Raw genomic sequence first — 57,403 nt, 5'->3', positions numbered from 1 at the left:
GCGTCGAGCCTCTCCCGCGCGCTGGGCTCGATCCCGTCGAGCGCGATCGCGGGTCTCGACTACAACAGCAACGCGCTCGACGTCACGTTCAAAGCGGGCACGACAGTCGACAGCGACGGCCTGACACGCCGACTCGCGGCGCAAGGCTTGTCCGCACAGGAGGACAACGGCAAATGGTCAATCAGATCCGCGCAGCGCTGATCCCGTTCAAAAGCTGGTTCGGCGAGCGGCCGCCGCGCGAACAGAAGCTGCTGCTTGCCGGCGGTTCAGTCGCGCTAGCGGCGATTGTCTATAACGTGCTGTGGGAACCGGCGCTCGACGGCCGCGCGCAGATTGCCGCAAGCCTGCCGGAGCTCGAAGCGCAACTCGCCGACATCCGCGTGCAAGTCGAGCAGGCGCGTCATCTGAAAGCGGCCGCCGCGCGCCGCGCACCGACCGGCGCCGCCTTGCGCGATGCGCTCGACTCATCGCTGCGGCAAACCGGCATTGCGGACGCAAAACTGACGGTGCTCGGCAAAGGCGTGCAGATCGATGCGAAAGGCGTGCCGTTCGCCACATGGATGACATGGCTCGACGCGGTGCGCCGCGACGATCACGTGCGCGTGATCAGCGTGCGCGCAAGCGCCGAAGACAAGCCCGGGCAGGTCACGATTTCGGCCGCGCTACAACCGGCACTGGAGCAATGACACCGTGCGGCCGACCAGGAAATCGGTCCGCGCCGATGCTTCGTCCCACTATGCGAATCATGTCAAATCGTCTCATTCGTTGACTTCTGATTGTCACATTCAGTCCATACGATACGTCGTCCAGCGGCACTGTCGACATTTATGTCGCGCTCGCAGCGACGGCATGGCACGCCGTCCCCTCATTTCCGGCTTTTCATTCATGACAGATTCCCGGGCACCGACCAGTGTCGTCACGCTGGTCGCCTGTCTCATGCTGTGCGCGCTGCTTATGCGCGGTGCGCAGGCACAGGATGCGGAATCTGTCCGGAGTCAGTCCGCAAGAACCATGCATTTCGAACTTCCCGCGCAGCCGCTTGCGTTGACGCTTCAGGCCTTCGGCCGCATGACCGAAATGGTTTTGCTTGCGCCCGCACCGCTGCTCGAAGGAAGGACGAGCGCCGCAGTGAGCGGTGACTTCGCGCCTCGCGACGCGCTCGCGCGCGTGCTCGAAGGCACCGGCCTGCAAGCCGATTTCTCCGGTCCAGACGAAGCGATGATCGTCGCGCAAACCGTACCCGCCACGCCCGACGCTACGGCATCCGGATTGGTGCAGACGCAACCATTGCCGGTCGCGCTGCCCGTCGACGGCCTCGGCGAAGACGGCGAACAGCTCGCTTATGCGGCCATGATTCAGGAACGCCTGACCGATGCCTTATGCGCGCTGGACGCGACGCGCCCCGGCAATTACCGGCTCGTCGCGCAACTGCGCATCGACGACAAAGGCGTGGTCAGCGCGACGGAGCTGGTCGCATCGAGCGGTTCGCCGCGGCGCGATGCCGCGATCGAAGCGGCGCTGCGCACGTTGAAGCTCGATGCTGCGCCGCCGCCCGGACTGCCCGAGCCCGTGACGATTCTGTTGCGGCCGTCCGGCAATGGCGTGCATATCAATTGCCCGCCGGCGGAAAAGCGAGGTTAGGGGTCATGTCCGACACCAGTCGTGCGCAGGCACTGAGGAAGCTGCTCGTCTCGCGTTATTCGTATCTGGCCAAGCGGCTCGAGCGCATAACCGGTTCGAAGGACGGCGCGGCCGATGCGTTGCATGAAACATGGCTGCGGCTCGAAAGCGCGAACATTGCCGCGCCGGTTGCGAACGCGGATGCCTATCTGCTCGGTATGGCCAATAACGTCGTGATCGATCAGCATCGTCGCGAGCGCCGTCACGAGCACGACGAAGACGATGTCGAGCTGTTGCTCGAACTGCCCGATGAACTTGCGGACCCGGAACGGATCGTAGCTGCACGCCGCAAGGTCGAAGCGCTGAAGGATATTCTGCGCGGTTTGACGCCGCGGCGCCGCGCGATTCTGCTGGCCGCCCGCGTGGAAGGCCAGCTGAACCGCGAAATTGCCGAGGAATTCGGCATTTCGCTGCGGCTCGTCGAAAGCGAATTGAGTGCGGCGATGAAGTATTGCCTGAAGCGCATGCAGGAAGCCGGCGATCCGTATGCGGGATCGACTGCCGGCCCAAGGAAATTTTGAGCACGTGAGCGACGAACCAAGCGCGATGAACAAAGCCGATGCCGATACCGCGACTGACGTCCATGCACAAGCGAGTGCGTGGCTCGTCCGTTTGCGCTCCGGCGACGCGAGCGAAGACGAGAAGCAGGCGTTCGCGCAGTGGTGCGAGACGAATCCTCAAACCGCGCAACTGTTGCGCGGCACATGGACGTCGCTGCGCAGCGCGGCTGCGGAAATTGCCGAGGAAGAGCGCGCAAACGGTAGCGCGTGGCGCGGCCATGCCGGCCATCGTTCGGCGCATCCGCTGCGGCCCGGCCGTCGAGCGTTTGTCGGCTTCGCGATCGCGGCCGGCGCCTCATGGCTCGCAATCAGGCCGCCGATGCAGTTGTGGCCCGCGCTCGGCGACTTCGCGGCCGACTGGCGCACGGGCACCGGCGAGCAGCGCCGCGTGGTGCTGTCGGAACGCGTGGCCATCGAAATGAATACGCAGACGCGCATGGACCGGCTGCACACGCAGGACACGATGCATGGCGTCGAGCTCGTCGCGGGCGAAGCCGAGATCGTCGCTGCGCAGCCGCCGGCCGGTTATGCGGGACCGGTGCGCACGATTGCGGTCGTTGCGGGCAAGGGCAGGATGCAGGCACAGGTCGCGCGCTTCGATATCAGGCGTTTGAACGGACAGGTGTGCGTCACATGCATCTCGGGTACGGTCGCCTTCGAGCATCCGCGCAGGCGCCTGATGTTGCAGCCCTCGCAGCAGATCGTCTATGACGACCGCAATGTGCATACGGTGTCGGACGTCGATCCGTCCATCATTACGTCGTGGCGCCGCGGCGTGCTTGTCTTCAACGGCGCGCCTTTGTCGCAGGTGGTCGACGAGATCAACCGCTACCGGCCCGGCAAGATCATTCTGCGCAATGCGGCGCTCGGCGAAAACCGCATCCAGGCGCAATTTCCGATTGCAAGGCTCGACGACGTGGTCGGCATGCTAGGCAAGCTCTACGGCGCGCATATCACGCAGCTGCCTGGCAATATCGTCCTGCTGAGCTAGTCGCGATTCCCCCCGCCTGTCGAAAGCTGCCGGCACGGTATCCGCTGAAAAGTCTGCGGGTTTTGCCGCGAGCTTTCGACCTTGTCTATGTAGGCTGCTCTCTACACGCGTTCACGATGAACGGCGCGATTCTTCCTCATTGCTGTCCGTAGCGGGCGGCAAGGACCGCGCGTCCGCGCTTGCCGCAGGCTGCGCCGCACGGGGTGCGCCGTGCCACGCGGCGTCGAGCGGATCGTCGACGCTTTCGTAGGGTTTGAGCAGAAATGGAAAACGCTCGGCGAGCGCGGCGCTTTTACGCAAGGCGACGATCTCGCCGATCATCCAGTGCAGCAGGTCGCTGCCGTCGTGAATCTGAGAGAGCGTCCAGGCGGGCATGGTGGAAAAGAGCGCGAAGACGCCGCTCCACCGCGAAGCGCGCCCGTTGGACGATGGACGCAAATAGGTCTTGAGATGGAAGTCGCCGTTGTCGATCACGTCGCCCACGAAGAGGCCGTTCGCGGTCGGCACGACAGCCTGCTTCCATTGTTCGAGCTGGGCAAGCGCGCGCAGCGTGCGCGCGAATACGAATGCAGCGCCGGTTTCGCGCTCGATACCGTCGAGCGACATCACGCCGTTGCGCTGCATGCAGCGTGCAACCGCATGCGGTTTGATGGCCGTCGACGAGAAACTCGTCAGTACGAGATCCGGTACGGTGACTTGCAGCTGGAATTCGCGCAGGCCGTGTTCGGCACTCATTGTCGCGAAGTTGACGTAGAGGCCTTCGCTGTTGCCGAACGAGCCGACGTACGGCTCGAGGCCGAGACGCTCGAGCTTCGGCGCGACCTGATGCGAGAGCATGCGCATCAGTGAACGGCGCGTCGGCGCACCCGTGAAGTCGTCGAGGCTTTTCGTGACGATCTCGGTAAGCTTGCCGCGGCGTTCGTCGGCAAACATACGCGGCGAGCGGTTCAGTTCGAATTTCGCGCGGCCGTGCGCCACGCGTGAGTCGACGAACATGAAGGTTCCTCCGGGATGGTTCGCTCAGCAGGATGCTGAGTCGCTGAAAACGAATCGTCAATGGTGGTCAATCAGCAGGGCCGGCGGTGCCGCTGATGAGTGGGCAATTCAGGCAACGTGAAACAGGCAGTGTCAGTGTATTCGCATGCTTCACCGGACCAAGACGAGGCGATAACGTGATACGCGCAGTGATGCAACGCTTTGTTGAGCATAGCCCGATGACCTTGATGGCGCGCCTGATGCTGCAATGCGCGCTCGACGCGCAGTGGGTAGCCGACCTGTTCGAACAGGTCGACGTGCGCGCCAGCCTGCAATTGCGCGAGTCGCTGTTCAGCACGACTGTCGAGGTGATGTCGACGCTGTCGGCCCGATTGCGTCGCCCGTCGGGCGATGCGGCGCGCGTGCCGCACGTACCGCGTGAGTGGCCGGCGTCGATCACCACGCTGCATGACCGGATCAGCCGCACGCGTTCGGGCTGGGGCCGCGCGCTCGTGCGCGCCAGCGCGCAACGTTTGTGCGCGCTGGCGCAGCCGCCGCAGCGCGCGATGCCGGCGACCGTGCACGGTTATCGCATGCGCGTCCTGCATGGCAGCCACTTGCCGGCGGGGACGAAATGCGCGCCTGGGACGGACGGTTGCGCGCCGGTTGCGACGCCGCTGAACGCGCTGCGTGGCGCCGCGCTGGCCGCGCAATCGCTGATTGTCTACGACCCCGATCTCGCAATGATTGTCGATCTCGTGCCGTGCGAACGCGACGACATGCATGAACGCGCGATCACGGGTTCGCTGCTCGATGCGGTGCAGCCCGGCGAGCTATGGATTGTCGACCGGCGCTTCAGCACGCGCGCGATTCTCAATGGCTGGCCGCGCCGCTGTAGCGCCTTTATCGTCCAGGAGCACGGTTGCACGCCCGAGCATCGCGAACTCGATCGCCTCGTCGAAAAAGGGCGCATCGAAAGCGGCGTCGTATACGAGCAGCCAGTGAGCATTGCCGATGAACTCGGTGCATCGATCGTGTTCAGGCGCATCGAGTTGCGGCTCCATCGCAGCAATGGAGATGGCGAACGCGTGATTCGCATTCTGACGAATGTGCCGGTGGCGCAGCTCGACGCACAGGAAATTGCGCGTCTGTCGTGCCGTCCCTGGAGCGCCACGCTGCCGGTGCCGCTCGAGCCTGTCTTCAACGGCGAAATGATGTCGGCGGGGCCGCCGCGCGCCGCGTTGCTGACATTCGGCGTGGCCGCGTTTGCATATAACGTGTTGAGCGCGATCGTGCGTGTGGTCGAGGCGCAGCAGGAATTGAACGAACGTGAATTCGAACGTCTGCCATCGCATGTGGCGTCGGGCATCACCGCGACTTACGCGGGGATGATGGTCGCGTTCGGCGAAGAGCATTGGCAGCGCTACGACCGGATGACGCCGCATGAGCTTGCACCGCTTGTCGATGCAATCGCCGCGCATGTCGATTCGCGCAGCATGCGCAAGCAGCAGCGCGAAGCGAAAGTGCCGGCCGTCACTGCGCAGACGATGTGTGCGGCAACTGTCGACATATTGATGGGTTCCGAACGGCACAAGGTCGAGCTCGATACCGAGCCGCTTGCCGAGCAGCGCGCGGTGGCGATGGCGACGCGCGACTTCAGCAGCAATCCGTCGAAGGCATTGCGCGATGCGGTCGAAGCGCCCGTGATGGTCACGAAATACGGGCAGGCGATTGCGTTTCTGATTTCCGTCGAAGAGTGGAACCGGATGAAGTCGGAGATTCGCGAGAGCAGTCTCGACCGGCTTGCGCTCGGCGGATATGCGAACGCGGCAAGCGAATTGCGCGAACCGCCGCGCAAGACATCGATGAATTGAGTTGGCTGGCTGAGCGGTGGTCAGGTTCGGGGTTACGTCGTCACGCGATGCACCCAGACGACCGAGGTCCATGCGAAATCTCCGATGCCGTAGCGTGCGATCAGCGTATCGATGCGCGTATTGATACGCGCCGAGTGGATCCGGCAGTGCACGATGAAATAGCCGCTGTTCACGTCGATCAGCGCGCCTTCCGCTAGCGTGGCGACCGCTTGTTGCGGAGGGGCCAGCAGGACCGGAACTTCGGCGGTGCTGACAAAATACGCGGTATTGCGACGTTCGACGATCGCGTGCGCCTGAGCTGCGGTTATGCCGGGAATCGCGGCCACCAGCGTTGGTTCGGGCGCGGTGTTGACGTTGATTCTCGTGATGTCGGGCAGTACCGTGACGAATGGCGTCAGCGCTCGGACGATTGCTGCGTCGTAGCCGGGAATACGACGCAGGTCCGCGGCGCAGACAAGTTGCAGCGGCCAGTTTTCGGTGCCGGTGCCGTCGCGCAACGAGCGCAGGATGTAGTCGGCCGTCGGTTGCGCGAGCGCCGGGTCGAACGACAGCGCGGCAAGCAGCCGGCTATAGGCGGCTAGACCGTTCGCGTCGATGCGCCACGGTTGCGAAGGCCCGGGACGCGAAACGAGGTCGGCGAGATTGAACTTCGCTTGCGCGTCTTCGACCTGGCCGGAGATCCATGCGTTCGCGAGTTCGCCGTTGACTGCGATCGCATCGCGCGGCAGCAGATTCGACAACTGTACGTCGTTGACGGGCGCCGACCATTGCTGGCCGATGAATGCGACGTTCGACGTCGAGCTCTGCGCGCGCAGCGTGGCGCGCGCCCATTCGACGGCCGCGCGTTCGACCCACATCGTTTCGGTCGCGAGACGCTGGTTCTCGACGTCGCGGGTCGCGACGCGCTGACGCCAGAGCACGCTTGCCGCAAGCGTTGCCGCGAGCGCGACCACAAGCAGCACGGTGACGATCGCAATGCCGCGTTCATGCTTGAGCGATTGCTCGTGCGTACGTGAAGAAATGGTATCGGCGAGTCGATTCATGGCCGGCTCCGGTCGATCGGATGCGTTGATGAACGCCGCCTTGAAAAGGAAACGCAGGCTGGCTTCACAGATGATAGAGGCTGCTGTTTTGCTTTAGCGTGACAAACGTTGCTGACAGAATGCTACGGAACAATTCGCAAAAAAATGACACCTCGGGCGGCTATGATGTCGCGATAAACAGGTCGCCCGCTGGGCTGCATGCAGGCCCGCAAGCGCAACTGCACATGCTTGTTTGCCGACGAACATTCCAGATAACTGGCGATTCCCGCTTCGCCGTCGACAACCTGTTCTTTATCGCCAGCGCGTCATGACCGTGGACAATGAGCTTCACCCGCTCGACGAACGCTATATCGAAGCCTATGGCTTGCGCGACGGTGCCGCTGCGGGCGATACGGAGGGCGGCACGATACGCTGTCCGCTTTGCTCGGGCGAATGGGTGCCGACCCATCATCAGCGGCGCGGCCATCGCTACTACAAGCATCGCCGCGACGACGACACCGCGCGCTGTCCGCTGACTACGACCAACTATCAGCTCGAGCGCTTCGAGATCGGTGCGCACGTGCCCGACCTTCATGCGGCGCGCGCGCATCGCGCGCAGTTTCTGTTCAACTGGAAGCGGCATTTCCGTATTGCGCGACATACGGCGCCGGCGCTTACGCTCGAACGTTTTACCGCGCTTGTCAAATACGCGGACGTGATGAATCTGTGGGCATATCCCCTGCTCGATCAACGCGATCTGCCTTACGTGCTGCTCGTGCTGGCCGGGTTTATGGCCGAGCATCGGAAGGGCGACGTGACGCTGTGGACGCGCTTCTGGCTCGACGGACGGTTTCGGTCCGCGAACGATTTGTGGCGTGGCGGCGCGCCCGATGCGCGCTTATACCGCGTGATCTATCGCGATGCAGTGCGCACGCCGTTTCCGACGAGCGCGGAGATTATTCGTTGGGAGAGAGTCGAGCGCGTCGGCCGGATCGCGGATCTCACGTTACGCGGCGTGGGGCGTGCCGAGATGCGCACATTCGAGCAGTTTCTCGAAGGCGATAAGGCCGTTGAGGAAGAGTAAAGGCGCTATGGCGTCGAAGCCTGCGGCTTCAGTTCCAAAGGCTGTGCATCGATCCTGATGCGAAACAGCGTATAAGGCTTCTTGCGCAGATCGCGGCCATGATTGAACTGCGCCTGGCGGTTGAGCTGATTCGCCGTGAAATACAGATAACCGTCCGTGCCGATCGACAACGCATCGGGCCACAGAATGCGCGGGTCGTGCGCAATCGTGACCCATGTGCCGTCGGGCAGCATCTTGCGGATGCTGTTGCGCTCGTAATCGCCCGCATAGACCGCGCCGTCGGCGTCGGACGCGAGGCCGTCCGATGCGCCTTTTTCTCCGAGGTCGCGCACGCTCGCTTCGACTTCGCCGTCATCGGCATTGCGGTCGCGCAGAAACCGCGTCGCGACCGAATACAGATGCCGGCTCGACAGGGGCGAGAAGTAGAGAATGTTGCCGTCCGCCGACAACGCGAGGCCGTCCGCTGCGAAATGCGTCGGTACCGGCTTGCCGCCGGGACCGTCCTCGGTCATTTCGATGCCTTCGACAACGGGAATGAATGCCGGGTCGCCCTGCGTGGCCGGATGCGCTTCCAGGGTCCGCCATGCGTCGCCGCTCGCGAGATCGACGACGATAATGCCGCCCGGACCCGTCGGCGAAGAATCGGACAGATACGCAATGCCTTCCTTGCCGTAGCGAAAATCGAAGCGCACATCGTCGATATACGACATCGGCAGCAACACGTTCGGCTTGAAGACGATGGTCTTCACCACTTTGTCCGTCGCGAGATCGACGGCGACGAGTTTTGCGCCGCCTTGCACGGGCGGCGCGAATTTCGGCGCGGCCGTATCGAGTATCCACAGACGGTCGCGATAATCGGCAACGATGTTCTGTACGCTAAGCAGCGTCGTTCCCGGATGCATCGGGTCCGGCCGATTGATGCGCGCATTCGGATACGGCACCACGTGCCCGTCGACAATCTCGCCGACCGTGAACGGCACGTCGTCGCCCCAGCGCGGATAGTTGACGAACAGGCGCCCGTTCGGCGCTTTCGCGACACCGGACGGCATTGCACCATAGAACTCGTGGACGGGCTCGATATGGCCGATCGAGCGTTCCTGCGGCAGCGCCAGGACATCGTCGTGCGTGGCGGTTTGCGCGTGTGCGAGGCCCACGCAAACGGCGAGCGCAGCGGCGCTTACGGCTGCCGCCGCTGCTGCATAGCTGCCGAAGGTCATGCGGCACCCTCCTCGATGCGGGTTCGATCGCGTTCGGTGTCCGGGCTCAGACACGAGCTCAGACACGCGCTTAAGCACGCGCTTCGGCTTTGTGCTTTACGCGCATGCGAACGCTTCAAGGCTCGATTGAATCAGGTCGCCGCTTTGCGCCTTGTCGCAGATGCATGCTCCGACTCCGCTCTGCAATACCCGGCGAAAATGGAAAGCCGCGTACGGGCTGGCGAGCAGCCCTCGACGTTTTGCTGTGTATGGCATGCGCCAACACCGCGCGCCGAAGTGTTGTCGCCGACAAAACGTTTTACCGCCGCCGACACGTCTGGAGAATTCCCGCACCCGGGCGCAGATGCCCGCCGCGCAACGCTTCGCTTCAAACCGGCAACGCTTCGCCCGTTTTTTGCAGATGCATGGCCACAGGCGCAGTGCCTGTCAGTCAATTGCGTTGCAATGGAGTCGGGAAATGTGGATCGATCAAGTCAGTCCGGTTTTGCGGCAGAAGGGCAAAACCTTTGTTCAGCGTTTACTCGCGGGCGGCACAGCCGTTGCGATCGTGCTCGCGGTTGCCGGCGGCGCAGCGCTTTGGCACGAAGAGCGCGCGGCCTCTATCGAAGCGTCGTCGGACATGTCGCTGCGCGACCAGGTGTGGGACGGCCGTGTCGGCACGGCTGTGGCGGGCGATCACGCGGGCGGTATCTACGCTGTCGTCGATGCGTTCTCCGGCAGCGAGGAAGCGATCGTGAGCGCGATTCGCGGCTGTAATGAAGAACGCAGCAAGCTTCAGTGAGCCGCTGCATCGACATCCTGTGCTCTCGCGCGCGTTCCGGTGCCTCGGAATAAACATCAGCGCCAAGCGTTTAAAAGAAGGCCGGGCGGGACGTCCTCGTCCGCACGCGTACGCAAGAGGATCCATCGATGTCCAGGCTGAACAATCAGAAAGCTAACGGGATTGCCGGGAGGCGCGAATGACGGTTCGCGCGGCGATCGTAGGCATGGGCAGATGGGGGCAACGGCTCGCGCTCTCGCTGCAGGGAAGCGGCAAGATTCAATTCGTGGCCGGTGTGACGCGACGCGTCGGCCGGGCGCAGGAATTCGCCGATACGCACGGCATTCCGCTTACGAGTCACTATGACGACGTGATCTCGAATCCCGCGATCGACGCGGTCGTGCTCGCGACGCCGCATAGGCAGCACGCGCAGCAGGTGCTTGCCGCCGTGGCCGCCGGAAAACATGTGCTTTGCGAAAAACCGTTCACGCTCGATCGCGTGTCGGCTGCGCGATGCATCGAAGCGGCGCAGGCGGCCGGCGTCGTGCTCGCGGTCGGCATGAATCGCCGGTTTTTGCCAGCCGTTCGCGATCTGATGGCGCGCGCGCGTTCAGGCGATCTCGGCACATTGCTGCACGTCGAAGCGAACTATTCGGCCAACGCGATCGGCTTTTATCCCGCTGGATCGTGGCGTCTCGATCCAGCGGAAGTACCGTGCGGTGGCCTGATGGGCCTCGGCATCCATATGCTCGACTCGATGATCGAAATGCTCGGGCCCGTGCAAAGCGTAGTAGCCGTATCGTCGAGCCGGATGATATCCGAAATCGACGACGTGACGGCGGTGCTGCTCGAGTTCGCTTCGGGCGCGAGCGCCTCGCTGTCGACAATGCTCGCGACGCCGATGATCTGGCGCCTGCACGCGTTCGGTTCCGCGGCACACGCGGAATTGCGCGGCATCGCGCGGCTAGAGGTGACGCGGCGCAACGATTCGCCTGCGCAGGTGTTCGACTACGCGCCGGTCGATATCGAGCGCATCGAGCTCGAAGCGTTCGCCGATGCCGTGAAGGGCTACGCGCCGTTTCCCGTGCCGCTTGACGATGCGTACCATGTCGTTGCCGTATGCGAAGCGATCGTGCGGTCTGCGGCGACCGGCGAGCGCGTCGAGCTTGATCCGGTGCTCGCCGTTAGCTAAGTTAGCGCTGCGAGTGTGCCTCTTTGCGCGCCGCGCGATGTGAGAGGTGCGACGCTCGCAGCCAGCATTTTCCGTTCGATGCGACCCATGTACTCCGATGTGTTCGATGTGTCCGATGCCATGAAGAAGATAGTGAAGATCGCGGCCGGATTCGCATTGTGTTGCGCGAGTCTCGGTATCGGCATTCAGGCCTTTGCCGATGCACCTGCGCTAGTGGTGAAGAGCAGCGACGGCGAACGCAGCTTTACCGCTAGCGAATTGCTCGGAAGACCGGACAACAAACGCGTGAATCTGACCGGTACCGTGAGCGGCGATATCTATCGGCACGAGGTCGAATATCGCGCGGTGCCGGTGCTGGCGTTGCTCGGCAATCATCCCGAGGCGCACTTCGATACGGTCGAGGTGCAGGCCACCGACGGTTTCGTCAGCGAGATTCCGCTGACGCTCGTTCAACGCGGTGCGAAAAACGGTGCTATCGCATGGCTTGCGGTGGAAGACCCGGCGCACCCGTGGCCCGCGCTGCCGAAGGAAACCGCGTCTGCAGGGCCGTTCTATCTGATCTGGCAATTCCCGGAGCGTTCGGGCGTGAGCCGCGAGCAATGGCCGTATAAAGTGGCGCGCATTTCGCTCGCCGAAAGCCCCGATCATCGCTGGCCTCAGCTTGCCGTGCCCGCGGCGTTTGCGGGCGATGCCGGCGTCAAGCGCGGTCACGACGTATTCGTCGTGCAATGCATTGCGTGTCACAAGATGAACGGCGGCGGCGCCGGCAATGTCGGCCCCGATCTCGGCCAGCCGATGAACGTCACGCAATACTTCAAGGACGCAGGCTTGCGCGCGCTGATTCGCGATCCGCACAAGGTGCGAACTTGGCCCGAGCAGCGCATGATCGGCTTCGGGCCTTCGGTGATCCCGGATGCCGATATCGAGGCGCTGCTGAAATACCTGCACGCGATGGCGAGCGCGAAGCAGTAGACTCACTCTCCGCTTTTTTCTCCCTTCCTCTCCTTTCGATTCTTCCCTCGACGCGACGAACCGGCGCCCGCAAAGGCGCCGCGTCGCGCGTGTTGCCACGTTCCTTGTGTAAATTGCATGGAAGCCAAAGCTGGTATGCACGGCACGCCATGAGCCCGAATAGCATTCACCGGCTTACTCTCGAGCGCCTTAAAACGTTCGAAGCGCGTCAAGCATCAAAAATACGTGAAACACGCGACTGCGAACGGGCGACGTCTGGGCACCGGACATAACAACAAGCAACCTGTTTGCAACGGAGATAAGCAATGCAGCCGTGGTACAGCACGATGGCGCCTACCCAGCGCCGCACTTTCTGGGCCTGCTTTCTTGGCTGGGTGCTCGATGCAATGGACGTCCAGCTGTTCGCCTTCGTGCGAGCGCACGGAAGATTTCCGGCTGCATTCGAACGCGCGCAGCATGCAGGTGTGGCCGCGTTGATCGAACTGCGCATGGATCCGCGGCAGATTACGCCGGTCGCGCGTTTGAACGGCGGCTAGGTGCTGCTGGCGTCGAGCGTTCGCTTCGAGCTTCAGCGCGGGCATGTTCAGCCTGCCCTGGACCGGCGCGGCTCCTGCGCGCCGGCGCCCTCGCGCAGCGTGGCGCCCGGCCACGCACCGCTGTTGACGAGTTCCGCGGCCTGCGCGCGAATCATATGCGCGACGTCCCACAGCCCATCCGGTATGACGCGATTCTGCGGCCATGCGAGCGCGACATCGCGCTTGATCACCGGGTTTTGCAGCGGATAGCAGTTGAGCCGTTTGGCCGCGACTTCCTCGATGACGGAGGCCGAGGGCAACACCGTGCACCCGCAATGCGCGAGCACGAGCCGCTTGGTGATCGAAATCGAGCCATCGCATTCGAGCGCAATGTTTGGTGTGAAGCCATGCTTTGCCGCGACCGTTTCGACCATCACGCGCAAGCCATGATGCGTGCTCGGCAGGATCAGCGGCACCTGCGCGAGAAGGTGCACGTCGACCGGCCCTTCGGGGTGCGCGAAATCGGGTGGCGTGACGAGGCAGACCTGCTCGGACATCAGCGGATCGAACTGCGTCGAGCCCGGATACTCGGGCACATACATGATCGCAAGATCGACCTCGCCGTCGGCAAGCCAGCCGAGAATATGACTCGCGAGGCCCTCGATAAACCGGATGCGCGTGTTCGGATAGCGTGCCTTGAGCGTATGGCCGAGACTGCCGAACATGATGCGTGCGATGGTCGGCTGGGCGGCGATGCACAGGCTCGCGGGACCGAGGCCGACGGTGCTGCGCATCGCATCGCGTGCTTCGTGCAGCGTGCGTTCGAGCGCCGTCGCGTAGCCGAGCAGCTGTTCGCCGTGTTCGGTCAGCCAGACGCCGCGGCCGCTGCGCCGAAAGAGCCGCACGCCGAGCTCCGCTTCGAGCATGCCGATGCGGCGGCTCACGGTCGACTGGTTCGCACCGAGTTCCATCGCCGCGCGGGAGATGCTGCCGGTTCTGGCGACGCGCGCGAACAGTTCGAGGTCGTCGGAATTCACGCGCGTCACCGCACCGGCGGCATATGCGCGTTCAGCACCGCGACCGCGCTTTCGAGCGCGCCATTGCCGATCGGCACGTTCATCAGGCGTAGCGTTGCTTCGACGCCTGCGAGGCAGCCGAGAATCATCGCCTCGTTGATGTCGCCGAGATGCCCGATGCGAAACGCCTTGCCGCTGTGCGGTCCGAGACCGCCCGCGAGCGCGACCTGAAAGCGCTCGCGCGCGATCGTATAGATCTCGGCCGGGTCAATGCCTTCGCGCACGCCGATCGCGGTGATCGACGCGGAGCGCGCGGCCGGATCCTTCGTCATCAGCCACAGCGCGCCGTGCTCGCCCCATCGTTCGACGGCAGCATGGACCGCGCGCGAGATGCGCAAATGCCGCGCAAACACCGCGTCGTACCCTTCGCGTTCGATCAGCTGCAGCGATACCTCGAGACCTATCAGATGGCTTTCGGGAGGCGTGCCGCAGAATTTGCGGTAGCCGAGCGGGCTCTTGCGCAAATTCCAGTTCCAGTACACGCGCGGCGTCGGATTATCGCGCGCGACGTTCAGCGCCTTTTCGTCGACGGCGGTAAAGGACATGCCCGGCGGCAGCATCAATGCCTTTTGCGAGGCGCCGATCGCGACGTTGACGCCCCACGCGTCCATCTCGAACGGTGTTGCGGCAAGCGATGCGACGACGTCGACGACGAGTAGCGCCGGATGCTGCGCGCGGTCGATTGCCTGCCGCACCGCGCGGATGTCGCTCGTCACGCCCGTCGACGTATCGGTCTGCACGGCGAAGACTGCGACGATTTCATGCGATTTGTCCGCGCGCAATGCGGCTTCGACGAGGCTTGGATCGATCGGCGCGCCGGCTCGCGCTTCGGTGCGGATCGCATACGCGCCGCAGCCTTCCGCGGCCTGTGCCCAGGTTTCGCTGAAATGTCCGCTGCCGGCGACGAGCACCTTGCTGCCGGGCGGCAGCAGATTGACGATCGCGGCTTCCCACGCGCCGTGGCCGTTCGCGGCGTACATCATGACGTCCGCGTGCTTCGTGCCGAGCAGCCGTTGCAGCCCGCGCTCGCAATTTTCGATTACGGCAGTGAGGCGCGGATCGTTCAGATCGAATGGCTGCGCGCTCATCGCGTTGCGCACGAGGTCGGGTACGTGTGTGGGTCCAGGCGTGTGCAGAAGTTTGATGCCGACTGTCGTTGGGAGATTCGGGTTCATGGGCGCGGATCGGTTCTGTTTTAATGAGGTTGGCGCGCGCATGATTATGCCTGGCACGGCGACCCGGGCGGCGTGGCGCGCGGGTTCGCCGCCGGATTCAGGCTTCGCCGCGCAGTTTTGCGAGCGTGCCCATGAACAATTGTACCGATGCCTGGATGTACATTGGATCGAAGCCGAGAAACAGATCGTTCACACCGAGACGTATCGCTTCGGCCGCCTGCTCGGGCGTGATCGCGAATGAAGTCAGGCGCGGGCGTTTGGCCTTGATTTTGCGCATCACTTCTTCGATTGTTTTCCGCACTTCGGGATGGTTCGGGCCGTCGCTGTAACCCATATTCACGGAGAGATCGAACGGCGCCGGAATGGCGCCGGCCACGCCTTCGAGGTCCAGAATCGCATCGAGGTCGCGCACCGCGCCTGGATGCTCGATCAGCATATAGACGTGCGTTTCGGCATTCGCGCGCTTCGCGTAGTCGAGCATATTGGTTTGCCATTGGTATTGCGTGCGGAACGGGCCCCAGCCGCGGATGCCCTGCGGCGGATATTTGGCGTAGGACACGGCATCTTGAGCGTCCTTGAGGCAGGTGATCATCGGCACGACGATGGCTTTTGCGCCGCTGTCGAGCGCGAGCTTGATCTGGGCGGCGTCGTTGTGCGTGACGCGAATCCACGCTTCGGCGGGGGTGCCGATCGTCGCGGTGACCATTCTGTAAGCGGTCTCGATCGAGATCGGGCCATGTTCCATGTCGATCAGCACATAGTCGAAACCGGCACGCGCGAACATTTGCACCAATTCGGGGGACGGCGACGTGACGCCGATTCCTAGCGTCACGCCTTCAGGTTTTTGCAGCGGGTTGGAGAGGTAAGCCGACGGGTTGGCTGGGCTTTGTTGCATCGGGTAGCTCCTCTTGCTTGAATGGAAGTCGGGATCGGTCGGGCCGCGCAGATCGAGCGGCACGGATTGGGCGGCGTACGGCCGCTCGTTGCCTATTCCTGATAACACGCGAGTCGGCCAAAATAGTCCGTGCAAAAGTGCGCGAAGCGTGTGCGAGCTTGCACTGCAAGCGGCGCTCGAGCTTAGGTAGTGCTATCTGACAGGTAACATCTATTCGGGGAGGTGTGCGGTGAAGGTCGTTCTTGCCTATATCGAGGAGCCGCCGTTTGGCTGGACCAACCCGGATCAGTCGGCGACAGGCGCCGATATCGAACTGGCGGACTCGGTTTTGCGAGCAATCGGCGTCACACATGTCGAACATCGGCTGACAACGTTTGCCGAACTGCTGCCCGGTGTTCAGAGCGGGCGTTGGGATATGAATGTTCCGCTGTTCGTTACGCCCGAACGTCTCGCGAAGGTGGAGTTCAGCATACCGGTATGGGCGATCGGCGACGGATTTCTCGTGCGTAGCGGCAATCCCAAGGCATTGTATAGCTACGAGTCCATCGCTCAACGCTCCGACGCTCGGCTCGGTGTGATAGTCGGGCAGGTCCAGCACGGGTCCGCGCAAGCCAAAGGTGTACGTGATGTACAGATTCTACTTTTCGAACAGCAGGCGCAGGCTGTTGCAGCGCTGGAGTCAGGTGAAATCGATGCATATGCCAGCACCGCGCTCGGCAACCGGATCGTCGCCGAACGTATCGGTCTTACGCGCGTCGAAGCAGTCGCACATGAGTCGGCCTTGGGTGACGGTAAAAGTGCGCCGGTCGGAGCGTTTTCATTCAGAAAGGAAAATCGCGCTTTAGTCGACGCGGTGAACAGACAGTTGCGCGTTCATCTCGGTTCTGCCAAGCATCGGCAGAGCATGGCGCGATTCGGTTTGAGCGAGCGCGAGATAGATCCTGTGTTGCGATAGCCTCGCGTGATGTGACCGCAACGCAGCGACGCGACGTTACGGCTGTCTGGCCTCGAACATCTGCTGAACAAACGCCCCCATCGATGCGAGCGCCTGGTTCCCGGCATCGAGCTGTTGATAAAACAGGCTCCACGCGTGAATCATGTCGGGCCAGATATCGAGCACCACGCGCACGTCGGCTTGCGCCGCGTGGCGTGCGAGCCGCACCGAATCGTCGAGCAGCGTTTCCGCGGTGCCGACGTGAATCAGCAACGGTGGAAGGCCGCTCAGGTCTCCATACAACGGAGACGCGAGCGGCATGCGTGCGTCCGCTCCGTTCAGATAGGACGCGGCCGCTTCGAGCAGATACGGTTTCTGTATCAGCGGATCCACATCTGCCTTCGAATCCATCGAATCGCCGGTCATTTCCAGATCGGTCCACGGCGAACTCAACCACGCGCATGACGGGAGCGGCACACCCATTTGCCGCAGCGAGATCAGCATCGCGAGCGCAAGTCCACCGCCCGCACTTTCGCCGGCTAGTGCGATGTTCTCCGGCATATATCCTCGCGAGAGCAGAAAGCCGTATGCGGTCAACGCGTCTTCGAGCGCGGCGGGGAACGGATGCTCGGGGGCGAGCCGGTAATCGGGTGCAAGCGTACGGGCGCGCGTCACGCGCCCGACCTCCGCGACCAGATGCCGATGTGTGGCGATGCCGCCTGAGATATAGGCGCCGCCGTGCAGGAACAGGACAACTCGTGTGGGGTCGGCCGCAGGTGTCGACGTCCATTCGGCCGGAACGCCATCGGCGTTCTCGGCTTCGATATGCGCATCAGCTGGGATCGCGTAGCGGCTGACGAGCGAGAGCAGGCGTGTGCGCCGTTCGGCAAGACCGGTAGGGCGCGGCGCAGAGGCCAGCAATTCGCGAATGCATTCGATCTGCGGATTGGCCATGTTCGCTCTCCTGAGAGATGCACATTAGCGAAATGGTAATGCAAAGCAGTCGTTCTTCAATGCACGGGAATGTGCGGCCGGTCACTTGTGATGCAACGTTTATAGAATCGCGCGCGCGAAGAGTGCACGGCGATTTTCGTACTGCATTTCAATACGCACCATTCGTCTGAAGGGGTATACCCCTTCTTCATTTGCGGCATGAAGCTTCGTCTAACAGTCATCAGAAGGGAAACTAAACTACGCAGTGAATCCTTGCTTTCGCATTCTTTGCGCGACGGCCCGTCGCGACGGCCCGTCGCATTTCTTTATTCGCTTTTATCACGGCCTGCGTGTGACTTTCATAAGCACGCGAAGGGCAGATCGTTCAACGCGTCTCCTTCAGGAGGAGATCAACATGCAACATGCTAGCGGAAGTGATGCATTGTTTTTGCCCGTGTGGATTGCCGCGACATTCGGCACATTTGGTGTTCCGGGAACGGCGATGGCCGGGTCCGCCGAAGCCGGAACGGTGGAAGTCGCGCGCGCGCCGATACCGTGCGGTTCGCAAGACGTCGCCGGGAGTGGTCCGTTGACGCTATATATCCAGCCTCCGGCCGGGAGGACCATGCGACTTACCTATTCGGTTAACGATGGCTGGCGCGCGAATATGACTCGCGGCGCGACGGCTCAGATGGCCGATGCGGCGTATTCAGTTGCTTCACAAACCGAGCCGGAATCGGAAGCGGGCCAGCCGATGACTGTGTTTATCGACGGTCCGACCGGGTACACCTACTTCTGGACACCGGAGATCGGCTGGAAATTCGTCGGTCGCGTAACTGACAGAATTCAATGAGCGCTGTTATGCGGGGGCTGTTTTAACGGACTGCATGCGGGCATTGCGCGGCGCCACGCCGCATATTCAAGGGTGCGGCGTCAGTGCGACGACGAAGTCGAGGAAGGCGCGTGTCTTCGCGGGCACGTGATGTCTCGACGGATGATAGGCATAAAGTGGAAAGCGCTCGTCCGACCAGTCCGGAAAGAGATTGATCAGCTTGCCTTCGCGAATCAGCGGCTCTGCGACGAGCAGCAGCATCTGGGCGATGCCGAAGCCGGCCACGCATGCGCTGAGCAACGCGCTGGGTTCGTTGACGGTGAGGCGTCCGTTCGTCGGCACGACGAGTTGTTTGCGCTTGCGGTGAAATTCCCAGGCGTAGGGCCTGCCGGTCTCCGGGTTGCGAAACTCGAGGCACCGATGGGTTTGCTCGCTCAACGCTTGTGGATTTGCGGGACGTCCGTGTTGCTCAAGGTACGCGGGCGCCGCGACTGTGACCACCGGTGTTTCAAGCAGCTTGCGCGCGACGAGGCTCGAGCTGCGCGGTTCGCCGAATCGCAATGCGAGGTCGAAGCCATCGGCGATCAGATCGCCGAGGTGGTCGCGCGCAATGAATTCGAGTTCGAGATCAGGGTGTGCGTCCATGAACGCTTCTAGTGGCGGCGCGAGAACGCTGCGCGAAATGACGGGGTCGAGATTGATGCGCAGCTTGCCTCGAACGGATACGGCGTTTCCCGCCGCCGCCGCCGCGGCTTCCTCCATTCCGCGCAGGTGCGGCATGACCTGCTCGTAAAAGCGGCGGCCTTCATCGGTGAGCGAAACGGAGCGCGTCGTGCGATTGAAGAGCCGTATTTTCAGCCTCTTTTCGAGGCGGGCTATCGCGCGGCTTACGCCTGGCGGCGACATCTCGAGCAATTCGGATGCGGCCGCGAACGTTCCCGTATCGACGACGGCGGCAAATACGCCAATCCCGCTGGACAGATTTTCGCTGCTCGATTTCATATGGTCGGGACTCCGATGCGGATTGCAATCTCAACGAGGGATCTCAACACGCTACCTCGACGCGCGACCTCGACGTGACGAATGAACAGCGATTCTACACACCGTGGCCACCAGCTTGACCCGATCCGATCATACGGAAGCACACGAAGCGCTTAGCATAGACGCTTAAGCTAAACGACGGCCACGGAGCCATCATGCCGAAAGCTCTTCCTCCCGACCTCTCCAACGATGCAGGGCCCGGAACGTAGTTGGCGAGGCATTATCCGCGCGGAACGCGGATTGACCCGCGTTCGCACTCGTGGGCGCAGGTGCTGTATGCGGTCTCCGGCGTGATGTGGGTCGAAGTCGGGCAGGAAGCGCTCGTCGTGCCGCCGCAGCGCGCCGTGTGGCTGCCACCTGAGTCCACGCATTCGATCCGGCAGGTTCGAGCCGCCGCTGATCGCGCAGTCGTCCCCGCTTGCCGATGCGAAGGCCGCTTACCGGGCCGTTGCGCAGGGAACGCGCGGCCATGTGGTGCTGCAGATGTAAAGGGGCGATGTCTACGTCAAAAGACTGGAGGTTAACGGCGTGAAAGCCTATCTCGTTTCGCTCGCGGTCGGCATGCTGGTGGGGTTGATCTATAACTTGCTCGACGTGAAATCGCCAGCGCCTTCGACCATCGCACTGGTGGGCCTGTTCGGCATGCTGACCGGCGAGCACGCGATTGCGTTCGTGCGGCACGTTATGACGCAGATTGCCCGTTGATTCATGCGGCGGCCTCTTTACGAGGGCCGCCGTGACGCTTGCAAGGCATGACGTGACGACGCAGCGCGGTCCGCTACGCTCACGCGTTTCCGTTCGTCCCCACGTGCTGCTCGAGCCACGCAAGAAGCTCGCGATTGACGAACGACGGGTTTTCGAGACAAGAGATATGGCCGGCGCCGGGAACCAGCACATGGCGGCAACCGATTGTCTCGGCCATGCGGATCGCCTCCGACGGCGGCCGCGGAATATCGAGTTCCCCGCACATCACCAGTGTGGTCGCGGCGTCGAGCGCGGACAGGCGCGCGACTTCATCGGGGCGGCCGAAGGTCAGCCGCCCGAGCGGCGCGATCGACTGCCGGATCTGGTCTGCTGAGAACGCCGCGAGCGAACGCTTGAACGATACGATAAGGTCGCCGTCGGGCGGCGTGCCACGATGGAAAAACAATGGTGCGACCGCGTCGATGATCGGCGCGGGTATGTGCCCGAGCGATTCGATCGTGCTGATGATCTGCGTGTATTGCGCGAGCGTCGCGGCGGGTTCGGCGCCGCGGTCCGAGTCCATGATGACCAGCGCCTTCACGCGCTCCGGTTCGCGCAACGCAAGTTCGGATCCCCACATTCCACCGACCGACAAGCCGATCACCGCGCACTGGCCGATATGAAGCGCGTCTAGCAGCTCGCTTGCCTGCGCGGCGAGATCGCCGAAGCTGCGCGTGCTTTCGGGCATCGGTCCCGATTGGCCATGGCCCCACAGCTCGGGCACGATGACTCGATACTTTTGCGACAGCGCTTCGATTTGCGGCTGCCACATCGCCGAGTCCCACAAGTAACTGTGTCCAAGCAGTACCGGAAAACCGCTGCCTTGAATCCGATAATGCAACTGCTGTCCTGCGATGGTAATGAATGGCATGTCGATAGGGGCGTGACGGATGTGAGTCGAAAGTCAGATTCGAGCGGCGGAAATTCTGCCTGAAAAGCGTGTTGACGAAAAGTTAAAAAGAAAACGTAAGCTCGCCGGGCGTGGTTCGTTTGCGTGCGTTCGAGCGGTCGACTGCTATCGATCGATGTCCGGAAATGCCGGCTGAATCCGTTGTCTTTACGATGCACCATATGCCGATGCATTTGATCAGGTTTGAGGTTATCGAAGTGTTGGTTATCGAATAAAGTGATTGTAAGATTATATTCAAAAAAATCATAACCGTATGCGAAATTAAATCTCTTTTACCTGCAATTCAAAATAACGGGTATCGCCTGATTAGGCGCAATTTCAAATTTGAATGACATTCAATCTACTGGCACTTCTAAAGCCTGGTCCGGTTGTTATAGGAGCTATTCGCGTTGTATTTAGCGCGTAACAATCCGAACCAATTTGAGAAAGGCCATGGAAGCTCAACAGAAGGCGTTAAAAACAGGATTCGTCGAAATGGCCGTAGCGGTCTGTATCGGCTTTACCGCAAATACGGCAGCGGCAGCACTGGGTGACTTTCCCTTGACGGGCGCCGATCCTCACGTGGCCTCCAGTGTCATGGGAGCGGCCCGGGTGGCGAGGGCAGCGATGGCCTTGCAGGCCGACGCCGCAACCGCTTCGGCAAATGCACTGTACAGCGTGAACGTCGTCACACTGAATTCGGGCACCGTTGTGCGCGAATTCGTCGCGACGTCCAGCCAGAAGGTATTCGCGCTTATCTGGAATGGTCCGCGCACGCCGGATTATGCAGACATCCTCGGCGCCTATTCGGAACGCTATTTGAGGCCTTCGGGCGCCGACGCAATCCATGTCGGTGGTTTGAGCCAACGAAGCCTCAGTTCGCCGGATCTGGTCGTGCAGTCGATGGGTCATCCCGGCCGATTCAGTGGCTCCGCATATCTTCCGCGCGAAATTCCGGCCGGCGTTTCCCTTTCCGAACTTCAATAATCGAGGCCGACATGAAAAAGCTGATTGCAGTTCTCGCCTTCGGTTTGGTGCTCGCGGGTTGTGGCGGCGGCGGTGGCGGTGCGGGGGGCGCCGTGAGCCAGATTTCCAGCCAGAATCTGGCTGCCAATTCGGTCAACGTGACGGTGGACAACACATTCGGATTTGTAAACGCGCCGTACGTTACCCTGACCATCTGTGCGCCGGGTACCAGCAACTGCGCCACGATCGACCATGTTCTGGTCGATACGGGTTCCGTGGGTTTGCGTCTTCTGCGTTCGGCGGTGCCGGCTTCGCTGGGCCTTGCCGACGCAAAGGACTCGGCGCAAGGCAATACGATGGCCGAATGCGCCGAGTTCGCTGCCGGGGTTGCATGGGGGCCGATTTCGAAGGTCGACCTGAAAGTTGCCGGCGAAACGGCACCGTCGTTGCCGATTCAGATCGTTGACGACTCGTTTGCCTCGGTTCCCGCCGATTGTTCGGGCGCGGGCCCCGATATGGCTGCGAAAGGCGCTACATCGTTGGGCGGCAACGGTCTGATCGGCCTGAACGTGATCCGTCACGACTGCCAGACCTCGTGCCAGTCTCCGGCCGCATCGATCTACTACGATTGCGCGGGCGCGAATTGCACTGGAATTGCGGTGCCGCTCGCGGAACAGTTACCCAATCCGGTCATACAGTTTGCAACCGATAACAACGGTGTGACGCTGAACTTTCCCGCAGTCGGCGAAGGCGGCCAGAGCACGGTTTCCGGCACGATGACCTTCGGGGTCAACACGCAGGGCAACAACATATTGCCGTCGACGGCGCAGCAGATGACCACAACCATATTCGGCGAGGTGACCGCGAGTTTCAACGGCCTGCCGATGCCGGGCTTCGTCGACTCGGGTTCGAGCGCGTACTTTATCGTGGACCCGTCGATTGGCCAGTGTCCGTCGAGCTTTTCGAGCCTTCCCTGGTTCTGTCCGACTGCCCCCGCAACGCTTTCGGCGTCGCTGCAAAGCGAGAGCGGTGCCACGCTTGGTGTTTCGTTCACGCTGTTCAACACGGAGTCCGAACTCGGTAATGGCTCGAACGCAGCGCATGAAGGCATCGGCCAGAACCTCGGATTGTTTGGAGCGGGCGAACTGGATCTGGGCATGCCTTTCATCTACGGCAAGCGCATTACCTTTGGCATTCAGGGTAGCGACGATTTCTCGTCAGGCACGCAACCGTTCTTTGCGATTCAGTCGTGAAAGGAGCGCGTCCACCCAGACGCGGCACCGCGACCCTTCAAGAAGACGAGTAACGATGTTGAAAGTTTGTTTAATCCGTTAGCCGTGAGCGGGTGTCGTCAACCTTTCAGTCAACCTTAAATTTCTCTTCATGATTCTGCTGGCGTAATGGAAGCCTCGCTTCACTATGCTTGTTCGCACGCACTCCTGCTCAAGCGGCTTGTGCAGGAGCCCTTCGAAGAGATCTTTTGGGTTCAGATAGGAGACTTCACAATGAACGCATGTCTCAAAGCATGGATCGGCGTGTGCATGGCCGCGAGCGCTTCGTTGCCGCTATGTGCTTACGCGCAGAATTCATCCGCAAGCGAGGCTCGTACGACGAGCCAGACCGCACAAGTCACTCAGCCAGCTGCGAATCAGTCGGGCAGTTGGCAACCCTATGCATCGAGCGGGGAGACACGGGCGCAGGTCTACCAGGATCTGGTGCATGCTGAGCAGGACGGCCAGATCAAGTATCTCGACCGGACGATTTACGCGCACCACTAGGTCGCGTGACGACACGACGCGAGGCGGAATCCGCGCATAGATCGCACAATCGTTGCGCAGTTCTTAAGCCTTCGAAACATCGCGCATGGCGTCCGCGTCCGGCTCGTGGCACGCGCGCGCGTCCAACCGCGACGACCTGCGCGCGGCACTCGATGCAGCCTGTCCGCGCAGTAGTGCGAGCCAACGAAACGAGAAGTCCTCGCGCACGCATACGTAGCGCGCACGACGGCAAGGCTCGACGCAACCGCGCCTTATGCTGGACAAAAGGCAATCCACGCAGCCAATGGGGCAATAATAACCATCGATGCCAATACCAAACCCGCACAAATCCGGAATGAAGCGGTCTCAAAGTTAGGCCCGGAAAAGTGAAAGATAAGAATCATCGGGATCACGAGCGACACCTGGATGATGACGGCAGCGAGCGCGAATGTCTTTAAACAGGCTCGAACCATCCTGATTGAGGCGTTTGTCAACACGGTTCGTCTGCAGGGAGTTCGAATTAACGGACGGGCACCGTGTGATTTTTTTAAGCGACATGAAAGAAATCGCAATTACGCTGGCGCGTCGCCGATTACGGCAAAAGCAAATAACGATAAGACGAATTACATCGGAAGCGGCCGGCCATCAATGCCGCCGCACGGCGTCTCGCAGCTCGAACCTGCGCGCGGTGCCAACTCGGGGTAGCGACCGAGCCGTATTTAGCGGGTGGAACTGCGGTAATGCGCGGGCGATACCCCGATCACGCGTTTGAACGCGTTGCTGAATGCGCTCTCCGAGCCATAACCGAGTCGCCCGGCCAGCGTAGACAACGTCGCATCGCTGTTTCGCAGCGCATGTTGTGCAAGCAGCATTCGCCATTGCGTCAGATAGGCAAGAACGGGCACACCGGAGACCGCTTTGAAGTGGGTCGCGAAACCGGTTCTCGACATGCCGGCCGCCTTAGCGAGCTCATGCAACTGCCATTGTCTGCCGGGAGAGCGATGCATCAGTGCGATCGCTCCGACAAGGCGCTTGTCGTTCGCCGCGCGCAGCCATCCGCATGGAGTCGGGTCGGCAGCTTCGAGCCACGTGCGCAGCGTCTGGACGAATAGCAATAGTGCGAGCTGGTTGGAGATCAGTGTGGCGCCAAGCCGCGCGTCGGTGCGCTCCTGCACGATCTGCTCGAGCAGCCAGCGAAGCTTCGCCGCGTATCTGGAATTCGCCCGAATGTGAATCAACGGCGGCAGCACCCGGCCGATCAGATCGCTGCACGTCTGATCGACACGCACGTGTCCACCCACCTGCGTGCAATCCTCGCCATTGCCTATTACTGCAGTCCGGTTGTCCGGGCTACCCGAAAATGCGGTGTGCGCGTCGATCGGCGTTGCGTGCAGATCGCTGCAGAGCATAAAAGAGCGTGGCTCTGAAATAAGGAAGACGTCACCTTCCTGCACTTCGAGCGGCGTTGCATCGCCGTCCATATGGAGCCAGCAATTGCCTTTTGTGAGCGCGAAGAACTTCAAATGGTCCGGCTTCGGAAATCGAATGGCCCACGCGCCGCCTGCGGAGAAGCCACCCGATACAGTGAGTCTTGCCTCCACCAACTGAAGAAAATCGGAAAGCGGATCGAATTCCATGTTCAGAAAAGTAATACGTAATTCGAACTTTAACGGGCGAGACTATCGCAATGAGGGAATTTAAAAGCAAGTGGATCGCTATATTTGCTTCGTGCGGGAGCACCTTTGCTTCGCATTGGTGGAGAGCGGGTTATCGCGCCGTCATGCGCAGTCCTTAGCAGTGACATGAATATTGCCTGATACAGTAGCTCGCGATTCATTCCAGAGCCCGAATATATTTCCCGCATGAGCGATTCTATCGCGAGGCTCTGTCAGATTGAATGCGCCATCGTTCACGTTTGCATATTGATCGTTCAAATTCTTCTTCGCCGGACTCGAGCGCTGTCATCGAATGTCCTGGGCACGACGCGTGCAATTGGGACCATCGTCGCATGCAGGACACATCGTTCGCGAGTGTCGCGATCGGAACATGCCAACGTTGCGCGCTTAAAGCGCGGATATCCGAATGAATATCGTCAAACCATCCAATGCAAAGGAGCGACCCAATGCCTGAGCTGGCAGACCATCAACGCAGAGCATTTCTAGTGAAAGCCACGGCCGCGGCAAGCGTGCTTGTCGCCCCGTCGCTTGCAAGCGCTGCATCCGCCACACCGGGTGGCAATTTCAAAGGAGAGACGTCGATGAATCAAAGCAATCGCGCGCGCCAGATCTTTCGACCCGAGTTCCGTTTCGGTCTCGGTGGCGTACCGCTTGGCAATGAATTCAACAAGGTGACCGATGACGACGCGCAAGCAACGATCGAGGCTGCGTGGAATGCCGGCGTGCGCTACTTCGATATGGCGCCATGGTATGGACTTGGCCTCGCCGAGCGACGGTTCGGTCATTTCCTTCACAACAAGAATCGCAACGAATATGTGTTGTCGACGAAGGTCGGAAAACTGCTGAAAGCGTCGAGGCATAACCAGCATCAAAAGTTGTTTCCGCTGTCGGACTCGCCCAACGATGTCGTCTACGACTATTCGGCCGACGGCGTACGGCGTTCGATTGAAGACAGCCTGCAGCGGCTTGGCGTCGATAGCATCGACGTGGCTTTCGTTCACGACATCTCACCGGACTTCCCGTATTTTCCGACGTCGTGGGAAGAGCAGTTCGCCATCGCGCAGCGCGGGGCGTTCCCTGCTCTGTCGCGCATGCGCGAAGAAGGCATCATAAAGGCGTGGGGCATCGGCGTGAACCGGCCGGAACCCATTCTGCGCGTGCTGCAGGTCGCGGACCCGGACGTCTGCCTCTGCGCATCGCAGTATTCGCTGATTGATCACTCGAATGCGGTGAAGCAGGTCTTCCCCGCTGTGCGCGAACACAATGTCGCGCTCGTCATCGGTTCGTCATTGAACGCGGGATTCATCTCGGGCAGCCCGCGCTACAACTACGGCCCCGACAACTACAAGATTCCGCCCGCATTCATCGAGAAGCGCGAGCGTCTGCGCGCGGTCGCCGCAAAGCACGGCGTCGACTTGCGAACGGCCGCGCTGCAGTTCTCGTCGGCGGCCGATGTTGCGGTGGCACTGGTGGTGGGTGCAAGCAGCCACCAGCAGATTCTCGAAGACTACAACTCGATGCAGGCGAAAGTGCCGGCCGGGTTCTGGCAGGAATTGAAGTCTTCCGGACTGATCGAACAGTCCGCCGCCACGCCTGCCTGACCGGCGTTTCGTGCGATGGGCCGTGCGGCCCGTCACGACCATCTTCCTTGTCGACCAGCGAGTTCACGAATCATGCGGTTATTCATTCGATCTTCATTAGCGTTGTTTATCGCCGCCAGCACCTGCGCGGTACCGGCCAGCAACACGGCACAGGCGGCGCAAAGTGCCCCGCCTGCGGATGCCGGCCAGCCTTTCATCAAGTTGCCTCGCAGCTACAACACATCGGACAGCATGGCGCGCATGCCCGATGGCCGCATCATCCTCGCGGTGCCGAATTACAACAACCTCACCTTGCGCAAGCAGGGCCGCGCGGCAGCCGAGGCGCCCGCGCGCCTCGCGATCGTCGATCCGGTGCACAAGACCGTGCACGACTGGTATCGGTTCCGGCCGCAAGACCTTAGCCCCGCCACGGGCAAAGTCGCGCCGATGGGCGTCGCATTCGGACCGGACGGCAACCTGTACTACGTGGACCGGCAAACGCCGTACGGAAGCGGCGCGAATAGCCGCATCGGCCGTATTGTAGTGCGCGACGGCAAACCGGTGCAAAACGAGATCGTCGTCGAAGGCGGCATCGGCACGAACGATCTCGCGTGGTATCGCGATCGGCTCTATGTGACCGATGCGGGCATCCGGCCTGGCTCGGGCACGAGCAACACGGTAAGCGGCGTGTTCATGTTCACGCTCGATGAACTGCAGCACGGCCCCGTGCGGATAAAACCGGATCCGGCGCGCGAGGGCGCGCAGGATCAGCACCTGATCGCTACGTTCGTATCGAACGGTAAAGCGAAAACCGGTGCGGACGGCATCGTGTTTGACGATGCCGGCAACCTTTACATAGGTGTCAATGAAGAAGGGACGATTTTCCGGATCAGCCTCGATGCGGATGGACGGCCGGCGGGCAAACCGACACTGTTCGCTCGCGATCCCATCCTGCTGTCGACCGACGGTATGGCGTTCGACGTACGCCATCGGCGGATATACGTTGCCGATTTTCTCGGCAACGCGGTGCATGCGGTCGATATGGATGGCAAGGTAACGACCCTGCAGAAGAACGGCGACGCCGACAGCACGTCGGGCAAGCTCGATATGCCGTGTGCGTTGCTGCTGCTCGGCGACCAGTTGATCGTGTCGAACATGGACTACGTGTCCGCGGCGCCCGGCAGTGCGGTCAATACGACGCTCAATGCCGACCACGCACTCACAGTGCTGAACGTCGCTCAGTAGCGTGACGACGGCGCGCAACTGCGGATGCGATCTCGCGAGCTCGGCGCATCCCCATGACTTCGCTGGGACAAAAGGTGAACGATGGCTCGATCACATCGGTTGGCGCTGGGCGCCCCTTGTGTTGACGTGGACTGCACACGCCGCCGGCGCGGGCGGGCCGGGTCACGTGACGGTGACCTCATCCGCTTACGGCAAGACCGCAAGCGGTCAGTCGGCGCAACGACAAGCTTTACTTCGGCGCGTTGGCGGGCCGCTACGCAATCCGGCTTCGCGGCGATTGTCTGCGGATCGCCAACGGGTGAGATAACGAGCGTAGCCGGGACCGTGCTGGATTTGCGCGAGCCGGTCGCGATAGGCGCGCGGCTTCGGTCTGCATCGCAGCAGCTCGCGAACGGCGGTGGTTACGACGTCAACTATGTGCTGGACAATGGCGGCCGGCGAGAGCCCGGGTTCGCGGCGCGTGCATACGATGCGCAATCGGGCCGAGTTCTCGAGATCGATACGACCCAGCCGGGTCTGCAGTTCTATACGGGGAACGCACTGCAAGGGCGCGTGCCGGTCAAGGGCGGCGTACTTTACCGGCAGACGGATGGATTTGCGCTCGAGCCTGAGCACTTTCCGGATTCGCCGCACCATCCGTCGTTTCCGGACACGCTGCTAAAGCCCGGAGAATCGTTTTACGAAGTGACTATCTGGCGTTTCGAGACGCGCTAGCCAAAATAGCCGGCGCAGAGGGCAGCGTTTGCATCGGGCTGTGCGGGTGAATTCGCCTCAGTTTCCGGTCCGTGTGCACCTGGCCGTGCCGCTATCGCCGCTCCTGAACTGCGATTCGAAATATTCGCCTTCGAAGCGAAGCGGCGCCTTGGAGACGATCTTGCCGATCAGCACGCCGTGATCGTTCTTGTCGGACGTCGATGCGAAGTTGAGTGCGATGGTGTTTCCGTCGACGATCGCTTCGCCGGAATACGCAAGCTGGTTATCGACGTAAGCCGCTTCGCTGAAGCCGAGCGTATGTGCGCCGTGATGATCGTTGCGCCGGAATTCGTGCGTTTCCCGGAAATCGCCGAGATTTTCGTCGTGTCCGACGCAACTGTACGTGCCGCTGATGTCGGTTGGAACGGCGCGGGCCTGGGCTGTGCCGGCGAGCAATGCAAGCGCCACGACGCACGTCAATGTGCAGCGCGGGATCGAATGATTTGCTTCGAACGCGATGGGGCGCGAATGCGCGCCGGTCAGAACCCGTGATACTGAAGCAGGAGTTGGCTTTTTCATCTGTATCTCCAGTTGGCAGCCGATTGAATTGAGGAATCCCGGAAACGGCATGGGTGATGCGGATGTATGGCGACTGCTTGATTGATCGGCTGTTTGACGTCGTCGTCATATTGCGGGTACTGATATATGCAGAACGGAGAATCCGGAAGAGTCGGCACGTTGTACGAAGGTCCGGACGCCTGTCGATAAGGTCTTCTCCGATGCGATCGTTGCTTGCCCATTCAAGTCGGACTTCTTGATTATTCGAGGCCGGATTTAATGCAAATTAAAAAGCGGCGTCGTTAGAATCGATAAGAAGGTAGCCTGAAAAACTGATTTTATGAATTCGTTGAACGAATAACCGTACGAGATATGTCAAAGGCTAGAGAAAGTTCAATCGATGGGCCTGGTATTGCCGGTAAATATGGGTGTCTATTGCAGACGACGCCTGTGCCGACGGCGCGTTCGAGTGCGCATCGCGGCGCCACCGAAGTTGCCGACCCGTGCGAGACGCTCGACGCGCTGACCTTGCGACGAGAGGCTTCATGACGACACGTTTCGCCCCCCACTTTCTGCTCGATCTGCCGCGTTATCCGGCCGAACGGTTTGCGCCGCTGGCCGACCGCGCGAAGCGCCTGCTGGGTACGACGGCCGATCTCGTCTTTATCCAGTCGGACGCAATGCTCGCGCTGCAAACCGCGGCGGCAAGTATCGCGCGACCCGGCAGGACCGCGGTCAACATCGTAACCAGCCCGTACGGTGTGTGGTTCGGTACGTGGTTGAGGCGCGGCGGCATGAAGGTCCGCGACGTGAAAGCCGCGCCAGGGCAACCGGTGGACCTCGACGCGGTCGTTGCCTGCGTTGAAGCGTTGGCTTCGGTCGACGTCGTGGCCTGCGTGCACGCGGAATCGTCGAACGGCGTGTTGAATCCGCTGCCTCAGATCGCTGCGCTCGCGAGGTCGCGCGATGCGCTTTGCGTCGTCGATGCTGTCGCATCGGTGGGTGGGCACGCGCTCGAATTCGACGCATGGGGTATCGACATCGCGGTAGCCAGCGCGCAAAAGGCGCTGTCGGGTCCGGCGGGCGTGTCGTTCGTCGCGGTGAGCCAGCGCGCGTGGGGACGCGTTGTTCAAACACCGGATGAGGCGCCGTCCATCTTGTCGTTGTGGGACCTCAAGCGCAACTGGCTCGAACGCGGCCGCGGCGCGTTGCCGGGCACTCCGGCGACGCTCGAGTTCTGGGCGCTCGAAGCGGCATTCGATCGCGTCGACGCGCAAGGGATCGACGCGCTCATCGCGCGCCATGCGCGAGCAACGCGCGCGACCCGGATAGGACTTCGTGCGCTCGGCGTCGTGCCGCCTGTGGCGCGCGACGACGCGGCCTCCGCGCTGATAACGGCAGCGCCTGTGCCAGAAGGGGTCGACGTGGCCGCCATGCTCGCACACGCAGCGGACAAAGGCGTGGAGCTCACACCGGGCTTCGGCAACACCGGCGCAAATATCGTCCGCTTGAACCATACCGGCGTGCGCGCGGCTTTCGAGGCGGTGCTCGCGAACGTCGTGGCGTACGGTTCGGCGCTCGACGAGCAACGATTCGCGGTCGATGTCGGCGGTGCCGCGCAAGCGGTTCGCGAGGCCTATTCCATGCGTTGACCTGCAGTGCAATCCCGCGGGTGCGGTTCGCCGCGCGCCCGGGGTAAGCAGCCGCGCGCTTTGCCGCAACCGGCTTCGCGTCGCGTCCCGGGCTCAAATCACTGCTTGCGCGGTTCGCAGTCGCTCAACCTCGCCGCGACATCGGCGCGCGGCATTCCCGATGCAAAGTGACATGACAGAAGACTTCATCTCGTCGACGCCGCTGACTATCGGTATCGAACTCGAAGTACAGGTCGTCAGTACCCACGATTTCGGACTATGTCCGCAAGCACGGGATCTGTTGCGGCAAACGGACGGGCTACATACAGTCGGCGCGATCAAACCTGAAACCGGGCAGAGCATGGTCGAACTGTGTACCGGCGTCTGCAGTGGCCACGCGCAGGCGCTGGAGCAACTGACGCTGCTGCGGGATGCGCTCGTCGATGCGGCCGATTTCCTCGGTATCGCAGTCTGCGGCGGCGGAACGAATCCGTTTCACTACTGGTTCGACGAGCGCTCGAACGGCAGCCCGCGCTCCGAGCATCTGATGGGCGTGTACGGCTATTTGTACCGGCAATTCACGATCTTCGGGCAGCACGTGCACGTGGGTTGCCCGGACGGCGACACCGCGTTGCATTTGCTGCATTCGCTGTCGTGGTATGTGCATCACTTCATTGCGCTGGCCGCTTGTTCGCCGTTCTCGCAAGGACACGATACCGGCTACGCGTGTTCGCGTCTGAATAACGTGGCGCCGTTCCCACTTTCGGGACACGCGCCCTTCATTCTTACCTGGCCGGCGTTCTGCGAGTACATGGAGCGCATGCGCGCGACGGGTATGGCCGCGACGCTGAAGGACTTCTACTGGGATATTCGTCCGAGCCCCGGCTACGGCACGATCGAGGTGCGCGTGATGGACACGCCGCTCACGATCGAACTGGCCGCGGCGATCGGCGCCTATATCCAGTGTCTTGCGGCGCTTTTCCTCAACGGAGAAGCGCTGCCGTTATCGGAATCGAACTACGAGATCTATCGGGTGAACCGTTTTTCCGCATGCAGACATGGCCTCGACGGGGTCGCGATAGACGTGCGAACGGGCCGTCGCAGCTCGATTCGCGATGAAATTCTGGCGATGCTGGAAGTGCTTGCGCCGCACGCGAAGTCGTTGGGCGCCGAGCTTGCGTTCGCCTATCTGAAGGAACGACTGCAGCGATCGGGCACGGTGAACTGGATGCGTGATATCCACAACGAAAGCCAGTCGCTGGAGGAAGTGGTGCGCCAGCAGTGCCGCTTGTGGCGCGGTGAAGTGTCGTCCATGCCGGGCGGTGTCGGCTGACGGCGGCCGACGACAGCCCGGCTCGCGCGACGCGAGCCGGAAGGGACGATGCCGGCCGGCCCGATGTGTCCAATGAACGCCACCATGGAAATCGCCGTCATGTTGAACATTTTCATTGCGAGCGCGGAATGTGACTGATCCGCACGCCCTTGGCGCGTCGTTTACGCCCTACCTGGCGGAACTGTTGCTCGCGCGCGGCGGACTGTCGTGGGTGCGCCTGTTCGTTTCGATCCCGGGATGCGTGGCCTGTGTTGCGGTGTCGCTGACGACGGACGTGTCGCTGGACGACGCGAAGTCGCGCCCCGGCTGGCGCGGGAGGATGCGGCGCGAGTGAACGCCGCGGCACACGCGTGTTCCCGCCGGGTCCGCGAGCCGGCCCGGCAACGCACGCCCCGTTCGCTAACCGCCCCGTTGGCGTCGAACCTGATCGACGCTGACCGTGCCGTGTTTGCCGCCAAAATGTTCGAGCACGAAGCGGGAGATCGCCACGATCTCCATATCGGAGTACCGGTCGGCAAAGCCGGGCATGGCGGCACTTTCTGCGTCAACGCGAATGCGCGTGCCGTGCAGTATGACCTGCACGACGTTGCGGCCGCGTATGTCGTTGACGGCCGAGCTGCCGGTCAGGGACGCATAGGGCGACTGCCGGCCGCTGCCGTTCCACGAATGGCAGCCGGCGCAGTCGGCGGCGAAAAGTTTCGTGCCGAGATTGCCGCGCACGTCGGTGCCGCGCGCCGGGAGAAGACTGGACGAGTTTCTCGCGCCCTTCGGAGCCAGTTCGACCGCCGCGCGGCGATTGGTCTGCACGGGCGCGACGCTGCGCAGGTAGGCGACAACCGCGTGAATGTCTGCCGCGCTCAGATACTGCAAGCTGTTTTCGACGACTTCGGCCATCGGCCCCGAGGCCGAACTGCGACCCGGCGCGTGCCCCGTCGACAGATAGTCGGCGAGCTGCGCGTCGGTCCAGCGGCCGACACCCGTTTGCGGATCTGGCGTAATGTTCCCGGCTAGCCATCCCTGCATCGTCTCGCCGCTCAGCGCGCGTGCATTTTCCAATCCGTAACCGGCATTGCGCGGTGTATGGCATTCGCCGCAATGACCGAGCGCGGTGACTAGATAAGCGCCGCGCCTGACTTCGACGCTGGCCGTATTGGCGGCCGGCATGCGCGCCTTGCGGAAGAACATGAGTTTCCATAGCGGCAGTGTCCAGCGCTGGTTGAACGGGAAGGCGAGGGTGTTGGGCGTGTTCGGTTCGCGCACTGGCGGCTGGCTGAACAGGTAGGCCTTGATCGCGAGAACGTCGTCCCGGCTGAGCGCTGCATACGAGGTGTACGGCATCGCGGGATAAAGCGTGTGGTGCGGCGATACGCCCTCGCGCACCGCGCGAACGAAGTCGTCGTCGGACCAGTCGCCGATACCCGTCTCTTTGTCCGGCGTGATGTTCGTCGAGTACAGCGTGCCGAACGGAAGCCCGAAGGGAACGCCGCCCGCGAGGCTTGCGCCCGGGCGCGGAGTGGCAGGTCAGGCAATTGGCCGCGCGGGCGAGATATTCTCCGCGCGCGATTGGTTCGCGTATGGGCGCCGCGCCTGATACCGGAGCAACGGGTTCGCTTGCCGGCGCGCGCGGCGGGTATGCGGCGACGTATGCGGCGACGTATGCGGCGACATACGCGAAGCCGAGCACAGCGGCTGCGAACACGCCGCCGATGAGCTTGTGCGAGCGGCGGCTCATCTGCCCGGACGCGCGTCGCGCAGCGTTTGCGCGGCAAAATGGATCGCTGCCTTGATCCTTCGATACGTCGCACACCGGCAGATATTGCCGCCCATCGCGGCGTCGATGTCCGCGTCGGTAGGCGCGGGATTTTCGCGCAGCAGCGCGCTCGCGCTCATGATCTGGCCCGACTGGCAATACCCGCATTGCGCGACGTTCAGTTGCACCCACGCCCGTTGCACGGCGTCGCCGACCGGCGTATGGGCGACGCCTTCGATCGTCGTCACCGACTTTCCCGCCGCGCGCGCGAGCGGCAGCATGCACGAGCGCACCGCCGTATCGTCGAGATGTACGGTGCACGCGCCGCACATCGCCATGCCGCAACCGAACTTCGTGCCAACGAGGTCGAGCTCGTCGCGCAGCAACCATAGCAACGGCATGTGCGGATCTCCGGTAAAGCGGACCGGCATCCGGTTGACGCTGAACGTGAACGTCTGTCCTTCTGCGTCGTCGGGTTTCATGGCAGTGCCTTTCATGAGGAGGCGGGCGCTGGCGGTGCGATGCCGAGCGGGAGCTGAAGCGCGGAACGGGGGTGTCCGAGGCGGGCAAGCGCATTTGCCACCGCGGGAGCGATCATCGGCACGCCTAATTCGCCGACCCCGGTTGGCCGTTCTTGCGACGGCATGATAATTACCTCGACTTCAGGCATCTCGTCATGCCGCAGCACGCGGTAATCGTGGAAGTTCGACTGCACAACGCGGCCGTCGCGCAGCGCGATCTGCCCGAACAGCGCGACGCCGAGACCGTAGCCGGTGCCGCCTTCGATTTGCGCGCGGATCACGTCGGGATTGACCGCCATGCCGCAGTCGACTGCGCACCACACCTTATGCACGCGTGGCACATCACCGGGGCCGATCGATACGTCGGCGATCTGCGCGACGCTGGTGTGAAACGCGCGGCCCACGGCGACACCCATCGCCCGGCCCTCGCTGCTGCGTCCGCCGCGCCAGTTCGCGGCGCGGGCCACCGCCTCGAGTACGGCGGCTTCCCTCGGCGCATGGTGAAGCAGTGCGAGCCGTCCCTGTACCGCGTCCTGGCCCAGGCTGTCGAGGATTTCATCGACAAAGCGTTCGACGGCGAAGGCGGTGTGCGTGCTCGCTACCGAACGCAGCGACGACGTCGGTATGCGATCGTGCAAGATGTGGGCGTCGCAGAGAAAGTCGGGAACGTCGTAGAGCATATTCGCCGCGCCTTCGACCATCAGCGCGTCGGCGCCGCCCGGCATTCTCGAATTGAGCACGCTATCGACGCCGAACGAGTGACCGACGATCGTGTTGTGCCACGCACGGATGCGGCCGTTCACGATCGCGGCCTTCATGCGGTGCAGGATCATCGGGCGATACCAGCCGCCGCGGATATCGTCCTCGCGCGTCGATACGAGTTTGACGCCGCGTCCTGGTCCGATGCCTTTTGCGGCGGCAGCCATGTCGGCTGCGAAGTCGGGGCCAAGCACCTCGTTGCCGAGGTCGATGCGTCGGCCGAAGCTGCCGCCCGCATAGGTCGTCTCGATCTCGATGCGCTCGGGCGGCAGGTTAAATAGCCGCGCGAACTGCTGCTGGTCGAATGTCGTCATCTGGCAGCCGTAGCGCGCCCTGACGCGGCTGCCGTCCCAGAACAGATAGCCGCATAGCGGCTCCATCGGCGCGTGGGCGACATATGGGAACGTGTATTCGGCCTCCACGACCTTGTCGGCGTGCGCAAACGCGCGGCTCACGTCACCGCGTTGCGCGGCGACCGCGCCCCGTTGCACGCAGACGCGGCGGAAATGCTCGAGAATCGCCGCGCAGTCGCGCGACTGCGCGCCGCTTTCGTCCCACTGCACGTCCAGTTGCTCACGGCCGCGGATTGCCGCCCATGTGCTGTTCGCGTAGACCGCCACGCCCGTATCGACCTGCCGCACGTCGACAACGCCCGGTATTGCGCGCGCGCGCGTGGCATCGAACGACTTTACCTTGCTGCCGAAGCGGGGCGCCTTGCGGATCGTCACGGTCAGCATGTCGGGCTCGCGGACGTCGATCGCAAAGTGCGCGAGGCCGCTGCATTTCGCGCGTGAATCGACGCGCGGCATCGACGAGACCTTGCCGATCAGACGGAATTCGGCGGGCCGCTTCAGGACGAGCGCGGCGGCGTCGGGCGGCGGCATGCGCGACGCGAGTGCGGCGAATTCTCCGTATCGTGCGCGGCGTGCCGTTGCCGGATGGGTCAGCACACCGTTGCCGGTGCGAATTTCGTCGGCGGGGACTCGCCATTGTTTTGCCGCAGCTTGCACCAGCATCGAACGCGCCATCGCGCCCATGCGGCGCATCTGCTCGTGTGCCTCGGCAATCGCACTCGAACCGCCGGTGCCTTGCCACTTGTACAGAAGGTGTCCGTAGATCGCCCGGTCCGCCGGCGCGGTTTCGACACGGATCGTCGACCAGTCCGCATCGAGCTCTTCGGCGACGAGCGTCGCCATGCCGGTGTGCGCGCCCTGGCCGAATTCGATGTGCTTGCTGATCACCGTCACGACGTCGTCTACGCCGATGCGCACGAATGCATTCGGTACGAACGTATCGGGCGTCGTCGCGGTTTCGCGCGCGAAGCCGCGGCGAAATGGCAGCGCGGTGCCGACGATCAGGCACGGCACTGCCGCGAGGAAGCGGCGTCGCGATGGGTCCAGTGTCGGATCAGGCATGTCGGGTCGCGTTGGCGAGCGGGCCTGGTTCGTCGATATCGAGCGATAACGACAGGTCGGCCCACGCGTGCGCTTGCGCCTCCAGTTGCCCGGCCCGCTCGAGCAGTACGTCATACGCTTCCCGGCCGGCGGCGAACCGCACGGGCGGATGCGCGGCGCGCGTCAGCTCGACGATAGCGCGGCCAAGCCGAACCGGGTCGCCAGCCTGGCGATGATTGGCGGCATCGAGTTCGGCTTTGCGTCGGGCGGCATAGTCGGCATAGTCGTCGATCGCGAAGTTGCCGTGGCTGACGGAACTTGCATCGAGAAAGTCGGTGCGAAACCGGCCGGGTTCGACGAGCGTCGTACGGATGCCGAAGGGCGCCAGTTCGCCGGCGAGCGACTCGGACCAGCCTTCGAGCGCGAACTTCGACGCGCAGTAGATCGACGATCCGTCGAAGCCTTTGATGCCCGAAATCGACGAGATATTGACGATGTGTCCCGAGCGCTGCGATCGCATCGCCGGTAAGACTGCCCGCGTGAGCGCGAACGCGCCGAAGAGGTTGGTCGAAAACTGGCGCGCGATCGCTTCCGGCGACACCAGTTCGAACGGTCCGAGCTGACCATAGCCTGCGTTGTTCACCAGCACGTCGATGCGGCCGAAGCGCTCGAGCGCGGCGTCGACTGCTGCGGATATGGCCTCGTTGTCCGTTACGTCGAGCGGCACGACCGCAAGACGGTTGCCGAAACGGCCAAGCGCCGCGTGAATCGATTCAGGCTTGCGTGCGGTCGCGACAACGCGGTCGCCCGCTTCGAGCGCTGCTCGCGCAATTTCGAGTCCGAAGCCGCGATTGGCTCCGGTGATCAACCAGCTGCTCATATGTTTTTCTCCGTCAAACGGTCTGCACCATCGAGAAGAATCTAGTACGGCAGCGTTGGCCGGCGGTAGCCCGATACATCGTCGTTCTTGCCCGATGCGATATGTGCTCGCTGGCTGAAGTAATGAGCAAACCTTGTATCGGATTGGGCAAGGATTCGCGACCGAACGGGCGGCCGGCATCCTATACTGGAGCAACCCGCCAGAGGATCCGGCAATCGCGTGGACCGTCGGAAGGAAACGACGGAATGGCAGCCCCATGCTAGCGACGCGATCCGGCAGGCAACGAGACAACGGGAAGATCGGCAGATGGCTTCTATTCATACGCTGGCGCGGCAGGTAGATCCGTGCGCAGACATTCGCGGGCGATTGGCGAGCATCATCGCGCGGCATCTCGGCGACAGGCGCGAGAGCGAAACGCCAGTGTCCGGGCTGACCATACATGGCACCAGCCGGCCGTCGGAACCTTCATCGTATCTGTATGAGCCTTCGTTCGCGTTGATTGCCAGCGGTTCGAAGCGCGTCGTGCTGGCAGACGAGACGTACGTCTATGACGAAAGTCACTTCCTGCTTACCGCGATCGGGCTTCCGACCATCGTACAGGTGCTCGATGCGTCCCCAAGCACACCGTACTATTCGGTCAAGCTCAATATCGATCTCGAGCTGGCGAGCGAACTGATCACGGAAGTCGATGAGCACGGCTTGCGAGCGGCATCGCCCGAAACCGGAATGGCACTCGGGCCGGTCACGCCGCCGCTCGCGAACGCGACTTTGCGGCTGGTCGAACTGCTCGATACGCCCGAGGATGTGCCGATTCTCGCGCGCCCGCTGCAGCGCGAATTGCTCTACCGGGTGCTGACGAGTGGAGCGGGTGCCCGGCTGCGCCAGGCGGTCGATCTCAATACGCAAAGCAACCGCGTTGCGAGAGCGGTGCGCTGGATTCGGCAGAACTATACGCACCCGCTTCGTATCAAGGATCTGGCGGACTCAGTCGGCATGGCCGAGTCGACGCTTCATCAGCATTTCCGCACGCTGACCGCCATGAGCCCGCTGCAGTACCAGAAACGCTTGCGCTTGCACGAGGCCCGTCGGCTGATGATCAACCAGCGCATCGATGCCGGTACCGCCGCTCACCGGGTCGGCTATGAAAGCGCGACCCAGTTCAGCCGCGAATACAGCCGCATGTTCGGTACGTCACCGAAGCGGGACGTCAGAACGATACTCGATGCGGATGCAAACCACGTGCGGCTCGCACCGGTCGATTGAAGGGCTAAGGCTGCGAAACCACGGCGCAGCGCGACAGAAAAAATACGGTCGCCGTTGAACTCCATCGCCCGCACGTCGAAGCTGCTCCGCAGCAAGCCTTCGACAGATGCCCTATCATACGTGCCACGCCCGTCACCTTCATGCGGCTTTCGCATCGTGTGCGCAGGGCGTCTCCGATTTATCTGCCCCCTACATGTCCCCGCTTCCTTCACGCCCCAGGCAGCTATCGATTCTGCTCACCGTCTCGTGCGGTTTCATCATGGCGATGCTTGACGTCACTGTCGTCAATGTCGCGCTCTCCGATATCCAGCGTGACTTCTCGGTACGGCTTGCCTCTCTCGTCTGGGTTGTCGACAGCTACACGCTGACCTTCGCCGCGCTGCTTCTGCTTGGCGGTGCGCTGGCAGACCGGCTTGGCGCGCGACGCGTCTACATGATCGGTCTTGTGCTCTTCATCTGCGCGTCGGCGCTGTGCGGCGCAGCCGGATCCGTCGCCGTGCTCATTGGCGCGCGCCTCGTTCAAGGGATGGCCGCCGCGCTGTTCGTCCCGAGTTCGCTGAGCCTGCTGACCGAGTCGTTCGAAGACCGCCATGTGCGCGCAAAGATCGTCGGGATATGGAGCGCGATCGTCAGCGTTGCATTCGCGTCGGGACCGCTCGTCGGCGGCGTGCTCGTGCATCGCTACGGCTGGCGCAGCATTTTCTATCTGAACCTGCCGGTCGGACTGATCGGCATTGCGTTGGCATTTGCGTTCCTGCATGCGTCGCGCCGCAAATCGCACGCGCTCGACATGCCTAGCCATGCGCTTGTGATGATCGCGCTTGCCGCACTGAGCTTCGTGCTGATCGAAGGGCCCGGGTTCGGCTGGTCCAGCCCGGCGATCATTGGCGCAGCCTTGCTGGTGCCGCTCGTACTGCTGCTCGCCATCATCCGCGAACGACGCTCGTCGACTCCGGTCATTCCCGCAGGCCTCGCTCGCAATGGCACGTTCTGGGCGCTCAACGGGATCGGTGCGTGCATGAACGTCGTGGTCTTCGGCGAGATATTCGTGTTGAGCCTGTTTATACAGAAAGTCGACGGTGAGAGCGCGCTCGGCGCCGGCGTTCGCATGCTCCCTGTCATGGCGGTGTTTGCCGTCGCCAATTTCTGTTCGGGGCATCTGTCCGCACGTCTCGGTAGCCGAAGGCTGCTCCTCGGCGGTATCGGACTCGCGGCCATTGCATCGCTTGCCGTCGCGCTGCTCGGTACAGGGCTACCGTTTGGCTGGTTGATCGTGCCCATCGCGCTGGTCAACCTCGGAGTCGGTTTCGCGGTGCCGGCCATGACGGCTACCGTCATGCATGAGGCGGGTCAACGCAATGCCAATATCGGCGCCGCAGTGCTGAATGCGAACAGGCAGATCGGCGCGCTTGCGGGCGTGGCCGGGCTCGGCATCGTCCAGCATCTGACAGGCGACTGGGCAAGGTCGTTGCGCATCGGCTTTGCGATTTTCGTGGCGTGTCTCGCGATCGCATGCATGCTCGCATGGTGGCGCGTCCACGCCGCGCCGAAAAAGCTCGGAGAGCTGTGCCCTGCAAAAAGAGGGGCCGAAAGCAACTGACCGGTTCACCAGTCAGCTCGTCTCATAACGAGCGCGGGTTCCAGCTTAGCCAAAACGCTCCGAAAGCCGTACGCGTCGATGTCGTGGCGCGCGGCACCTAAGCGTCACCTAAGCGTCACCTAAGCGTCACCGCCAAGCTCAACCGCGGAGCCGCCCCTCGACATCGCAAGACGTTTGAGCTTCCCGCGTATCGGCTCGATGCGCGCGCCCGCTGTTGAACAGCGTCATCAGACTGTCGGGCTCGATTGGCTTGACGAGGTGATGATCGAAGCCAGCGGCCCTCGAACGCATCACATCATCGACCTGACCATATCCGGTGACGGCGATCAGCACGGCATGAGCCATCGCGGGCATCGCCCTGATCCGGCGCGCAACCTCGTAACCGTCCATGCCGGGCAGTCCAATGTCCAGCAACACAATGTCAGGCACATCGCGCTCGCATTCGTGCAGCGCTTGAGGTCCGTCGAACGCTGTGCGTAGCTGGTGGCCTTCGATTTCGAGAAGGAGGGATAGCGAGCTCGCTGCGTCGACGTTGTCGTCTACAACCAGTATTTTCAGGCGATCGTGTGCCGCGCGTTGCGCCGGCGACGGTGTATGCACCGTCGCCGGCGTTGCGTGCACGACCGGCAATGTGACCGACAGGCGCGTGCCGTGCCCGAGCCCGTCGCTATGTGCGGCAACGCTTCCGCCATGCATACCGACAAGCGATCGGACAACCGAGAGCCCTATTCCAAGGCCACCCTGGGCGCGATCGAGTGCCCGGTTCGATTGCGAGAACAGCTCGAAGACATCGCGTAGTTCTTCCGGCGAAATGCCCGTACCGTTGTCGCTGACCGATATGACAACCTTGCTGCCGTCGTTTTTGACGCCGATTTCGATCATCCCGCCATCCGGCGTGTACTTCGCCGCGTTGTCGAGCAGATTGCCGAAGACCTGCGCCATGCGCGTCGGGTCTGCATCCAGATAAACCGGCTTGTCCGGCAACTCCATGCGCAGCGTGTGCCGGCGCGCTTCGATGGAATATCTCGCGACTTCGACCGAGGCAGTCAGGATAGGTGCGAGCTCAACGGTCGCGCGCTTCAACGTGATTTTGCCGGTCGTGATTCTCGATACATCCAGCAGATCTTCGAGCAGATTTGCCAGATGGCGACTTTGCCGCTCGATAATTTCGCGCGCCCACTGTACCCGCGGTGGCAGCGACGCATCGACGGTCCGGATCGTTTCCGCTGCATTGCGAATCGGCGCGAGCGGGTTGCGCAACTCGTGCGCAAGCATCGCAAGGAACTCGTCCTTCTGACGGGCCGCGACCACCAGCTGCGCATTCGCCGCCACGCGTTCCGCGATCATCGCGCGCGCCTGGTACTGTCTGCGTCTCGCTCTTAGCGCACTGCGCGCGGCGCTTACCAGCGCTCCGCGGCTCACAGGGCGTTCGATAAGGACGACGTTGCCCAGCGCTTCCAGACGGCGCGCTTCCGACGTCAGCATGCCCTTCTTGCCATTACCGGTGAGCAACACGAAAGGGAAGTCCGACCACGGCGGTTCGGAGCCGAGCCATGCGCCAAGCGAGCTCAGCGCTTGCATATCGAGTGCTTCGTCGGCGATCAACGCGCACGCGGCACCCTCATGCATTTGTGCGACCAGATGCGCGACATCGACGCAGACAACGCAGCGCATTCCATGATCCGACAGCACGCGCGCGACGACTTCGGCGTCGCGGCCCTGGGGTGCGATGATGAGAATCCGCTCTTCCAAGCACTCTTCCTCAGTCGTTCGGCCGCGCACCGAGCAGCGGCTCGCCGCCGCGATAGGTCGGCAGTCCGGCAAGCACGCCCTCGAAGTCTTTCAATGGCGGCCCGACGCGCAGGCCGCCGGAATCGATACGGAATTCGCGGATCGTGCGTTCATGCGAACTGGTGCGGCTCTTCAGAACTGACAACGCCGACAGCACCTCGCCCGCGCTCTCGAAGAACCTGAAGACCAACATCGCATCGCTCAGATAGCTGAGGTCGATTTCCGATGCAACGTTGCCGATCAGCCCATGTTGACCGAGCACCATCAGCGTCGTGATGCCCTGCTGGTTCAAATAACTCAACAACTCATGCATCTGCAACAGCAGATAGCGATGCCCCGGCATCGCCTGCATGTAGGCATTCAGGCTGTCGACGACGACCATTGTGGCGCCCGCCTGCTCGACGGCCTCGCGCACCAGCGCGATAAACTGGCCGGGCGACATTTCGGCCGGATCGATCTGCTGCAGCAACAATTTGCCGCTCTCGATGTACGCATCGAGCGGCATGTTCAATTGCCTCGACCGCGACATCAGGGTGCCAAGCGTTTCATCGAACAGCATGTATTTGACACACTCCCCGCGCTCGAGCGCGCCGAGCGCGCACCGCACCGCCGTCGTGGTCTTGCCCGCGCCGGAGGGGCCGACCAGCAATGTGCTGGTTCCTGGCGCCAGGCCGCCGCCGAGCAGCGCATCCAGTTCGGGCACGCCGGTCGTCTGCGGCAAGTCCCCGAATTCGCGACGGTGCTGAGCCGCGACAAGCCGCGGATAAACCGTGATGCCGCCGGTGTCCAGTTTGAAGTCGTGATGTCCGCCCGCGAATTTGACACCGCGCATCTTGACGACGCGCAGACGGCGCTGCTCGATTCCATACTCCTGCACTCTCTGATCGAGTTCGATCACGCCGTGGGTGATGCTGTGCAACTGCAGGTCGCCGAGCTGCGAGGTCTTATCGTCCAGTAGCCATACTGTGCAACCCTGGGTCGAGAAGAACTGCTTCAACGCGAGTACCTGGCGTCGATATTTCAAGGCATCCTGCGCCAGCAGACGTAACTCCGAGAGGCTGTCGAACACCAGCCGCCGGGGGCGAAAATCGAGCACTTTGCGTTTGACTTCCTCGACAGTCTCGCCGAGTTCGACTTCGGACGGGTGCAATATCGACTGCCGGGCGTCCGATGAGAGCCCGTCCTCGCTAACCAGCTCGTGAATATGCAAGCCTTCTAGCGACCAGTGATGGGAGGCTGCCACCGTGCGCAACTCCGCCGCGGTTTCGGAAAGGGTGATGTAAAGGCCCGTTTCTCCACGCCTCAATCCGTCCAGTAAGAAATGCAGGCCCAGCGTAGTTTTTCCGGCCCCCGGAACGCCTTCGACGAGGTAAACGCGGTTTTCGATAAGGCCGCCATCGAGTACGTCATCCAGCCCGGCTACGCCGGTGGATATTCGCGCAGGCAGCGATACGGCTGTGCGGTTGGTTTTGTGCATATTTGGACTCTCGGAAATCTATGCGCGGTTCACAGCTTGCACATTCCGTGCCACCAAGCCAGTGTCGAGGGCGCGCGCATTACTTTGGCCATCGCCACGACGGGTCGGAGAGGTGCAGGGCGAGGTAATCGGACAGCGCGCTGACTTTCGCCGGCCGCGCGCGCGCCGACGGGGTGACGAAATAGAGTCCGCCCTTCGTCAGTGACCAGTCGGTGAGAATCGCTTCGAGGCGGCCATCGGCGAGATATTCCCCGGCAATGAATTCCGGCAGTTCCGCGATCGCCAGGCCGTCGAGCAGCGTGGGTAACAAGGCATCGGCGTTCGTCACGCGTAGCGGCCCGGTCGGCATGACGGCTCGACCTCGCCTGCGTCGTTCGTGAAGTGCCATATATCGCTACGCGCACGATATGCATATGACAGACAAGGGCGATCCACCAGTTCACGGGGATGCACAGGCCGTCCCTCGCGCTTCAGATACGCGGGCGACGCCACCACGTATTGCGTCACCGCGCATAGCCGCCTTGCCACCAGCGAAGAATCCGGCAGCGCCGCAATACGCAGCGCCGCGTCGAAACCATCGGCGACCAGATCGACCGATACGTCTGACAGATGCAAATCGATCGACACCTCGGGATACGCGCGAAAGAAGGTTGGCAGCAGCGGCGCGACCCAGCGAAGGCCGAACGACATCGGTGCGGCGAGGCGCACAACACCGCGCGGCTGCAGCGACATCTCGCGGGCAGCGCTCTCCGCTTCTTCCGCCTGGCGATAGATTTCGCCGGCCTTTTCGCAAACCGTCCGGCCGACCTCCGTGAGCGAACGCTGTCGCGACGTGCGATTGAAGAGGCGCGCGCCTAGCCGGTCTTCGAGACGGGCGACGCCGCGCGACACTGTCGCTACGGACATCCCCATCGTTCGCGCCGCAGCCGCAAACGATCCTTCCTCAGCCACCTTGGCAAGCATGGCGAGTCCTTCGAAGTCAGGCAACCTTGGCATAACCCCGGGTGTGCTGTTCACCGTGCGGAAGGCGCTGCCGCTGCTTGCGGAAGGCGCATCGGTAATTCTCACCGGCTGGACGGCCGGGAGCGCGGGCACGGCCGCATTCAGCGTGTATTCCGCTTCGAAGGCCGCGGTACGCGCATTCGTGCGCAGCTGGATTCTGGACCTCAAGGATCGACAGTGGGGAATCTGCAGCTAGGGAACGTTGCTCCCGGAGGCGCGCAAGCCGCCCGTCCATTGTCTGCAGACTGAGAACTCGCCTCGACAAGCGCGCGTCGCGCACCGAGATCGGTGCGCATAGCCGAGATCTTTCCGCCCTTCATTGGAACGGCGTCGTAAAATGCCCGCATCGTGACGATGAACGTTCGCAAGCATCCCTTTGTGCGCTATCTTCGCACCCGCTCTCATGGCATCGCATTAGATATCAATAGCCACGTCATTTTGTGTTGACGAAGTGGCGGCACGACTCCTAAGGATTGGACAGTTGGCGGTCTGGCGAGCGCGGCAAGACATCGATCACCGATTCCAGATTATTTTCTTCGAACGTCTAATTAAGGCATCCTTATTATTAAAGGAAAGTGTCGGCGTTTCATCTTTTTGATGTAACAAGAAGAAATACAAAATGCGAATGGCATAAGGGCGATGAAGGCCTTTTTTGCTCAAACGTGCGAATTACGCATACCTGTCATATCTTCAATCAAGTAAACCTAAAACTATGCGTGCTCGTAATATTGCGTATGGCGGCATTTCTGCCGTAACGCTAGCAGTGGTTGCAGCGGCGACGTCGATACTTTCGGCTTGCGGAAGCGATTCAAAATCTCCTCCGACGGCAAGCGTCGCTAACGCAAGCTGGTCGCTCCCGACGGCAGAAATGCCACTGGGGCCGTCCGGACTTGCGGAAGTCCGTACAAGTGAACAGATACGTCCCGGCGTCACCTATTACCAGATCACCCGGGGACAAGCTGCTGCAACCGACTTTTGGACGGTGACAGTGGAGTTCGCAAAGGATCAGGCCTCGGCCGCCCCTGCGGTTGCGGCAATGACTGCTTTAGGTTTGCAGGTTCGATTCGATTCAGCGGGGCTTGCTCCTGACGGAAGCCAGTTAGGTTTCAACGTCTCTGTTGGGCAGTTCACGACACAGGCGGCGGCACAGGCGGAGGCAACATCCATCGCTGCCGCCACCCAAAACGCTTTCGTCCCGACTGTTCGTAGTACTGCTCTTGATGGCAACCCTGCGTCAACAGGCCCGTGGATCGTCAACATCACTGCTATTTCCCCGTCATTCAAGGGAAACCTTCAAAACATCATTGCTGGCGCGAATTCGTCCGCGGCCGGGGGAATCCTGGGCCTCGGCGGAGAGACACCGCAGGCGACGGTGGGGCGACTCGGCGGTATCGTCGGGATCAACGCGGGTTACTGGTCAACCAACGACAACGCCGCAGGTGACGAATTAAAGGGCCCGGCCGGTGCAATTGTCTCCGACGGTAACCTGGAAGGTATGTCAGCGACTGGCGAGGCAGGCGTGACGTTCATGCAGGTCAACGGTCACCCGACTGTATCGTTCCTTTCGAACCTGTCGTCCGTCGTTACGGTGACAAACAGCCAGGGTGCGAGTGCATCGGTCACCGGCATTAACAGCGCAATTCTTGGTCAACATTTCAGCTGCGGAAGCCCGGGAGCCGCACCTTCGGCCGTTCGTGCCCATGACTTCACCTGCGTCAATGACAACGATCTCGTGCTATACGACGGCAATTTTGCGAGCGGACGGACCTCCGGTGTGACAGTCGACCCAGGCTACAAGGGCGACACGTTCGAAGTGCTGGTGGATGCCACGGGCAAGGTGCTTTCGGCAGGCGCGACGCTTGGCGCTCCAGTCCCGGCCGGTGGTTACGTGCTCCAGGCACTAGGTACGAGCGTGACGTGGCTTCAGCAGAATGCGCCCGTGGGCACGATGTTGTCGGTAAAGAAACAGGAGCTGTCGGGCACCAACCCTGTAGCGCTTGCCCCCGGTATGTCGCTCGCCGCAGCTGGCCCCGAGCTGCTGCCCGCTGCAAGCGTGATACAAAGATCGGCGGCTGACGGGTTCAATCCTACATTTGCCGGCATCGATCGTTCCAGTTTCTACTGGGGATTTGTCAACGCGCGCAATCCACGCACGATGATAGGGGTCGCGCCCGATGGCACCATTCTGCTAGCAGAAACTGACGGACGGCAGCCGGGCCTCGCGATCGGCACATCAATGCAGGAGACAGCAGCGCTTATGCAATGGATGGGGGCAGTCAATGCGTTGAATCTCGATGGCGGCGGCTCAAGCGCGATGGTCGTCAATGGCATCGATGTCGGCCATCCATCGGACAATACGCCCGCAAACCCGACTCAGCGTGCTGTGGCCACGTCGATTGTCTTGACCGGCAGTTGATCCGATTGGGACTGTGTCGCCCGGGATAGGTCGGCAGTGTGGTGCCGGCCTCGTATGTAGCGCCGGACCGTGTTTCGGGATACGAAGCATTGGAATGACGTTGCGGAAACGCCGGAGCAGCGCGCCCACGTCCAAGACGGAGCGCTCTTCGTTTGCTGAGGCTGCACTGACGTCGACAGAAATGAAGCACATGTGTGATAGCTTTGCCTGGTTCTGGTTGATCCAGCTAACACCGTCTCCACTACTTATTGGTCGATCGCGGAAACCGCCTCGCCTGATCATGCGACCGATTACTGCTCAGTACTTCAGCGGTTGCAGATAGGCCATGATCTCCTTTTCTCGTGCAGCGAAGGCGGGCGGAACCTTAAAGGTCTTCCCCAGTTCTTCGTAGGGTTCATCGATGGTGAAGCCTTGCGGCTTTGACACCGTCGCCTCGAACAGCGCACCCGCAGGTGTGCGTACATAGATGGAATCGAAGTAACCGCGATCCTTGGGCTCCGAGGTATCGGTGAAACCGAGGCCCTCAAGGCGTGCCTTAACGTTCATCTGCTCGGAATGTCCGTCGACCTGGAAAGCACAGTGATGGACGATGCCCTCTCCAAACGTCCAACTTGCCGGCTGAAGACCGGGTTGAACACGGAAGTCCACGATCTTTCCTGGAGCGCCGTCACCGAAGGCATAACGCATATAATCGCCGTCGGTGTCCACCAGACGCGCGGACCAGCCAGACTGCATAAATTCTTCAGAGGGCGTCATCGTCGGAACGCTGACGGTGACCGAATGCGTCCCACGCACGCCGAGGTCGGTCGGCACCTCTCCGTTGGAGTAGGGCTTGCGATTGTCGTCCGAAATACCGATGAGTTCGTATTCGATACCACCAGGATTCTGAAGCCGCACGCCACGCTCGCCGAAGCGCTCAAACTCAACGTAAGACAGACCGTAACTCTTCAATCTTTGGCGCCAAAATGAAAGCGCCGAGACCGGCACGGACAATGACACTACGTTGATCTGGCCCGTCCCTTTTCTTGCTTTTCGTCCGGACTGGCGCATCGGGAACGTTGTGATCAACGTGCTTTCCTCGCCATGGTCGTTCCCGTAATACAGGTGATAGATGGGCACTGCGCCATCGTAAAGCGCTGTCTTCTTGACGCTCTTCAACGACAAAACCTTGGTGTGAAAATCATAGTCTTCTTGTGCATCGCCAACGCACAGCGTGACGTGGTGATGCCGGCGAATTGCTGCGTTAGGTTCTGTCATGACCTGCCTTGATATAAGCCAATGATGTGTTTGCCTTTATAAGCATGGATGCTTCGTCCGACATCCCGGACAGTTCGTGATTGCTCGAATCGCGTTGTGTCCACTACATAACGCGCTGCAGCGTCAACCTATTCCGGCGGATGTGATCCTAATGGCGTGTCATTGCCTGCGCGGCGCCCGCACCTCCGTTGGGACGAACGCGGCTATCTGCCTCAACCAATAGCGGGTTCCGGTTCGTTGGCGAGCGCCGCCAGTGTTGGCGCAACCAATAGACCAAAATCGCGACGTCGTGCCCGTGACCGGCGTGCCGAGGCTCACGTCGGTCCTGGACGTCGTCTTGAACATCTGGATGCCGTTGCTCTGGCCGGACACCACTTCCACCGCGCCCGGCGACGATGGGCCAAATGTGTCGGTTCACGCGTTATCGCTCATCGCGAAATGCTGTGCGTAGTTCCATAACGCAGTGACGGTATTGCCGTCGAAGTAGCCAGGCACCTGCGCGGCCGATCCGAACGAGCCGCTGGCGCCGGCGAGAACGCTACCCGCCGACGTGAAAAGCGGGAACGCGTCCATTTTGCCGTTGTCCGTAGCGAGCTGTTCCGTTGCGTAACCGTGGCTCTAATTTTTCGTGTTCACCTGCGCGCGGTCGAGGCGGAACGGCTGTGACAGTGCGCTCGTCAGCATGACGGCACCGACATTCGGCAGCAGGGTTGCCACGCCATAGACCGCGGCACCACTGATGTTCGGCGAAGTCTCGTTACCGTTGGGATTGTTCGGTGCCAGCTTTCCTGCGGCCTGCAGCGTGTCGATATCCGTCAGCGTGCCTGATTTGAACTTTCGCTGTTAGCTCGCGACACTTTGCGTCGATCGAGGAAGGTCCCTTTGCGTTGCCAGATTGCGCAAGTTCAAACGGGCAGAACGCTTCGGAAAAACAAGCGCGAGATTGCATCATCTCCTTATACTTACCGCTCGACGGTTCGTTTTACTCGTCGCCAGACGGCAAGTATGGCGTACCTGACCTCGATACTTTCCCCATCCGTACGAAGGTAGCGAACTCGAGCTATCTGTTCGAAACACGCAGTGCTGAACTGCGGGCCGAAGGGCATCGATATGGCGTATGCCGCCGCCGCGACGATGCAACGCGGGCAACACCTTGGTTCAACGGTCCTAAGTCTCCCTTCCTGTCATTTTCGGCCTCGGTTTTGGCGAAATATTTCAGAACAGCGGAGACAAACCATTTTTTTTTGACTTACTTCACGCGTTGCGATGTGGGCGGCAGACGTGAACGTTTCAGGCATCGCCAAATGACTGACGGACAACGATAAAAAACGTCCGTCAGCTATCACAACACGGTCACAGTCAGCTCATAACGTTCACTCCCGCAGAAATCAGCAATCGCTTCTCAACGTTAGTCCGCGGAGACTACCGACATGGCACGTGCCTATCCCAACGTATCATCGAGTTTAAAAACCATCGTTGTCGCTACCACGTTTGGCCTTGCATCGCTTTGCGCGCTCGCGCAAAGCGATGCTGCGAAAAAAGGCTTCAGGATTCCTGACCCGACCAGGGAGATCACACAGAGCGGCTACTCTCCAATCTACGTCGGTGTCGACGCAGAAACCGGGACCGTGCCGTCGAATCCGGCCACTGCGGGTGGACCGCCAACTATCAGCCGCGCGTATGTGATGCGCGTCGACCTGCTCGCTCCCGGCGTGTCACTCGAGACGACGCAGCACAGTGGTCCACTCAATACGACCGCCGAAACGATTGCGCAATTCGCGGCGCGCACCGGTGTGCGCGGCGCGATCAATGGCAACTTCTTTGCTCCGTGCTGCAACGCCCAGCCGGAGCCAAAGACCGTGATTGGCCTATTGGTGTCCAATGGAAATGTCGTGAGCCCTTTGACGAGCGATCCGACGCAAAGTGAAGCCGTGCTTGCGGTTACGCGCCAGAACCGTGCTTTCATCGCGCAGGCGACCGAAATCTCGCAGGCGGAGCTGCGGGTGATACAAACGGCCATTGCAGGTTCGGCGATTCTACTGAAGAACGGACAGGACGTAAGCGCGCAAAGCCCCAATGAAGGCGACCCGCTGAACCCCAATCCACGCACGCTTGTCGGTCTGTCGGACAACGGACGCTTCCTGTACATGGTCGTCATCGACGGCCGCGTGCCCGGTTACTCGACCGGTACGACAAACGAGCAGTCGGCCCAGCTGATGAAGGCCATCGGCGCCACGGATGCGATAAACCTGGACGGTGGCGGCTCGACGGAGCTCGTGCGGGCGGACCGGATCGGAATGCCTTTTATCGTGAACACGCCGAGCGGCGGAGTCGAGCGCTTTGATGCCGTCGGGTTCGGTTTTCACGCGCTGGCGCTGCCGGACCTACCGCATTTCTGATCGTCTGCTACTGCAAGATGATGGCTAACTCGTTGACAGGAGGCACCTCCTGAACGCGCATTTTAGATTTTTCGTCGGACTCTCCGGACGCCCGCATCAGCCAAGACATTAGGCGCGAGCGTCGGAGAGGCTGGCGTTGCGCAGAGCCGTTCACATGCGCCCATGTGATCGGCGTTACTCAACGCGCTGACGCGTTGGATGAAACTGATCGCCGATGGTCTTGAAAGGATTGTCCGGGCAAAGAATGAAGGCGCAATCGCACTGTTCTCATTGCTCCACGCTCGGCTTCAGCAAATATTGATTTGATACTGCAATACGGAAATATCTTTCGTACAAGACTTGTCCTTTAAATCAAAAACCGAGATTCAACGCCAATATGTCAAAACATTCCAATCCGATATCAAGTTTACCTAATCAATCGTCGTCTGACCGCAAATTGGACAATGAACAGCGGCGCAGCTTTCTAGGCGGTGCGCTGCGAACAGTCTCGGCTCTGCCGCTGCTGGCTAAGTCACTACCGTCGTTCGCTAATGGCAAGAACTCGGCCGGCGGCCACTACGACTTTATCGTGCTAGGTGCCGGGTCGGCAGGATGCGTGGTCACCCGTCGTCTCATCGATGCGGGCCACCGCGTGCTGTTGCTGGAAGCCGGGCCCAAAGACACTTCGCCCGCGATACACATTCCGTCGGAAGTCGGCACCCTATATGGCAGCAACGTCGACTGGGCATTCACGACCGCGCCGCAGACATCCGCCGATGGCCAGAGCATCTTTTGGCCGCGCGGGAAAGTGGAAGGTGGCAGCAGCGCAATCAACGGCATGATCTGGTGTCGCGGTCAGCCGCAAGATTATGACGCGTGGGCTCAAGGCGGCGCAACGGATTGGGGATATCGGAACATAGAACCGTATTTCCGTAAAATCGAGCATTTCAATCTGCCCGACCCTCAAAGTGTGCACGGCCATCATGGCCTGATGCAGATCGGGCGTCCGCAGTTCACGCCGCTTACGCGGGATTTCGTGCAGGCGGCGATCGAGGCAGGGTTCGATTTCCGCCGCGACTATAACGATGGCACGGACAGCACGGGTATCTCTGAGTCGCAGATGACGATGTTTCCAAACAACATGCGCGCCAGCGCATGGACGTGCTACGTCGAGCCAGTCATGAACCATCCGAATCTAACAGTAATTGTCAATGCGCTGATTGACAGAATTGAGATCGCGCATGGACATGCTCAAGGTGTAAGGTTCATGCATCGCGGTGAGACGTTGACGGCGCGCGCAGATCGCGAAGTGCTCTGCGCCTGCGGGTCAATCATGTCACCGGCCGTGCTCATGCGTTCTGGCATCGGTCCAGCGAAAGACCTCGCCGCGCTTGGAATCAAAACGGTGGCCGATCTGCCAGGCGTCGGTGAAAACTTGCACGACCATGCGACAAGCCCAATGCTCTGGAGCACCAGCCTGGCTAATACCCCTTCCGTGACGACCGGACAGGAAGCGAATATTTTCATGCGGTCCTTGCCTGAACTCGATGCCTGCGACGTGCAGTTCCTTCTTTCGACAAATACGTTTCCGATTCCAGGCTTTCCGACTGTGACACAAGGGTTCGTTGGGCTGCCGAGTTGCCTGACGGTCAGGAGCCGCGGCCGCGTATCGCTCGTAAGCGCCGATCCCGCCATTTACCCGTTGATCGATCCGCGGGTGTATTCCCATCCGCACGATATTGATGTAGTGGTAAGGGCATCGAAGGCCGTGAGGAACGTGATTGGCCAGGCTTCGTTGAGTTCTTGGGGCATCACCGAAGTCGCGCCCGGCAACAGCGTTCAGACAGACGCTGAATGGCTGGCCTTTGCGAGGAAAGCTGCCAACACCGGTTACCATCAGGTAGGAACCTGCAAGATGGGCGTCGACGACATGGCCGTTGTCGATCCCGAGCTGAAGGTGCGTGGCGTGACGGGTTTGCGTGTCGTTGATGCCTCGGTAATGCCGCAAGCGACGCGCGGTAATACGAACGCACCGACGTTGATGATCGCCGAAAAGGCGGCGGACATGATTCTCGGGCGATCGCGTGAAGAGCGCGGACAATCGCACGACGAACGCGGGCATGCGCACGCATAGCATATAGGGATGCAAAGTGAAATGAACTCGGCATATCGAGCTGGCGATCGGTTGCCGAGTGGGATCACTGCGTCACTCTAGCTGTCTCGGGGAAGGGCGCACGCCACACGCATCTTCATTGCGGCCGGCGCCACCCGCGAGAATCACACCTCGCTGGTGACATTGGCCGGACCATCGTGGGCTCCGTATCGATCGCATGCCGCTTCCCCGACCTTCAGGTATAGCGCGGGAATGGTCTCGTAATCATGCGCCCCCGAGCGAATCGGTGCGGCCATGTCGATCGCGAGGCATTCATACGTGTGTTTGTCCAGCGACCCCGAGCTTCGTGCTGTCGGCGCCGAACAACTGCGTTTCATTGCGACAGAAGTCGATCAGGTCGAACTCCAGGGATGCGGGCTGGGTAGCCACGCGAGCATCAAAAATGCATGGCGCGCCGAAGACGTTCATTGTCAATCTAAACGCGACAGATTGTAACCCGAGACCTAATTGACTACGCATGATGTTCGCGTAATCTTTCGGTTCGCTACCGCTCGGTTCGGTTAGCAGGTGCAATCATCGGTGCGGCCCAGGACCGATGCACGTTTCTCCACCCAGCTCGAATGGCATACGCGATCGTTTAGTCGATGCCGTTGAGCCACTTCTTCTCATCGCTTCTGAAGACTTAGGGAATTAAAATGTCCAAAATTCTGGTGCTGTATTACTCGTCTTATGGTCATGTAGAGGTAATGGCAAATGCCATCGCTGAAGGTGCAAAGTCCGTCGCCGGGACGACTGTGACGGTCAAGCGCGTGCCTGAGACGATTGCGGCCGAGCAAGCGAGGGCCATTGGCATCAAGCTGGACCAGTTACCGCCTGTTGCGACTGTTGACGAACTTGCGGAATACGACGCTATAATCTTTGGCACTCCGACTCGCTTCGGTAACATGGCCGCGCAAATGCGCAATTTCCTTGACCAGACCGGAGCACTTTGGGCGAAGGGGGCGCTGGTTGGCAAGGTCGGCAGCGTGTTCGCCTCGACCGGCACGCAACATGGCGGCCAGGAAACTACCATCACGTCGTTCCATGCGACGCTTCTTCACCACGGAATGGTCATCGTTGGCGTCCCGTACGCGTGTGCCGGCCTGACAAGAATGGACGAAATTACTGGCGGCACGCCTTACGGCGCGACGACCGTCGCAGGCGCTGACGGCAGCCGCCAACCGAGTGCGAATGAACTCGACATTGCTCGTTACCAGGGAAAGCATGTCGCGCAGATAGCGGCGAAAATCGCCTCGTGACTTGCCATTCTGGCGATCCTGAATTGCACGGAGTCGCTATTAGAAAGTAATCTCGCGCCGCTGCCGAGCCATTATCCGGCTCGTCGGCGTCGACGTTCTGCATCTTCAATGCGCGCTTCTGCGTTCATATACGTATATCTGTTGTCGGGCACGATCGAAAGCCAGGTTGACGATGCGCCTGTACGAATTCCGCTGGCGCCAAAGCCTTGGCCGGAGCCTACCGATATGTATCGGGCACCAAGCTCTCGCCGATTCTGGTTGACCTCGTCTATTTGCGGGTGTCGCAGATAAATGGCTGCGCATACTGCCTCGACACGCATATGCGTGACCTCCTGGAACGCGGAGAAAAGGTCGAGCGGCTCGCTTTGTTGCAGGCATGGCGGGAAGCCGGGCCACTGTTCGATCAACGGGAGCGAGCTCGGCGCGGTCCATGTCGAGCTGGTCCGGCGCCGGCCTCGTGTTCCATCTCGCGCCGTCGGACGAAGGCAAGGCCGCGGTGTTGAAGCACGTGCAGGGTAAAACCTGTGAGAGGAAAGTTTATTTCTTGCCTTAGGCCTTTCATGGATGACGGGTTTAATTGGCTCGCCCGAACCTTACACGGCAAGGCTCTGTACCCGATGACGCCGCGTGGCCCCGATCGACGGTTATTTTGGCAACGATGACAAAAATCAATACGGTCTACGATCGTAAAATGGAATAAGAGCTTCCTACAGCTGTTAGAAGAAGAGCGGCAATGCTGGTCGACAAGCGGATTTCTTGCTGCATCGTGATTTTCAGATTTAAGAATAAACGCTGAGTCATCTCTATTTTGACGGAAGGGACGCTAATGGAATCAACAACGGGCACTCGAGTAACAGCCGACTCACAGCGAGCGCGTCGGGTTCTGCAACGGACTAAAGGAAAAAGCACCGGCCCGATCACTCGATTGGCAAGCCCTTCGGATATCGGACAATTGATCAAGCCCTTTGTGTTCCTGGACTACGTCGAACTCTCAGCGGCATTATCAATTGAAGGCCTTCTGCATCCCCATTCGGGCATCGCGACGCTTACGGCGCTCGTGGGAGGATCGCTGCACCTTCACGACAGCAAGGGACGGCCGAGGTCAATCATGGCCGGGGGCGTCGAATGGATGCAGGCTGGTCGTGGTGTATGGCATGGTGGCTCTGTAAGGAGCAGCGGAGCGGCAAGGGCGTATCAACTGTGGGTTGCGCTGCCGCCAGCGCTTGAATTGAGTGCGCCGTCCGAAATGTTTCTGCGACCAGAAGAAGTGCCTTCTGAAGGGCCCGCTCAGGTCTTATTGGGTTGTCTGAACGACCAGGAAAGTCCGATCAGCGTACCGCAGCCCATGACTTATTTGCATGTTCGTCTGAGCGAAGGGGAGAATTGGCGCTACACCCCACCCCAAGGTCATGACGTGCTGTGGATCTCCCTATATTCCGGATCGCTCGACGCAGGTGAGCAAGTTTCGGAAGGGGAGATGGTGATCTTCGAGAAATCCGAGCGCAGCGTTGATTTTGTTGCGAGGGAGAACTGCGGTTTTGTACTGGGATCTGCTGCACATAGTCCTTTCGATCTGGTCGAGGGCTACTATTCCGTGCATACAAACACGGCGGCTTTGCACCGCGGTGAGCAGGAGATCGCTCGTGTGGGAGCACAGCTGTGCGCAGAGGGCCGGCTGACGCACGAACGTGCCATCCACGTCGCAAGCCAGATGTCGGCTGTGACAAAGAGCGTCAGCGTTAGCGACTGATGTCATTGCCAGCACGCCGCGAGGATCGGTCTTGCCGCGTTGGACTGGGCACGCGTGCGCTCGATTGGTTGACCGTTATTGTGGGAGCGGCACGGCGCTCCGGCCGACCACTGCGACCGCTTGAAGAGATTATCTGATCGCTGCACGGATAGGCGAGGCTGATCGTTGGTTCAAGGCCTTTCCGATCTCGTTTACCAGTTGCTGCTGCCGTTAGGACTAGGCGGCATACGGCACTAGCGCCGCCGGAGGCAGTGAGACTGCGGATCTGGAGAGGAACCATGAGCCAAGCCCACCGTCACACCCGAGCGGCGCATCATTGTCAAAGTCACCGGTCGTAACCGGCGCGCGAACATGCAAACCCGCATGTTTCCGGCTGGAATCAAACATATTTGATGGCCGTCGGCAGAGGTTTAATGCCATTCCATAACATGGGGTTGGACGCCGGGTCATGCTGAATTGAACAAGCCACTTTGACGACCGCTAGCTTGGGCGAGCCACGCGCGCGACGCCTCCACGTCGCGGGCCAACCGGGAGAGGCCGAGCCAACAAGTAGTTCGTTGCGATTGCGCATCGCTCCGGCCACCATTACTTGTCGACGTCTGAGCGTTCGACCGCCTGTACAACGGTGGCAATTGCGTTATTGACGGGGAAAATGCCGAGACCATCGGTGCGTACCATGATGAGGTTGGCCTGCTATCAATGACTTCGCCCGTGGCGCATATCCCGTTCAATGCAAGTTGCGGGGTGTTGGAAAATATCTGCTAGCAGAGGGAAGGCCATTTATATGTCGGGGCAGTAGTCGCCCGGCTTCCATAGTTATGAGCGATGGGGTTGCATAATGGTCTTTCACCGCGCAGCATACATTTAGAGCAAGGTTGCGCAAGTCGGAGGCCAAGCGGTCTTAGGAAGACAAAACATTCTACCAACTCCTTGGCTCACAGAACGACATGGCTA

50 protein-coding genes and 4 pseudogenes (1 of these 54 cut by a window edge) are annotated in these 57,403 nt (G+C 61.3%); 34 read left to right on the top strand and 20 right to left on the bottom strand.

The annotated features are described in order from the left end of the window. From gspL to QYH69_RS30940, 5 genes are all read left to right on the top strand, one after another. On the top strand, window positions 1-201 hold the 3' end of the coding sequence (gspL, locus tag QYH69_RS30960; protein WP_308835482.1) for a type II secretion system protein GspL. It extends 1,278 nt beyond the left edge of the window; the window shows 201 of its 1,479 coding nt (coding positions 1,279-1,479); its start codon lies beyond the left edge, outside the window; it ends in the stop codon at window positions 199-201. Further along, entirely contained in the window at window positions 174-686 is a 513-nt protein-coding gene (locus QYH69_RS30955) for a type II secretion system protein M (RefSeq protein ID WP_308835481.1), read from the top strand. The genes gspL and QYH69_RS30955 overlap by 28 nt, the downstream gene beginning before the upstream one ends. Before the next feature lie 325 nt (window positions 687-1,011). Then, window positions 1,012-1,641, top strand: a complete 630-nt coding sequence (locus tag QYH69_RS30950; RefSeq protein ID WP_308835480.1) for a secretin and TonB N-terminal domain-containing protein — start codon at window positions 1,012-1,014, stop codon at window positions 1,639-1,641. Between the two features lie 5 nt (window positions 1,642-1,646). Further along, window positions 1,647-2,201 (top strand): RNA polymerase sigma factor, encoded by a 555-nt coding sequence (locus tag QYH69_RS30945; protein WP_308835479.1) that lies wholly within the window; start codon window positions 1,647-1,649, stop codon window positions 2,199-2,201. A gap of 4 nt (window positions 2,202-2,205) precedes the next feature. Then, window positions 2,206-3,231 carry a DUF4880 domain-containing protein gene (locus QYH69_RS30940; protein WP_308835478.1) on the top strand — a complete coding sequence of 342 codons (1,026 nt, stop codon included), beginning with the start codon at window positions 2,206-2,208 and terminating at the stop codon, window positions 3,229-3,231. A gap of 111 nt (window positions 3,232-3,342) precedes the next feature. On the opposite strand, the gene QYH69_RS30935 is transcribed toward QYH69_RS30940, so the two are convergent. Continuing rightward, window positions 3,343-4,227 carry a hypothetical protein gene (locus QYH69_RS30935; RefSeq protein WP_308835477.1) on the bottom strand — a complete coding sequence of 295 codons (885 nt, stop codon included), beginning with the start codon at window positions 4,225-4,227 and terminating at the stop codon, window positions 3,343-3,345. Window positions 4,228-4,418: 191 nt separating this feature from the next. Here QYH69_RS30935 and QYH69_RS30930 point away from each other — a divergent pair, with 191 nt between their 5' ends. After that, window positions 4,419-6,080: a type II toxin-antitoxin system Phd/YefM family antitoxin gene (locus tag QYH69_RS30930; RefSeq protein WP_308835476.1), complete on the top strand. Its 1,662-nt coding sequence runs from the start codon at window positions 4,419-4,421 to the stop codon at window positions 6,078-6,080. Window positions 6,081-6,112: 32 nt separating this feature from the next. Here QYH69_RS30930 and gspK read toward each other — a convergent pair whose 3' ends face one another. Next, window positions 6,113-7,123 (bottom strand): type II secretion system minor pseudopilin GspK, encoded by a 1,011-nt coding sequence (gene gspK / locus QYH69_RS30925; RefSeq protein WP_308835475.1) that lies wholly within the window; start codon window positions 7,121-7,123, stop codon window positions 6,113-6,115. Between the two features lie 307 nt (window positions 7,124-7,430). On the opposite strand from gspK, the gene QYH69_RS30920 reads away from it, so the two are divergent. Further along, a complete protein-coding gene (locus QYH69_RS30920; RefSeq protein WP_308835474.1) occupies window positions 7,431-8,186 on the top strand; it encodes a hypothetical protein in 756 nt (251 codons plus the stop codon). Window positions 8,187-8,191: 5 nt separating this feature from the next. On the opposite strand, the gene QYH69_RS30915 is transcribed toward QYH69_RS30920, so the two are convergent. Further along, window positions 8,192-9,403 carry an L-dopachrome tautomerase-related protein gene (locus tag QYH69_RS30915; RefSeq protein WP_308835473.1) on the bottom strand — a complete coding sequence of 404 codons (1,212 nt, stop codon included), beginning with the start codon at window positions 9,401-9,403 and terminating at the stop codon, window positions 8,192-8,194. Window positions 9,404-9,860: 457 nt separating this feature from the next. Here QYH69_RS30915 and QYH69_RS30910 point away from each other — a divergent pair, with 457 nt between their 5' ends. The 4 genes from QYH69_RS30910 (at window position 9,861) to QYH69_RS30895 (ending at window position 12,863) form a co-directional block, all read left to right on the top strand. Beyond that, window positions 9,861-10,184 carry a hypothetical protein gene (locus tag QYH69_RS30910; RefSeq protein ID WP_308835472.1) on the top strand — a complete coding sequence of 108 codons (324 nt, stop codon included), beginning with the start codon at window positions 9,861-9,863 and terminating at the stop codon, window positions 10,182-10,184. A 178-nt stretch (window positions 10,185-10,362) separates the two neighbouring features. Next, window positions 10,363-11,355, top strand: coding sequence for a Gfo/Idh/MocA family oxidoreductase (locus tag QYH69_RS30905; protein WP_308835471.1), 993 nt, complete (start codon window positions 10,363-10,365; stop codon window positions 11,353-11,355). An 87-nt stretch (window positions 11,356-11,442) separates the two neighbouring features. After that, window positions 11,443-12,327 carry a cytochrome c gene (locus QYH69_RS30900; RefSeq protein WP_308835470.1) on the top strand — a complete coding sequence of 295 codons (885 nt, stop codon included), beginning with the start codon at window positions 11,443-11,445 and terminating at the stop codon, window positions 12,325-12,327. 305 nt (window positions 12,328-12,632) lie between these two features. Then, the gene (locus QYH69_RS30895) at window positions 12,633-12,863 is read left to right on the top strand and encodes a hypothetical protein (RefSeq protein WP_308835469.1); all 231 of its coding nucleotides are present in this window, start codon (window positions 12,633-12,635) and stop codon (window positions 12,861-12,863) included. A gap of 47 nt (window positions 12,864-12,910) precedes the next feature. On the opposite strand, the gene QYH69_RS30890 is transcribed toward QYH69_RS30895, so the two are convergent. From QYH69_RS30890 to QYH69_RS30880, 3 genes are all read right to left on the bottom strand, one after another. Continuing rightward, complete coding sequence (locus tag QYH69_RS30890) at window positions 12,911-13,879, bottom strand: LysR family transcriptional regulator (RefSeq protein WP_308835468.1); 969 nt, start codon at window positions 13,877-13,879, stop codon at window positions 12,911-12,913. A gap of 5 nt (window positions 13,880-13,884) precedes the next feature. Next, the gene (locus QYH69_RS30885) at window positions 13,885-15,093 is read right to left on the bottom strand and encodes an aminotransferase class V-fold PLP-dependent enzyme (protein ID WP_308835467.1); all 1,209 of its coding nucleotides are present in this window, start codon (window positions 15,091-15,093) and stop codon (window positions 13,885-13,887) included. A gap of 97 nt (window positions 15,094-15,190) precedes the next feature. Then, window positions 15,191-15,988, bottom strand: a complete 798-nt coding sequence (locus QYH69_RS30880; protein ID WP_308835466.1) for an aldolase/citrate lyase family protein — start codon at window positions 15,986-15,988, stop codon at window positions 15,191-15,193. A 229-nt stretch (window positions 15,989-16,217) separates the two neighbouring features. Here QYH69_RS30880 and QYH69_RS30875 point away from each other — a divergent pair, with 229 nt between their 5' ends. Next, window positions 16,218-16,943: a transporter substrate-binding domain-containing protein gene (locus QYH69_RS30875; RefSeq protein ID WP_308835465.1), complete on the top strand. Its 726-nt coding sequence runs from the start codon at window positions 16,218-16,220 to the stop codon at window positions 16,941-16,943. Window positions 16,944-16,979: 36 nt separating this feature from the next. Here the strand turns inward: QYH69_RS30875 and QYH69_RS30870 are convergent, their stop codons facing one another. Then, window positions 16,980-17,876, bottom strand: coding sequence for an alpha/beta hydrolase (locus QYH69_RS30870; protein WP_308835464.1), 897 nt, complete (start codon window positions 17,874-17,876; stop codon window positions 16,980-16,982). Between the two features lie 244 nt (window positions 17,877-18,120). On the opposite strand from QYH69_RS30870, the gene QYH69_RS30865 reads away from it, so the two are divergent. Further along, window positions 18,121-18,708, top strand: coding sequence for a hypothetical protein (locus QYH69_RS30865; protein ID WP_308835463.1), 588 nt, complete (start codon window positions 18,121-18,123; stop codon window positions 18,706-18,708). Between the two features lie 66 nt (window positions 18,709-18,774). On the opposite strand, the gene QYH69_RS30860 is transcribed toward QYH69_RS30865, so the two are convergent. Continuing rightward, window positions 18,775-19,689: a LysR family transcriptional regulator gene (locus QYH69_RS30860; RefSeq protein WP_308835462.1), complete on the bottom strand. Its 915-nt coding sequence runs from the start codon at window positions 19,687-19,689 to the stop codon at window positions 18,775-18,777. Window positions 19,690-19,937: 248 nt separating this feature from the next. On the opposite strand from QYH69_RS30860, the gene QYH69_RS30855 reads away from it, so the two are divergent. Continuing rightward, window positions 19,938-20,252 (top strand): AraC family ligand binding domain-containing protein, encoded by a 315-nt coding sequence (locus QYH69_RS30855; RefSeq protein ID WP_374992532.1) that lies wholly within the window; start codon window positions 19,938-19,940, stop codon window positions 20,250-20,252. Between the two features lie 4 nt (window positions 20,253-20,256). Continuing rightward, entirely contained in the window at window positions 20,257-20,433 is a 177-nt protein-coding gene (locus QYH69_RS30850) for a DUF1427 family protein (protein WP_308835461.1), read from the top strand. A gap of 79 nt (window positions 20,434-20,512) precedes the next feature. Here QYH69_RS30850 and QYH69_RS30845 read toward each other — a convergent pair whose 3' ends face one another. Next, entirely contained in the window at window positions 20,513-21,343 is an 831-nt protein-coding gene (locus QYH69_RS30845; RefSeq protein ID WP_308835460.1) for an alpha/beta fold hydrolase, read from the bottom strand. Window positions 21,344-21,814: 471 nt separating this feature from the next. Here QYH69_RS30845 and QYH69_RS30840 point away from each other — a divergent pair, with 471 nt between their 5' ends. The 3 genes from QYH69_RS30840 (at window position 21,815) to QYH69_RS30830 (ending at window position 24,105) form a co-directional block, all read left to right on the top strand. Then, complete coding sequence (locus QYH69_RS30840; RefSeq protein WP_308835459.1) at window positions 21,815-22,348, top strand: DUF2844 domain-containing protein; 534 nt, start codon at window positions 21,815-21,817, stop codon at window positions 22,346-22,348. 11 nt (window positions 22,349-22,359) lie between these two features. Then, window positions 22,360-23,580 (top strand): DUF3443 family protein, encoded by a 1,221-nt coding sequence (locus QYH69_RS30835; RefSeq protein ID WP_308835458.1) that lies wholly within the window; start codon window positions 22,360-22,362, stop codon window positions 23,578-23,580. Window positions 23,581-23,832: 252 nt separating this feature from the next. Further along, the gene (locus QYH69_RS30830; protein ID WP_308835457.1) at window positions 23,833-24,105 is read left to right on the top strand and encodes a hypothetical protein; all 273 of its coding nucleotides are present in this window, start codon (window positions 23,833-23,835) and stop codon (window positions 24,103-24,105) included. A gap of 698 nt (window positions 24,106-24,803) precedes the next feature. Here the strand turns inward: QYH69_RS30830 and QYH69_RS30825 are convergent. Further along, window positions 24,804-25,721 carry an AraC family transcriptional regulator gene (locus QYH69_RS30825; protein WP_308835456.1) on the bottom strand — a complete coding sequence of 306 codons (918 nt, stop codon included), beginning with the start codon at window positions 25,719-25,721 and terminating at the stop codon, window positions 24,804-24,806. A gap of 620 nt (window positions 25,722-26,341) precedes the next feature. Between QYH69_RS30825 and QYH69_RS30820 the strand changes: the two genes are divergently transcribed. The 3 genes and pseudogenes from QYH69_RS30820 to QYH69_RS30810 form a co-directional block, all read left to right on the top strand. Next, a complete protein-coding gene (locus QYH69_RS30820) occupies window positions 26,342-27,361 on the top strand; it encodes an aldo/keto reductase (RefSeq protein ID WP_308835455.1) in 1,020 nt (339 codons plus the stop codon). Between the two features lie 72 nt (window positions 27,362-27,433). Further along, window positions 27,434-28,585 (top strand): hypothetical protein, encoded by a 1,152-nt coding sequence (locus QYH69_RS30815; protein WP_308835454.1) that lies wholly within the window; start codon window positions 27,434-27,436, stop codon window positions 28,583-28,585. Window positions 28,586-28,876: 291 nt separating this feature from the next. After that, window positions 28,877-29,299 (top strand): annotated as a pseudogene (locus QYH69_RS30810) (galactose-1-epimerase); the annotation flags it as partial. A 57-nt stretch (window positions 29,300-29,356) separates the two neighbouring features. Here the strand turns inward: QYH69_RS30810 and QYH69_RS30805 are convergent. Next, window positions 29,357-29,857 (bottom strand): hypothetical protein, encoded by a 501-nt coding sequence (locus QYH69_RS30805; protein WP_308835453.1) that lies wholly within the window; start codon window positions 29,855-29,857, stop codon window positions 29,357-29,359. 524 nt (window positions 29,858-30,381) lie between these two features. Here QYH69_RS30805 and QYH69_RS30800 point away from each other — a divergent pair. The 3 genes from QYH69_RS30800 (at window position 30,382) to QYH69_RS30790 (ending at window position 33,134) form a co-directional block, all read left to right on the top strand. Beyond that, complete coding sequence (locus QYH69_RS30800; RefSeq protein WP_308835452.1) at window positions 30,382-31,488, top strand: aminotransferase class V-fold PLP-dependent enzyme; 1,107 nt, start codon at window positions 30,382-30,384, stop codon at window positions 31,486-31,488. Window positions 31,489-31,660: 172 nt separating this feature from the next. Further along, window positions 31,661-32,800, top strand: coding sequence for a YbdK family carboxylate-amine ligase (locus QYH69_RS30795; RefSeq protein ID WP_308835451.1), 1,140 nt, complete (start codon window positions 31,661-31,663; stop codon window positions 32,798-32,800). 130 nt (window positions 32,801-32,930) lie between these two features. Next, window positions 32,931-33,134, top strand: a complete 204-nt coding sequence (locus QYH69_RS30790) for a hypothetical protein (protein ID WP_308835450.1) — start codon at window positions 32,931-32,933, stop codon at window positions 33,132-33,134. A 65-nt stretch (window positions 33,135-33,199) separates the two neighbouring features. Here the strand turns inward: QYH69_RS30790 and QYH69_RS30785 are convergent, their stop codons facing one another. The 4 genes from QYH69_RS30785 to QYH69_RS30770 all read right to left on the bottom strand — a co-directional run bounded on the left by QYH69_RS30785 (window position 33,200) and on the right by QYH69_RS30770 (window position 38,104). Further along, complete coding sequence (locus QYH69_RS30785; RefSeq protein ID WP_308835449.1) at window positions 33,200-34,138, bottom strand: cytochrome c; 939 nt, start codon at window positions 34,136-34,138, stop codon at window positions 33,200-33,202. 390 nt (window positions 34,139-34,528) lie between these two features. Continuing rightward, window positions 34,529-34,981: a 2Fe-2S iron-sulfur cluster-binding protein gene (locus QYH69_RS30780; protein WP_308835486.1), complete on the bottom strand. Its 453-nt coding sequence runs from the start codon at window positions 34,979-34,981 to the stop codon at window positions 34,529-34,531. Between the two features lie 62 nt (window positions 34,982-35,043). Then, window positions 35,044-37,245 (bottom strand): molybdopterin cofactor-binding domain-containing protein, encoded by a 2,202-nt coding sequence (locus QYH69_RS30775; protein WP_308835448.1) that lies wholly within the window; start codon window positions 37,243-37,245, stop codon window positions 35,044-35,046. After that, the gene (locus tag QYH69_RS30770) at window positions 37,238-38,104 is read right to left on the bottom strand and encodes an oxidoreductase (protein WP_308835447.1); all 867 of its coding nucleotides are present in this window, start codon (window positions 38,102-38,104) and stop codon (window positions 37,238-37,240) included. The genes QYH69_RS30775 and QYH69_RS30770 overlap by 8 nt, the downstream gene beginning before the upstream one ends. Window positions 38,105-38,410: 306 nt before the next feature. Between QYH69_RS30770 and QYH69_RS30765 the strand changes: the two genes are divergently transcribed. Continuing rightward, the gene (locus tag QYH69_RS30765; RefSeq protein ID WP_308835446.1) at window positions 38,411-39,367 is read left to right on the top strand and encodes an AraC family transcriptional regulator; all 957 of its coding nucleotides are present in this window, start codon (window positions 38,411-38,413) and stop codon (window positions 39,365-39,367) included. Window positions 39,368-39,560: 193 nt separating this feature from the next. After that, window positions 39,561-40,967: an MFS transporter gene (locus QYH69_RS30760; RefSeq protein WP_374992531.1), complete on the top strand. Its 1,407-nt coding sequence runs from the start codon at window positions 39,561-39,563 to the stop codon at window positions 40,965-40,967. Window positions 40,968-41,105: 138 nt separating this feature from the next. On the opposite strand, the gene QYH69_RS30755 is transcribed toward QYH69_RS30760, so the two are convergent. The 3 genes and pseudogenes from QYH69_RS30755 to QYH69_RS30745 all read right to left on the bottom strand — a co-directional run bounded on the left by QYH69_RS30755 (window position 41,106) and on the right by QYH69_RS30745 (window position 45,231). Continuing rightward, window positions 41,106-42,719, bottom strand: a complete 1,614-nt coding sequence (locus QYH69_RS30755; RefSeq protein WP_308835444.1) for an ATP-binding protein — start codon at window positions 42,717-42,719, stop codon at window positions 41,106-41,108. 10 nt (window positions 42,720-42,729) lie between these two features. Next, complete coding sequence (locus QYH69_RS30750) at window positions 42,730-44,235, bottom strand: ATPase domain-containing protein (RefSeq protein WP_308835443.1); 1,506 nt, start codon at window positions 44,233-44,235, stop codon at window positions 42,730-42,732. 79 nt (window positions 44,236-44,314) lie between these two features. Beyond that, window positions 44,315-45,231: pseudogene (locus QYH69_RS30745) on the bottom strand (LysR family transcriptional regulator). Between the two features lie 7 nt (window positions 45,232-45,238). On the opposite strand from QYH69_RS30745, the pseudogene QYH69_RS30740 reads away from it, so the two are divergent. Continuing rightward, a pseudogene (locus QYH69_RS30740) lies at window positions 45,239-45,415 on the top strand (SDR family NAD(P)-dependent oxidoreductase); the annotation flags it as partial. Window positions 45,416-46,105: 690 nt separating this feature from the next. Next, complete coding sequence (locus tag QYH69_RS30735; protein WP_308835442.1) at window positions 46,106-47,653, top strand: phosphodiester glycosidase family protein; 1,548 nt, start codon at window positions 46,106-46,108, stop codon at window positions 47,651-47,653. Between the two features lie 297 nt (window positions 47,654-47,950). Here QYH69_RS30735 and QYH69_RS30730 read toward each other — a convergent pair whose 3' ends face one another. Both QYH69_RS30730 and QYH69_RS36175 read right to left on the bottom strand, forming a co-directional pair. Next, window positions 47,951-48,910, bottom strand: a complete 960-nt coding sequence (locus QYH69_RS30730; RefSeq protein WP_308835441.1) for a VOC family protein — start codon at window positions 48,908-48,910, stop codon at window positions 47,951-47,953. A 414-nt stretch (window positions 48,911-49,324) separates the two neighbouring features. Beyond that, the gene (locus tag QYH69_RS36175; RefSeq protein WP_374992530.1) at window positions 49,325-49,483 is read right to left on the bottom strand and encodes a hypothetical protein; all 159 of its coding nucleotides are present in this window, start codon (window positions 49,481-49,483) and stop codon (window positions 49,325-49,327) included. Between the two features lie 857 nt (window positions 49,484-50,340). On the opposite strand from QYH69_RS36175, the gene QYH69_RS30720 reads away from it, so the two are divergent. The 6 genes and pseudogenes from QYH69_RS30720 (at window position 50,341) to QYH69_RS30695 (ending at window position 56,449) form a co-directional block, all read left to right on the top strand. Next, on the top strand, window positions 50,341-51,309 hold the full coding sequence (locus tag QYH69_RS30720; protein WP_308835440.1) for a phosphodiester glycosidase family protein: 969 nt from the start codon (window positions 50,341-50,343) through the stop codon (window positions 51,307-51,309). 436 nt (window positions 51,310-51,745) lie between these two features. After that, complete coding sequence (locus tag QYH69_RS30715) at window positions 51,746-53,422, top strand: GMC family oxidoreductase N-terminal domain-containing protein (protein ID WP_308835439.1); 1,677 nt, start codon at window positions 51,746-51,748, stop codon at window positions 53,420-53,422. Between the two features lie 674 nt (window positions 53,423-54,096). Further along, window positions 54,097-54,699, top strand: coding sequence for an NAD(P)H:quinone oxidoreductase (gene wrbA, locus QYH69_RS30710; RefSeq protein WP_308835438.1), 603 nt, complete (start codon window positions 54,097-54,099; stop codon window positions 54,697-54,699). A 206-nt stretch (window positions 54,700-54,905) separates the two neighbouring features. Then, a pseudogene (locus tag QYH69_RS30705) lies at window positions 54,906-55,118 on the top strand (carboxymuconolactone decarboxylase family protein); the annotation flags it as partial. 11 nt (window positions 55,119-55,129) lie between these two features. Then, window positions 55,130-55,252 carry a hypothetical protein gene (locus QYH69_RS30700; RefSeq protein WP_308835490.1) on the top strand — a complete coding sequence of 41 codons (123 nt, stop codon included), beginning with the start codon at window positions 55,130-55,132 and terminating at the stop codon, window positions 55,250-55,252. 273 nt (window positions 55,253-55,525) lie between these two features. Further along, window positions 55,526-56,449, top strand: a complete 924-nt coding sequence (locus QYH69_RS30695; protein ID WP_308835437.1) for a pirin family protein — start codon at window positions 55,526-55,528, stop codon at window positions 56,447-56,449. The last annotated feature ends 954 nt before the right edge of the window (window positions 56,450-57,403 follow it).

The organism is Paraburkholderia sp. SARCC-3016 (assembly GCF_031119615.1).
Lineage (GTDB): Bacteria > Pseudomonadota > Gammaproteobacteria > Burkholderiales > Burkholderiaceae > Paraburkholderia.
The sequence above is the reverse complement of the archived record's forward strand: the minus strand, read 5'-3'. Positions and strand labels throughout refer to the sequence as shown.

Excerpts from the sequence above, each read along its gene's own strand:
- QYH69_RS30955 (WP_308835481.1), top strand. The coding sequence starts at position 174 with ATGGTCAATCAGATCCGCGCAGCGCTGATCCCGTTCAAAAGCTGGTTC.
- QYH69_RS30950 (WP_308835480.1), top strand. The coding sequence starts at position 1,012 with ATGCATTTCGAACTTCCCGCGCAGCCGCTTGCGTTGACGCTTCAGGCC.
- QYH69_RS30945 (WP_308835479.1), top strand. The coding sequence starts at position 1,647 with ATGTCCGACACCAGTCGTGCGCAGGCACTGAGGAAGCTGCTCGTCTCG.
- QYH69_RS30935 (WP_308835477.1), bottom strand. The coding sequence starts at position 4,227 with ATGTTCGTCGACTCACGCGTGGCGCACGGCCGCGCGAAATTCGAACTG.
- QYH69_RS30930 (WP_308835476.1), top strand. The coding sequence starts at position 4,419 with ATGCAACGCTTTGTTGAGCATAGCCCGATGACCTTGATGGCGCGCCTG.
- gspK (WP_308835475.1), bottom strand. The coding sequence starts at position 7,123 with ATGAATCGACTCGCCGATACCATTTCTTCACGTACGCACGAGCAATCG.
- QYH69_RS30920 (WP_308835474.1), top strand. The coding sequence starts at position 7,431 with ATGACCGTGGACAATGAGCTTCACCCGCTCGACGAACGCTATATCGAA.
- QYH69_RS30915 (WP_308835473.1), bottom strand. The coding sequence starts at position 9,403 with ATGACCTTCGGCAGCTATGCAGCAGCGGCGGCAGCCGTAAGCGCCGCT.
- QYH69_RS30910 (WP_308835472.1), top strand. The coding sequence starts at position 9,861 with ATGTGGATCGATCAAGTCAGTCCGGTTTTGCGGCAGAAGGGCAAAACC.
- QYH69_RS30905 (WP_308835471.1), top strand. The coding sequence starts at position 10,363 with ATGACGGTTCGCGCGGCGATCGTAGGCATGGGCAGATGGGGGCAACGG.
- QYH69_RS30900 (WP_308835470.1), top strand. The coding sequence starts at position 11,443 with ATGTACTCCGATGTGTTCGATGTGTCCGATGCCATGAAGAAGATAGTG.
- QYH69_RS30895 (WP_308835469.1), top strand. The coding sequence starts at position 12,633 with ATGCAGCCGTGGTACAGCACGATGGCGCCTACCCAGCGCCGCACTTTC.
- QYH69_RS30885 (WP_308835467.1), bottom strand. The coding sequence starts at position 15,093 with ATGAACCCGAATCTCCCAACGACAGTCGGCATCAAACTTCTGCACACG.
- QYH69_RS30880 (WP_308835466.1), bottom strand. The coding sequence starts at position 15,988 with ATGCAACAAAGCCCAGCCAACCCGTCGGCTTACCTCTCCAACCCGCTG.
- QYH69_RS30870 (WP_308835464.1), bottom strand. The coding sequence starts at position 17,876 with ATGGCCAATCCGCAGATCGAATGCATTCGCGAATTGCTGGCCTCTGCG.
- QYH69_RS30860 (WP_308835462.1), bottom strand. The coding sequence starts at position 19,689 with ATGAAATCGAGCAGCGAAAATCTGTCCAGCGGGATTGGCGTATTTGCC.
- QYH69_RS30845 (WP_308835460.1), bottom strand. The coding sequence starts at position 21,343 with ATGCCATTCATTACCATCGCAGGACAGCAGTTGCATTATCGGATTCAA.
- QYH69_RS30840 (WP_308835459.1), top strand. The coding sequence starts at position 21,815 with ATGGAAGCTCAACAGAAGGCGTTAAAAACAGGATTCGTCGAAATGGCC.
- QYH69_RS30835 (WP_308835458.1), top strand. The coding sequence starts at position 22,360 with ATGAAAAAGCTGATTGCAGTTCTCGCCTTCGGTTTGGTGCTCGCGGGT.
- QYH69_RS30830 (WP_308835457.1), top strand. The coding sequence starts at position 23,833 with ATGAACGCATGTCTCAAAGCATGGATCGGCGTGTGCATGGCCGCGAGC.
- QYH69_RS30825 (WP_308835456.1), bottom strand. The coding sequence starts at position 25,721 with ATGGAATTCGATCCGCTTTCCGATTTTCTTCAGTTGGTGGAGGCAAGA.
- QYH69_RS30820 (WP_308835455.1), top strand. The coding sequence starts at position 26,342 with ATGAATCAAAGCAATCGCGCGCGCCAGATCTTTCGACCCGAGTTCCGT.
- QYH69_RS30815 (WP_308835454.1), top strand. The coding sequence starts at position 27,434 with ATGCGGTTATTCATTCGATCTTCATTAGCGTTGTTTATCGCCGCCAGC.
- QYH69_RS30805 (WP_308835453.1), bottom strand. The coding sequence starts at position 29,857 with ATGAAAAAGCCAACTCCTGCTTCAGTATCACGGGTTCTGACCGGCGCG.
- QYH69_RS30800 (WP_308835452.1), top strand. The coding sequence starts at position 30,382 with ATGACGACACGTTTCGCCCCCCACTTTCTGCTCGATCTGCCGCGTTAT.
- QYH69_RS30795 (WP_308835451.1), top strand. The coding sequence starts at position 31,661 with ATGACAGAAGACTTCATCTCGTCGACGCCGCTGACTATCGGTATCGAA.
- QYH69_RS30785 (WP_308835449.1), bottom strand. The coding sequence starts at position 34,138 with ATGCCGTACACCTCGTATGCAGCGCTCAGCCGGGACGACGTTCTCGCG.
- QYH69_RS30780 (WP_308835486.1), bottom strand. The coding sequence starts at position 34,981 with ATGCCGGTCCGCTTTACCGGAGATCCGCACATGCCGTTGCTATGGTTG.
- QYH69_RS30775 (WP_308835448.1), bottom strand. The coding sequence starts at position 37,245 with ATGCCTGATCCGACACTGGACCCATCGCGACGCCGCTTCCTCGCGGCA.
- QYH69_RS30770 (WP_308835447.1), bottom strand. The coding sequence starts at position 38,104 with ATGAGCAGCTGGTTGATCACCGGAGCCAATCGCGGCTTCGGACTCGAA.
- QYH69_RS30765 (WP_308835446.1), top strand. The coding sequence starts at position 38,411 with ATGGCTTCTATTCATACGCTGGCGCGGCAGGTAGATCCGTGCGCAGAC.
- QYH69_RS30760 (WP_374992531.1), top strand. The coding sequence starts at position 39,561 with ATGTCCCCGCTTCCTTCACGCCCCAGGCAGCTATCGATTCTGCTCACC.
- QYH69_RS30750 (WP_308835443.1), bottom strand. The coding sequence starts at position 44,235 with ATGCACAAAACCAACCGCACAGCCGTATCGCTGCCTGCGCGAATATCC.
- QYH69_RS30735 (WP_308835442.1), top strand. The coding sequence starts at position 46,106 with ATGCCACTGGGGCCGTCCGGACTTGCGGAAGTCCGTACAAGTGAACAG.
- QYH69_RS30730 (WP_308835441.1), bottom strand. The coding sequence starts at position 48,910 with ATGACAGAACCTAACGCAGCAATTCGCCGGCATCACCACGTCACGCTG.
- QYH69_RS36175 (WP_374992530.1), bottom strand. The coding sequence starts at position 49,483 with ATGGACGCGTTCCCGCTTTTCACGTCGGCGGGTAGCGTTCTCGCCGGC.
- QYH69_RS30720 (WP_308835440.1), top strand. The coding sequence starts at position 50,341 with ATGGCACGTGCCTATCCCAACGTATCATCGAGTTTAAAAACCATCGTT.
- wrbA (WP_308835438.1), top strand. The coding sequence starts at position 54,097 with ATGTCCAAAATTCTGGTGCTGTATTACTCGTCTTATGGTCATGTAGAG.
- QYH69_RS30700 (WP_308835490.1), top strand. The coding sequence starts at position 55,130 with ATGTCGAGCTGGTCCGGCGCCGGCCTCGTGTTCCATCTCGCGCCGTCG.
- QYH69_RS30695 (WP_308835437.1), top strand. The coding sequence starts at position 55,526 with ATGGAATCAACAACGGGCACTCGAGTAACAGCCGACTCACAGCGAGCG.